A 57,483-nucleotide genomic window follows, 5' to 3' on the forward strand; every position below is an offset into this window, starting at 1 on the left:
GCCAACGACTGGCTGCGCGCCGACCACCCGGACATCACCGGTACCCAGGCCGTCGCCGCGTATCTGACCGGGGACCGCACGCACTTCGAGAACGTCCGGCTGCTCGCCCATCAGGACACCCTGTTCGCCGACACCACCGCGCTCGACTCCTTCGACCGGCAGTTCTTCCACCGCTGCTATGTCGAGGGGGACGTCGACTTCGTCTTCGGGCGGGCGAGGGCGGTGTACGAGCACTGCCACTTCCGCACCCTGCAACGGGACGTGGCCTTCACGCCCAAGGGCATGGTGTTCGCCCCCTCGACCGCCCGTGCGGACCCGTACGGGTTCCTCGCCGTCCGCTGCCGGTTCTCCTCCGGCGCGGAGGACGGGGCGTACAAGCTGGCGCGGCCCTGGGTGCCGTCGTACGAGACCACCGCCTGGCCCTCGCTGGTCGTGCGGAACAGTCTCATCGGCCCCGGGATCGACCCCGTCGCGCCCTACACGAACATGCGGGACGCCTACCCGTGGCAGTCCATGCGGTTCGCGGAGTACCGCAACTCCGGGCCGGGCGCGGTGATCACCGTCCCCGAGAACCGGCCCCAGCTCACCGACGCCGAGGCGCTCTCGCACACCCCCGCGACCTACCTCGGCGACTGGAAACCCCAACCGATCCGCTCCTTCTGATCGACGAAAGGACCCGCACGTCATGCGTCGTATCAGCACCTTCACCGCACTGGCCGTGACCACGGCATCGCTCGGACTCGCCGTCGTCGCCACCCCGGCACACGCGGCGACCGTCGTGGTCAGCAACTCCACCGACCTGACCAGCGCCATCAAGAACGCCACTGCCGGCGAGGTCATCCAGGTCCGCGGCGGCACCTACTACCCGACGGCCACCCTCCAGTCCACGGTCAACGGCACCTCCTCCGCGCCGGTCACGCTCACCGCGTACGGCTCGGAGACCGTCAAGATCGACGGGTCCTCGCTGCCCTCCGGCTCCTGGATCTTCAAGCTGACCGCGGACTACTGGAACGTCTCCAACATCACCTTCCAGAACTCCCCGGACAGCGCGGTCGTCTGCCAGTCCTGCACCGGCACCAACTGGAGCAACATCAAGACCATCAACGGCGGCGACTCCGGCTTCACGCTCACCGGGGACGGGACCGTGAACAACACGGTCAAGAACCTCGACTCGTACGGCAACTACGACGCCGCCACGCACGGCCAGAACGCGGACGGCGTCGCCATCAAGTTCGGCTCCGGCACCGGCAACCTGGTCACCGGCGCCCGCCTGTACAACAACTCGGACGACGGGATCGACCTCTGGTCCTTCTCCTCGCCGGTCACCATCGAGCACACCTGGTCCTTCGGCAACGGCGTCAACCGCTGGGGCGACTCCGCCTTCGAGGGCAACGGCAACGGCTTCAAACTGGGCGGCAACGGCGTCACCGTGGCCCACGTCGTCAACAACTCCGCCGCCTGGGGCAACGCCGGCAACGGCTTCACCGAGAACTCCAACACCGGCGCGATCGTCATCAACCGCACCACCGCCTACGCCAACTCCAAGTGGGGCTACTACTTCGCCACCAGCGCGGCCCGCCTCGGCAAGAACCTCGCGGTGAGCAACGGCAGCGGCTCGGTCACCAAGGGCTCGTCGGTGGTCTCCGCCGGCAACAACTGGGACAGCGGCATCAGCACCCCCGCCTTCAAGTCGACGGACGCCTCGACGACGTACAACTCCCGTCAGTCGGACGGCTCCCTGCCGGCGACCACCTTCCTCACGACGGGGAGCACGACCATCGGGGCGACGATGGACTGACCCGGCGATCCGGAATCCCTCCGTCCAGGGCGCTTGACCCGGTTTTTGCCTGCCGATGAGATATCGATCAGGCAACGGGTCTCGCGCCCACCAGGGTGACGCGCGTAGAACTCCTGTCATGCATAAGTCACTTCGGATCGCGGCGATCGCCGCCGCCTGCGCCGTCGCCGGGGGCGCCCTCTACGGCGCCGGTGCCGCCACCGCCGGTCAGTCGACCGCGAACTCCACGCACGAGCCGTACAACATCGGGCTCCTGGTGAAGGACATCGACACCTACTACGGCACCACCGCCGACGCCAACGGTGTGTACCAGGCGTCCCCGGACAGCCCGTACGCCAAGGACCTCGCGCGGGTCGACGCGGCCGCCAGGCGCCAGATCGACCAGGCCGCGCGCAAGGCCCACCACCGGGGCGAGAAGCCCGCGGTCGTCTTCGACATCGACGACACGCTGCTGCTCAGCCTCGACTACGAGAAGCGCTACAACTACACGTACAACTCGACCACATGGGCCGACTACGTCAACAAGGCCGACCGGCCGGGCGTGTTCGGCAGCGCCGAGCTCGTGCGGTACGCGGCGGCCAAGGGCGTCGAGGTCTTCTACAACTCCGGTCTCAGCGAGGCGCAGCGCACCGCCGCCGTCGAGAACCTGAAGAAGATCGGCGCCGACGTCAACCTCGACACCGCCCACATGTTCCTCAAGGACAAGGCCAACCCGCCGTCCTACCTGAACTCCTGCGCCACCCCGGGCACCTGGAACTGCACCACCGTGCAGTACAAGTCCGGCACCCGCAAGCACATCGAGGACGACCTCGGGTACGACATCGTCGCCAACTTCGGCGACCAGTACTCGGACCTGGACGGCGGTTACGCGGACCGCACGTACAAGCTGCCGAACCCGACGTACTTCGTGTCGTAGTCGGGAAAGACGGCAACCCTTTCCGGTCACGGCGGCGACTGGGAGACAGAAACGGGCCGGGGCGGCCCCTCCGGCCCGTTTCGCTCCCTCGTCAGCACGTCGTCAAGGACGTCAAGGAAAGGAACGGCCAGTGCGCTTCAGCACCGGACGCCACCGCAGGACGCGTACCCTCTCGATCGCCGCGGCGGTGGCCGTCGCCGCGGGCGCGAGCGGCGTCTACCTCGGCCTGTCGAACGGCGGTGCCCAGGCCGCCACCAGCACGGTCACCGTCTCCACCACCGCGGCGCTGGAGTCGGCCGTCGCCCACGCCGCCGCCGGCACCGTCATCCAGGTGCGCGCGGGCACGTACTACCCGACCGCCACCCTCAAGTCGACGGTCAGCGGCACCGGTTCGAACCGCATCACGCTCGAGGCGTACAGCGGCGAGAAGGTGAAGATCGACGGCTCCAAGCTGCCCGCCGGCTCCTGGCTCACCGGGATCTACGGCAGCTACTGGACCGTCCAGAACCTCACCTTCCAGAACTCCCCGGCCCAGGGCTTCGTCGCCACGTCGTCCACCGGCGGGATCTTCAAGAACCTCGTCACCGCGAACAACGGCGACTCCGGGTTCACCCTGCGCGGCGACAACACGGTCGACAACCTCGTCCAGAACCTGGACAGTTACGGCAACTACGACAAGGCCGGGCACGGACAGAACGCGGACGGCATCGCCATCAAGTTCGGCTCCGGCACGGGGAACAAGGTGACCGGCGCCCGCCTCTACAACAACTCGGACGACGGCCTGGACCTCTGGCAGTTCTCGTCCCCCGTCACGATCGAGCACAGCTGGGCCTTCGGCAACGGCAAGAACCGGTGGAACGACTCCGCGTTCGAGGGCAACGGGAACGGGTTCAAGCTGGGCGGCGGGGGTGTCGCCGTCGCGCACGTCGTCAACGACAACGCGTCCTGGGACAACACGCTGAACGGCTTCACCGAGAACTCCAACACCGGGGCGATCGTGCTGAACCGCAACACCGCGTACTCCAACGGCGAGGCCGGGTTCTTCTTCGAGACGAGCAAGTCGCGGCTGGCGCGGAACCTGTCGGTGAGCAACAAGGGCGGGCTGTCCACGCTCGGCTCCGCCACGGTGTCCGCGGCGAACAACTGGGACAGCGGGGTGGCGGCGCCTTCCTTCAAGTCGACCGACGCGCGTACTGCGTACGGCGCGCGGCAGACGAGTGGGGCGTTGCCGGCCACGACGTTCCTCACTACGGGTTCGTCCACGATCGGTTCCACCATGGACTGATGGTGCGTTGCGGGCTGCGCGACCGTTGTGGCTGGTCGCGCAGTTCCCCGCGCCCCTATGGGGCGCTCACGTACGGGGCGTTCAGGACAGCAGGTCTATACAGTCGAACGCCGTGCCCGCGCTGAGGTAGGCCGTGCCGCCCGAGCCGCTCACTATGTTGAGCTTCAGGACGTTGTACTGGGAGGCGTCCGTCTTCCACGCGGTGGCAGGGACGTTGAAGACGAACGTGTGGTTGTTGCCGCGGTAGGAACCCGTGGTCAGGGAGCGTGTGTCGGGCTGGGTGGGGGCCGTCGGGACGGCCGAGACCCAGTCGTTGACGGTGACACGGGGGCGGCCGTTCGCGAACGCGTCCGTCACCCCGACGCGGAGGGTGTGCGCCGCGGCCGCCTGTGCCTTGGTCAGCCTGAAGTAGATCAGGACGCCGTCGTTGACGTCCTTCCACAGGTACGCCGGGAAGGCCGCGGCCTCGCCGCCGCTGCCGATCGTGACATTGCCGGTCCACTTGGCCGCGCGGCCGTCGGACGGATGGGCGTACGTCATCAGCTTGGCGTTCTTGAACTCGCCGGGCGTGCCGTCCCAGTCGCCGAGCCGCCAGAGCGTGGCCGCGGCGGACGGGTCGCCGGTGAGGGAGAGGGTGTGCAGGGACGTCGTACCGCCCGCCGTCACCGTGACCGACTCGGTGTGCACGGCCAGTTCGTTCTTGTACACGGTGAGCGTGTACGTCCCCGGGAGCATCCCCTTGCAGGAGAAGGCGCCGGTGCCGGCCGCGGCCTTCGCCCAGTACTGGGCGTCCTTGTTGGCGAAACCCACCGTGTAGGCGTACGTGGCGTCCATGCCCTTGAGGCCGACGCCCGCCACCTTGCCGCGGCCCGCCATGCCCACCCAGCCGGTGATGCCGAGACCGTCCGCCCAGGAGGTGTCGAGGTTGTCGTGGAAGAGCGAGGAGGAGGGCGCCTGGCCGTCCGTGAAGGCGACGACGTACGGACCCTGCAAGCCGAAACGTTCCGCCTCGGTCTGGGCCTCGCCGTAGTGCAGGATCTCGTACAGGCCCGCGCCGCCCTCGTTGGAGTGCCGGAGCAGGGAGCGGTAGAAGGGGCCGCCGGAGGCCTTCTCGTGGTTGGAGCGGACCAGCCAGAGACCGACGGAGCCGGTCGTGAAGCCGATGTGGTCGTAGTCGATGGTGCGCTTGCCCGAGTAGTGCTTGGAGTGGGTCGTGCCGTCCGGGTGCCGCCAGACGTCACCGGCCTCGATGATCTTGTCCGCCGTCGAGTCCCAGGCGTCCGGGCCCGTGTTGGGGAACATGCCGGGCTTGACGCGGACGATGTAGCGGGTCGCGGTGAAGGACGCGTCCGCCTTGTTCGTCCACAGGTACACGTTGTTCTGGCCGCTGCGGGCCGCGTACCACTGGGTGATCGGGCCGTGCACGACCTTGACCAGGATCGTGGAGCCGGTCTGCCTGATGGTGACGGTGGAGGCGCCGAGACCCGACTCGACGTGCGAGTGCTTGCCGCCGTAGCCCTCGTACTCCTTGCCCTTGTAGGCGAGCGAGGTGATGTCCCCGGTCGACTTGGAGACCTTGAAGACAAGGGCGGCGCCGGTGTCGACGACGTAGTTCGTGCCGTCGTCCCGGTAGCCGAAGGCCGCGGCGGAGGCGGTCGCGAGGAGGCCGGTGCCACCCGCGACGGCGGCGCCGGTGGCGGCCACGCCGATCACGGAGGCGCCGAGCACCCGTCTGCGGGTGACGTGCTTCTTGTGCGTGCTCAAGGGTGCGGATCCCGTCGTACTTGAATGTTCACTCAGCTGCAGGAGAAGAGGGCGCGTTGCTCTTCCTGGTTGCCGCAGCCGGGCGATGGGTTGCCACCCGATTCAAGATTCTTTACGAGTCGCCCTCACCGCTGGTGTGTGTCGCGAAGTCGCCGGTCACCGCGTACTGCCTGCCGCCCGCGCTGCCCGTGATCGTGTAGCTGTCGTCCTTGGCGTTGCGGCCGCCGCGCTCGTGGTTGTACTGGCCCGCGAACACCCACTGGCCGACCGCGACCCGGGCGTCCGGCTTGAGCGTCCAGGTGTAGACCAGGAAGCCGTCCTGCTCGGTCACGGTCTGGGTGAAGTCGGTCTCCGGCAGCGAGCGCCAGGCCCCGGCGTTGGACACCCCGCCGGTCTGGGCCACCTTCAACTGGACGGTGAGCGCGGTCAGTTGCTCCGAGGTCTTCAGGGTCACGTTGGACTGCGCCCAGAAGTCGTTGCTGTGCGGGTCCACCGAGCCGTCCGACCACAGCGGGCCGTCCTGCTCGCCCTTCGCGGCGGGTGCCGTCGGGGTGGCGGAGACCGTCGGGGACGACGAGGGAGTCGAACTCGCCCTGGGCGAGGAGGACTTCGAGGGCACGCTGGGAGCCGGCGGGGCGGCCGAGCGGGACGGCGGGCGCGAGGTCGCGTCCGGGGACCCGGAGGGTGTCGGCGACACCGAGACCGTCTTCTCGGTGGGCGTGTCCTTCACGGCCGAGGCGACCGCGTAGCCGCCGACACCGAGGACCGCGGCGACCGCGGCCGTGGCGCTGACCACCCGGACCCAGCCGAACACCGGCGGAAGGGTGGCGCGATGGTCGGGGCGGGCCTTCGCGGCCATGCCCCGCTCGACCCGGGCCAGGATGCGGGCACGGTCGGGTTCGTGCGCCTCGGCCGTCCCGTGCAGCCGGGCGCGCAGCTCGTCGTGCACGTCCTGCTGCCTCATCGGTTCCTTCCTCCGCTCTGACCGGCGCGCGGCGCCATCGCCACGTGCACCCGCTGCGGCCCACCCGGGTCGCCGAGCAGCTTCTGCAGCTCGGCCATGCCCTTGGACGTCTGGCTCTTAACCGTACCCACCGAGATCCCCAGGGCGAGAGCGGTGTCCTTTTCCGACAGGTCGAACGCATGCCGAAGCACCACACACGCCCGTTTGCGGAAGGGCAGGCGGCGCAACGCCCCCTGGACGTCCACCACTCCGGCGATGTCGGGGTTCTCGGTCTTCTCCTCGCGCTGCGACCAGAACAGGGCGATACGGCGCCGCTCGCGCACGGCGCTGCGGATCCGGGTGCGGGCCAGGTTGGCGACGACGCCCCGGGCATAGGCCACCGGGTGGTCGGCCGCGCGCACCCGGTCCCAGCGGTGCCACAGTGCCAGCAGGGCGTCGGCGGCCAGGTCGTCGGCGGCGTCGGACTCGCCGGTCAGCAGGTAGGCGAGGCGGGAGAACTCGGCGTAGTGGCGTTCGAAGAAGGCATGGAACTCCACGGAGGCGGCGTCGTCGACGACTGTGCCCACGGGTGACCTCTTCTGTCTGGGTGTATGTCATGTAGATGACATGCGAACGGCCGGGGGTGCGCCCCGGCGGGAATCCGGAGCGTAGCAGTGATCGTTTCGTGTGCGCCGTACGGGGGTTCGGTGGTGGTGTGTTCCACATCGGGCCGCTGAGCCCGATTCCGTAACACGGGGAAAACCTGAAACCGGTTCAGCGCGGGAACAATCCAGCCAGCATCCGCACACGAACGATCAGGCAACGAGGAGTACGACCATGTCCGAGACGCAGAGAGTGGACCGGCCGCAGGGCGCCGCGCCACCTGTCGGTAACGGCGTCGACCGGTTCTTCAAGATCTCCGAACGGGGGTCCACCTTCGGCCGGGAGATACGGGGCGGCTTCGCCACGTTCTTCACCATGGCCTACATCCTTGTCCTGAACCCCATCATCCTCGGCAGCGCCAAGGACAAGTTCGGCCACAGCCTCGACACCGGCCAACTCGTCACCGCCACCGCGCTGGTGGCCTGCGTGATGACGGTCATCATGGGCGTCGGCGGCAACCTGCCGCTGGCCATCGCGGCCGGACTCGGCCTCAACGCCGTCGTGGCCTTCCAGCTGGCGCCGCTGATGAGCTGGTCCGACGCGATGGGCCTGGTCGTCCTCGAAGGCCTGCTGATCTGTGTGCTCGTCGTGACGGGCCTGCGCGAGGCGATCATGAACGCGATCCCGCAGCAGCTGAAGCAGGCGATCGGCGTCGGCATCGGCCTGTTCATCGCCTTCATCGGCTTCGTCGACGCCGGCTTCGTCAGCCGGATCCCGGACGCCGCGGACACCACCGTGCCGGTGCAGCTGGGCGCCGTCGGCCGGCTCACCGGCTGGCCCGTGCTCGTCTTCTGTCTTGGCGTGCTCCTGACCATCGCGCTGGTCGCGCGGAAGGTGAAGGGCGCGATCCTGATCAGCATCGTCACGATGACCGCCGTGGCGATCGTCATCGACTCCGTCGCCGACATCAAGAGCTGGGGCCTGACCACGCCGAAGATCCCGGACAAGATCGTGGCCGCGCCCGACTTCGGACTCGTCGGTCACTTCAGCCTGTTCGGCGGCTTCGGCAAGGCCGGTGTCCTCACCGCCGTGCTGCTGGTCTTCACCCTGATCCTGTCCGACTTCTTCGACGCCATGGGCACGATCGTCGGCATCAGCGCGGAGGCCGGACTGCTCGACGACAAGGGGCAGGTGCCGGGCATCGGGCGGGTGCTGTTCATCGACGGCGCGGCGGCGGTGGCCGGCGGCATCGGCTCGGCCTCCTCCAACACGGCGTACATCGAGTCGGCGGCGGGGGTGGGGGAGGGCGCGCGGACCGGCTTCGCCAACCTGATCACCGGCGGGATGTTCGGTCTCGCGCTGTTCCTCACGCCGCTGCTCACGATCGTGCCGCTCCAGGCGGCGGCGCCCGCGCTGATCGCCGTGGGCTTCCTGATGATGACCCACGTCAAGCACATCGACTGGGACAGGTACGAGATCGCGATCCCGGCGTTCCTGACGATCGCCGCGATGCCGTTCACGTACTCGATCACGGACGGGATCGGGGCGGGCTTCCTGGCGTACGTCGTCATCAAGGCGGTGCTGGGGAAGGCGAAGGAGGTCAACTGGCTGCTGTGGGCCGTGTCGGCGCTGTTCCTGGTGTACTTCGCGATTGATCCGGTGGAGCAGGTGTTGGGTGTGAAGTAGGGGGTGGGGCGTGGGGTGCGCTTTTGGCCGCGGGTGATTCGTGGCTGGTCGCGCAGTTCCCCGCGCCCCTGACGGGGCGCTCTACTTCAACGCCGCTTCCATCATCGCCTTGGCTACGGGCGCCGCCAGCCCGTTGCCGCTGACCTCCGACCTCGCCGCGTCCGACTGCTCGACCATCACCGCCACGGCGACCTCCTTGCCCGTGCTGTTCGACTTGCCGTACGACGTGAACCAGGCGTACGGGGTCTTGGAGTTGTTCTCGCCGTGCTGGGCCGTGCCCGTCTTGCCGCCCACCGTCACACCGGCGATCTTCGCGTTCGTACCGGTGCCGTCCTCGACGACCGTCTGCATCGCGGACTGCAACTGCTCGGCGGTCGAGGAGCTGACGATCTCCTTGGTGCTGGTGTCGTCGTCGTAGTTCTTCAGTACGTCGCCGCCGCTGTCGGTGATCTGCGAGACCATATGCGGGGAGACCAGCTTGCCGCCGTTGGCTATGGCGGCCGACACCATGGCCATCTGGAGCGGGGTCGCCGTGACGTCGAACTGGCCGATGCCGGAGAGGCCGGTCTGGGCCTTGTCCATGTTCTTGGGGTACACACTCGCGTAGGCGCGCACCGGGATGTCCAGCTTGTCGTCGTTGAAGCCGAACTTCTCGGCCATCGCCCGCACCTTGTCCTGGCCCAGGTCGACGGCCATCTTGCCGAAGACGTTGTTGCAGGAGTAGCGCAGGGCCGTACGGATCGACGCGTTCTCGCAGGGCGCCGAGGTGCTCTCGTTCCGCAGCGGGGTTGTCGAGCCCGGCAGGGTGTAGGGGTTGGGGCTGTCGGTCTTCGTGTCGACGTTCGCGTAGAGCCCGTCCTCCAGCGCGGCCGCCGCGACCACCAGCTTGAACGTCGACCCCGGCGGCAGCGGCTGGCGCAGCGCCCGGTTGGTGAGCGGCTTGTCCGAGTCGGCGTTCAGCTGCTTCCAGGCCGTACCGGCCGTGTTCGCGTCGGTGAGCGTGGAGGGGTCGTACGACGGTGTGGACACGACCGCCAGGATCTTGCCGGTCGTCGGGTCGATCGCGACGGCCGCGCCCTTGTTGCCGCCGAGCGCTTTGTACGCCGCCTTCTGGACGTCCGGGTCGATCGTCGTGATCACGTTGCCCGGGTCGGCGCGCTGGTCGGTGACCGTGTCCATGACCGTCTTGAGCCGGCTGTCGGTGCCGTTGAGCAGGTCCTGGTAGATGCCCTCCAGCTGGGTCGGGGCGTACGCCTGCGAGGCATAGCCCGTCACCGCCGCGTACAGCTTGCCGTTCGTGTACGTGCGCTTGTACGTGAGGTCGCTGCTGCCCGAGGTCCTGGCCGAGCCGGTGATCGACTCACCGGCCACGACGATGTTCCCGAGCGGCTGTGAGTACGTCTCGATGACGTTGCGCCGGTTGTGCGTGTCGTCCGCGAGGGCCTGGCCGTCGTAGAACTGCACCCATGTCGCCCTGACCAGCAGAGCGAACACGAGCAGCAGCGCGAAGACGGACGCCCGCCTGATCGTCTTGTTCATCCCGCTCAGACAGACGAGCGAAGGCGGGGGGTTCGTTCCCTACGGCCGGATTTCTCATCGTCCGTTCATACGGGCCCCGGGCGCGATGAGGTCAGAGTCGTCGGGTGGCCAGCGTCAAGCGGTCCCGCGCGTCGAACAGGGCGTCCTTGATCATCTGTTCGTGGGCGGGGGTGAGGCGGGCCACCGGGACCGAGCAGCTGATCGCGTCGCGGGCCGGGGTGCGGTAGGGGATCGCCACGCCGAAGCAGCGCAGCCCCAGCGTGTTCTCCTCGCGGTCGATCGCGAAGCCCTGCTCGCGGATCTGGTGGAGCTCCTCGATGAGCTTCTCGCGGTCGGTGATGGTGTGCTCGGTGAGCGCCGGGAGGGTCTCCGGCAGCAGCTTGCGGACCTGCTCGTCGGTGTGGGTGGCGAGCAGCGCCTTGCCGAGGGAGGTGGAGTGCGCGGGGAGGCGGCGGCCGACCCGGGTGAAGGGGCGCAGGTAGTGCTGGGACTGGCGGGTGGCCAGGTAGACCACGTTCGTGCCGTCGAGACGCGCCAGGTGGATGGTCTCCGTGGTGTCGTCGGAGAGCCGGTCCAGGGTCGGGCGGGCCGCCGCGACCACCTCGTCGCCGTCGATGTACGACGTGCCGACCAGCAGCGCCCGCACCCCGATGCCGTACCGGGTGCCGGTGGCGTCCGTCTCCACCCAGCCCAGTTCCACGAGGGTGCGCAGCAACATGTAGAGGCTGGACTTGGGGTATCCGACGGCCTCCTGGACCGCCGCGAGGGAGTGCATACCGGGCCGGCCGGCGAAGTACTCGAGCAATTCCACGGTCCGCACCGCGGACTTGACCTGTGCCCCGCCGCCTGTCTCGCCTGCCGACATCGCCCTTGACCCCTTCGTTGGACGAGAAACCGAGGATATAGTCTCCGACAGCATATTCATCATCAGAGACAGCGTTCAGTATATCGAACATCCCTGGTGAATGACCCGGATACTGCGGCAGTACGCACTACATGGAGGGACCCGCGGTGGCAGCAGCACCAGTCTGGAGTGTCGACCCGCGCACCGGGAAGCAGCGTGAACAGGTTGCGGTGGAGGCCACAGCCGAAGAGGTGGACGCCGTCGTCACGGCCGCGCACGCCGTACGCGGCTCCCTCGCCGACCGCACGGTCCGCGCCGCGTTCCTGCGGTCCGCCGCCGCCGGACTCGACGCGGCCAAGGACCGGCTGGTCGAGGCCGCCGACGCGGAGACCGCGCTCGGCCCGGTCCGGCTGACCGGCGAACTCGCCCGTACCGGCTACCAGCTGCGGGCCTTCGCGGACATCGTCGACGAGGGCGCCTTCCTCGACGTCATCATCAACCACCCCGACGCCACCGCCACCCCGCCCATCCCGGACCTGCGCCGCTACAAGGTGCCGCTGGGCGTCGTCGCCGTCTACTCGGCCTCCAACTTCCCCTTCGCCTTCTCCGTCGCCGGCGGCGACACCGCGAGCGCGCTGGCCGCGGGCAACCCGGTCGTCGTCAAGGCCCACCCCGATCACCCGGCCCTGTCCGAGCTGGTCGCCAAGGTGCTGCGCCGGGCCGCCGCGGAGCACGGCATCCCGGAGGCCGTCGTCGGTCTCGTGCACGGCTTCGACGCCGGCATCGAGCTGATCGGGCACCCGCTGGTCGCCGCGGCCGGCTTCACCGGTTCCGTCCGGGGCGGACGGGCGCTGTTCGACGCGGCCGCCGCGCGTCCGGTGCCGATCCCGTTCCACGGCGAGCTGGGCTCCCTCAATCCCGTCCTGGTCACGGAGGCCGCGGCCACCGAGCGGGGCGAGGAGATCGGCACCGGGCTCGCCGGGTCGATGACCCTGGGCGTCGGCCAGTTCTGCGTCAAGCCGGGCCTGGTCCTGGTGCCGGCCGGTGCGGGCGGCGACGGCCTGGTCAAGTCCCTCACGGACGCGGTCAGCAACACGGACGCGGGTGTCCTGCTCGACCACCGCATGCGGGACAACTTCGTCGCCGGGGTCGCCGAGCGCGGCGAACTCCCCGACGTGGACAGCCCGGTGACGCCGGGGGCGGGCGGCGAGCACACCGTCAGCGCGGGGTTCCTCACGGTGGCGGCGAGCCGGCTGGCCGAGGCCGGTGCCTATGACCTGCTGCTGGAGGAGTGCTTCGGGCCGGTGACCGTGGTGGTCCGGTACGAGGACCGGGGCGAGGCGACGGCGGTGCTGTCGCGGCTGCCGGGCAACCTCACGGCGACGGTCCATGTCTCCGACGGGGAGGCCGCGGGCGAGGGGCTCGGGGCGGAGATCCTCGCGGAGCTCACGCCGCTTGCCGGGCGCGTGCTCGTGAACGGGTGGCCGACGGGGGTGGCCGTGGCGCCGGCCCAGCATCACGGTGGGCCGTACCCGGCCACGACCTCCACGTCGACCTCCGTGGGCGGTACGGCGATCGAGCGGTGGCTGCGGCCGGTGGCCTATCAGGGGGCGCCGTCGGCGCTGCTGCCGGCGGAGCTGCGGGACGAGAACCCGCTGGGGCTTCCGCGGCGGTTCAACGGGGTGCTGGAGCGGTGACGCCGTAGGGGTGCGGGGCGCTTCGCGGGGTGCCGGTACGTCGTGGTCGCTCGCGCAGTTCCCCGCGCCCCTTTGGGGCGCGGCTGCTGACACAATCTGACCATGGACGTGGAACTTCCCGAACTTCCTTTCCCCCTCCGCACCTACGGGCCCGACGGGCACTGGTTCTATGAGGACGGTGTGCTCACCGGATGGGCCGGGGCCCGGCAGGACCGGTTCGTGTCGCCCACCGGGGAGGCGTTGGATCCCGCCTCCGACGCGCCCCGGCTGCTGGGGGCGCCCGAAGGTGACTTTCAGCTGATCGCCCGGGTCACCGTCGGGTTCGGTGCCGCCTTCGACGCCGGAGTGCTGTACGCCCACGTCGGCGACCGGGCCTGGGCCAAGCTCTGCCTGGAGAACTCCCCGGACGTGCCCACCGTCTGCACGGTGGTCACCCGGGGTCACTCCGACGACGCCAACTCCTTCACGGTGGACGGGAGTTCGGTCTGGCTGCGGATCAGCCGGACCGGGCGGGCGCTGGCCTTCCACGCCTCCCGCGACGGCCGGAAGTGGGTCTTCGTACGGCTGTTCACGCTGGGCGGCGAGAAGGAGACCGAGGACGCACTGGTCGGCTTCATGACCCAGTCGCCGATGGGCGAGGGGTGCGTGGTGACCTACGACCACATCGAGTTCAGGCCCGACTGGCCGGCCGATCTGCGCGACGGAAGCTGAGCGGGACGGCGGGGCGGACACCGAGCGCGCAAGGGAACCGGGTCCGGCACGGTCACGTCCTCTGATGCATGATCAGTCAACGTGTCACGGGCGGCCCGGTGATCCGTACCGCCCTGCCCGAAGAAGCCGAGATCATCGCCGAGCTGCACCTCCGGGCCCGCTCGACGTACTACCCGGACGGCGTCCCGGAGTCCGACTTCGACTGGACCGAGGCCTGGCGCGGTTCCATCGAGCGCCCCGACGGCCATGTGCTGTGTGCCGTCGCGCAGGGCCGGATCATCGGCATCGCCTCCTTCCGCACCCCGGAAGGCGGACCGGCGGAAACGGTCAAGCTCTTCCAGTTCCACGTCGACCCCGACCGCTGGCGCTCCGGTGTCGGTACGGCCCTGCACACGGCCTGTGTGGAGGAGTGGCGGGCCGACGGCAGGCGGACGGCGGTCCTCGACGTCCACACGGACAACCGGCGGGCCCAGGCCTTCTACGGCCGCCAGGGCTGGGTCCCGGACCCGGAGAACCCGCCCGCCGAGGACGACCACCATCTTTTCCTGCGCTACTCCGTGCCCCGGGAATGAACCGCGCTGTTTGAACGTTCACGTACCGGCGGAGAGAGCCTCCGCGCCCGTACGACCTGGAGAGAGCCGAAGACATGCGCGTCGAGATCTGGAGCGATATCGCCTGCCCCTGGTGCTACGTGGGCAAGGCCCGCTTCGAGAAGGCCCTTGCCGCCTTCCCGCACCGCGACCAGGTCGAGGTCGTGCACCGCTCCTTCGAGCTGGACCCCGGCCGCGCCAAGGACGACGTGCAGCCGGTGCTCGCCATGCTCAGCAAGAAGTACGGCATGAGCGAGGCGCAGGCCCAGGCCGGCGAGGACAACCTGGGCGCGCAGGCCGCCGCCGAGGGCCTGGACTACCGCACCCGGGACCGCGACCACGGCAACACCTTCGACCTGCACCGGCTGCTGCACTTCGCCAAGGAGCAGGGCCGGCAGGACGAGCTGATCCAGATCCTCTACCGGGCGAACTTCGCCGAGGAGCGGTCCCTCTTCACCGAGGGCGACGGGCGGCTCGTCGAGCTCGCCGTGGAGGCCGGGCTGGACGCGGCGGCCGTGCGCGAGGTGCTCGCCGACCCGTCCCGCTACGCCGACGAGGTCCGCGCCGACGAGCGCGAGGCCGCCGAGCTCGGCGCGAACGGGGTGCCGTTCTTCGTCCTCGACCGGAAGTACGGGGTCTCCGGCGCCCAGCCCGCCGAGGTGTTCACACAGGCGCTCGGCCAGGCGTGGGGTGCGCGTTCCCCGCTGCAGCTCATCGACGAGGGCGGCGCGGAGGCCTGTGGGCCGGACGGGTGCGCGGTCCCGCAGCACTGAGAGGGAAACTCCAGGTCAGGGCGGTCGTATAAGCATCGCTTAGCGGTTCTGCGTAAGAATCCGCAATGGACGGGGGGTTTCCTGGGCCGCAAAGTGTACCCATGGAGACCTTCGAGAGCCTCGTCCGCGCCGAGTTCGCCCCGAAGAACACGTTCCTCAACACCGCGAGCAACGGCCTGCTGCCGGCCCGTGCCGTCGCGGGCCTCCAGGAGGCGGCACTGCTGCGGGCCGAGGGCCGGCCGCTGACCCCGCTGTACGAGGACGTCGAGCAGAGCCGGGCCCTGTTCGCCCGGCTCACCGGCGTCCCGGCCACCCGGGTCGCCGTGGGCGCGTCGGTCGCCGCGCACACCGGTGTGATCGCGGCCTCGCTGCCCGCCGGTGCCGAAGTCCTCACCGCCGAGGACGACTTCACCTCCGTGCTCAACCCGTTCCACGTTCGCGGTGACCTCAAGGTCCGTGCGGTCCCGCTGGAGCGGATCGCCGAATCCGTCCGGCCGGGCACCGCGCTCGTGGCGGTCAGCGCCGCGCAGTCCGCCGACGGCCGCATCGCCGACCTGCCCGCCCTGCGCGAGGCCGCCCGCGTCCACGGCGCCCGCACCTATGTCGACTTCTCCCAGGCGGCCGGCTGGCTGCCGATGGACGCCGACGCCCACGACTTCACCGCGAGCGTCTCCTTCAAATGGCTGCTCGGCCCGCACGGCGCGGCCTTCCTCACCGTGCCCGAGGACTTCGGCGGGCTCTCCCCGCTGTTCGCGGGCTGGGTCGCGGGCGAGCAGCCGTGGGACAGCTGCTACGGCCCGGTGGCCGAACTCGCCCACTCCGCACGGCGGTTCGACCTCACCCACGCACTGTTCACCTTCGCGGGCCTGCGCCGGTCCCTGGAACTCGTCGCGGAACTCGGACTGCCGGCGATCCATGCCCACGACGTCGCCCTCGCCGACCGGTTCCGCACCGGACTCGTGGGCGTCGGCCAGGAGCCGGTGCCCGCCCCCGGCTCGGCGATCGTCTCGGTCCCCGGACTGGGCTCCCGGCAGCCGGAGCTGAGCGAGGCGGGCATCGAGGTGTCCAACCGCGCCGGCAACCTGCGCGCGGCCTTCCACCTCTACAACACGGCCGCGGACGTGGACCGCCTGCTCGACGTGCTGGTCGGCTGAGGGACGGCACGGCCGGGCCGGGACCTCCCGTCCCACACGAGGAGATCCCGGCCCGGCGGCTCGACGAGGGGCTACTTCACCGGCGTGAAGTCCCGCGCCCCGATGAACTCCGGCCGCCGTACCGGCGCCGCGAACGGCTCCACCGCCGTGTTCTCCACGCTGTTGAACACGATGAACACGTTGCTGCGCGGGAACGGCGTGATGTTTTCGGCTGAGCCGTGCATGCAGTTGCAGTCGAACCAGGTCGCCGAACCGGCCCGGCCCGTGAACAGCTTGATGCCGTACTCGCCGGCCATGGCGGTGAGGGCCTCGTCGGACGGCGTGCCCGCGTCCTGCATCTGCAGCGACTTCTTGTAGTTGTCCCTGGGCGTGGCGCCGGCGCAGCCCAGGAACGTCCTGTGCGAGCCCGGCATGATCATGAGCCCGCCGTTGGTGTCGTGGTTCTCGGTCAGGGCGATCGAGACCGACACCGCGCGCATGTTCGGCAGGCCGTCCTCGGCGTGCCAGGTCTCGAAGTCCGAGTGCCAGTAGAAGCCGCTGGCCCCGAACCCCGGCTTGACGTTGATCCGCGACTGGTGGACGTACACGTCCGAGCCGAGGAGCTGCCGGGCCCGGCCGACCACCCGCTCGTCGCGCACCAGGTCCGCGAACACCTCGCTGATCCGGTGCACCTCGAAGACGGAACGGATCTCCTGGGACTTCGGCTCCACGACGGAGCGTTCGTCGGCCCGGACCGCCGGGTCGGCGACCATCCGCTCCAGCTCCCGCCGGCAGACGGCGACCTCGTCGTCCCCGATGAGCTGCTCGACGGCGAGGAAGCCGTCACGCTCGAACGCCTCCAGCCGGTCCGCGGCGATCGGGCCGGGCGCGCCGGGCGCCGACCAGACGACGGGGTCCTTGCGGGGGACGGAGACCTCGACGGGGCCGCGGCTCGGGTACAGGTCCGTGATCGTGGTCATGGGTCAGCCCTCCTCCGTCAGCAGGGGATAGACGCCGTTCTCGTCGTGGTCCTCCCGGCCGGTGACCGGCGGGTTGAACACGCAGATGCAGCGGAAGTCCTCCTTGACACGCAGCGTGTGCCGCTCGTGCCCGTCGAGGAGGTACATGGTCCCGGGCGTGATCGTGTACGACCTCCCGGTCTCGCGGTCGGTCAGTTCGGCCTCGCCCTCCACGCAGACGACGGCCTCGATGTGGTTGGCGTACCACATCGACGTCTCGGTGCCCGCGTAGAGGATCGTCTCGTGGACCGAGAAGCCGACCCGCTCCTTGGCGAGGACGATGCGTTTGCTCTCCCAGGTCCCGGACGCGGCCTTCACATGGCGGTCGGTGCCTTCGATCTCCTTGAACGAACGGACGATCACGGTTCTGCGATGCCTCCTAGCTGGTGTTTCAGACGGTTTCCCGGACGGCCCGGGCGAGGATGCCGATGCCCTCGTCCAGCTCGTCCGGGGTGACGGTCAGGGCGGGGAGCAGCTTGACGACCTCGCTCTCCGGTCCCGACGTCTCGATGAGCAGGCCGAGTTCGAAGGCGCGCTTCGCGATGCGCCCGGCCCGCTCCCTGTCGTGGAACTCCATGCCCCACACCAGGCCCCGGCCCCGGTACTCCTTCACATCGGCGAGGTTCTCCTCGACGATCGCGATGAGCCCCTGCTCGATCTGCTCGCCCTTGGCCCGGGTCTGCTTCTCCATCGCCGGGCCGTCGGCCCAGTAGGCCTCCAGGGCGGCGGTCGCGGTGACGAAGGCGGGGTTGTTGCCGCGGAAGGTGCCGTTGTGCTCGCCCGGCTCCCACACGTCCAGCTCGGGCCGGAACAGGCACAGCGACATGGGCAGCCCGTACCCGCTGATGGACTTGGACACCGTGACGATGTCCGGGAGGATGCCCGCCTCCTCGAAGGAGAAGAAGGCGCCGGTGCGGCCGCAGCCCATCTGGATGTCGTCGACGATCAGCAGCATGTCCTGCCGCTCGCACAGCGCCTTCAGGGCGCGCAGCCACTCGGGCCGGGCGACGTTGATGCCGCCCTCGCCCTGCACGGTCTCCACGATCACCGCGGCGGGTTTGTTGAGCCCCGACCCCTGGTCCTCCAACAGCCGCTCGAACCACAGGAAGTCCGGCACGGTTCCGTCGAAGTAGTTGTCGAACGGCATCGGCGTGCCGTGCACCAGCGGGATCCCGGCCCCGGCCCGCTTGAACGCGTTGCCGGTGACGGCGAGCGAGCCGAGGGACATCCCGTGGAAGGCGTTGGTGAACGAGACGATCGCCTCGCGCCCCTTCACCTTCCGGGCGAGTTTGAGCGCCGACTCGACGGCGTTGGTACCCGTCGGCCCCGGGAACATGACCTTGTACGGCAGTTCACGCGGTCGCAGCACCAGCTCCTGGAACGTCTGCAGGAACGACCGCTTGGCCGTGGTCGACATGTCGAGGCCGTGGGTGACCCCGTCGCGTTCCAGATAGTCGAGCAACGCCCGTTTCAGGACGGGGTTGTTGTGGCCGTAGTTGAGCGACCCGGCGCCGGCGAAGAAGTCCAGGTACTCGTGTCCGTCCTCGTCGTACATCCGGCTGCCCCGGGCCCGGTCGAAGACGGTCGGCCAGCCGCGGCAGTAGCTGCGGACCTCGGACTCCAGGGTCTCGAAGACGCTCAGGTCGGGCTGGGTGATGGTCACGATGAGGCTCCTCAGTGCGATGTGGGGGTCAAGGGGCCGATGCGGTACAGGACTTCGGGGTCGTGCGGACCGTCGGGGAACTCCCCGGCCTCGAACAGCACCGAGCGCTCGACGGTGGCGCCGTGCCGGGTGGCGTACGAGGTGAACAGGCGCTCGGAGGCGGTGTTGCCGGGGGTGATGGTGGTCTCGACGGCGGTGAGCGGCTGTTCGGCGGCCACCCGTGCCGTGAGCCCGTCCAGCAGGTGCGCCGCGACACCGCGCCCGCGCTGCGCGGCGTCCACGGCCACCTGCCAGACCAGCAGAGTGTCCGGCCGGTCCGGACGCGTGTACCCGGTCACGAACCCGACGGGCTCACCGTCCGCGCCGCGCGCCACCGCCGACGTACCGGCGAAATCCCGGCACCACAGCAGATAGCTGTACGAGGAGTTCAGATCGAGGCTTCCGGAATCCTTTGCGATACGCCAGAGAGCGGCGCCGTCGGTCACCAGCGGGCGCTCGACGGTCAGGTCTGCTTGTGGGGCAGTCATGCGGATTGAATTTAGCGAGGCAAATACAAAAAAGCACGGCGGGGGGCCTTGCCGCCGTGATCGAGCATGCCTTTATGTCCCGATATGGTCCACCGCAAAACAGACAAATAACCCTGCCGTGTGGAGTGCGTCACAGGGTTGAAACCCGGACGAATTTTCCCCTGTTTAGCTCCGCAAAAAGCGGGCAGAAGAACTCGGGTAAGCCATCCATCAAAAGGGAATTCGGAATTGCCGTGAATTCAGGCTCCGGTGGTGCCGTCGATACGCTCGCGCAGACTGACCTCGACACCGTCCATCGGACCGCCGGCGATCCGCCCGGTGTCGTCGAGCGACCGGCCCGCGCACAGCTCCCGCCCCCGCGCGATCTCCCGCCGCCAGGCATCGAGCGCCTCGCCGAGCCCGCGCCCGGGATGGAGGGCGTACCCCGTCTCCTCCCCGTACACCGGAGGCACGTCGAGTCCCGCGAACACCCGCTGGAACCAGTTCCGTTCGACCTCGGCGAGATGCTGCACCAGCCCCAGCAGCGTCAGGGCGGACGGCTGCGCCGACGCCGTCCGCGCCTGTGCGTCGTCCAGGCCCGCGCACTTCAGCGCGAGGGTGGCCCGGTGGAAGTCCAGCCAGCTGTCCAGCATGGGGCGTTCGGCGCCGGTCATGAGCGGGACCGGGCGGCCGTCCGGGAGGGTCTGGGGCGCGTCGGTGGTCATGGGGCGAGGGTGGCACGGCGCCCTGTGCCACCCACCGCTTTTCGGCCCCTACCGCCAGGCGGACTCCACCGCCCGCCGTGCCCCCTCCGGGTCCACCGCCAGACCCTTCTTCGCCAGCTCCGCCCCGAGCGCGGCCAGGCTCGACCGGACCGCGTCCAGCGTGGCGTCCGCCCCGTAGTGGTTGACGCGGATCATCTCCCCGGCCAGCGCGCCCCCGCCCGCGGCCAGCGGCAGCGTGCCGTCGTTCGCCAGGGCCCCGGCGACCAGCTCCGACGCCACCACACCCGACGGCGCCCGCAGGGTCGTGGCGACCGGAGCCGCGTCGGACTCCTCGTACACGTACGGCTCCAGACCGCCGCCCAGGGCCACCGCCCCGGCCCGGGTGGCCAGCGCGGCCGTACGGTGGCGCCGCATCACCGTCTCCAGGCCCGCCGCCTCGATCCGCTCGACGCACGCCTCCAGCGCCAGCATCTCCAGCTGCGCCGGCGCGTGCAGCAGCGCCTTGCGGCCGCCGTCGATCCAGCGCTCCTTCCAGTCCAGCAGCGACAGGTAGGAGCGGCGCGGGGCGTGCGGGTTCGCCGCCATCCGGGCCCAGGCCCGCTCGCTCACCGACACCGCCGAGACACCCGCGGGGCCGCCCATCGCCTTCTGCGCCCCGATCACGCACAGGTCGACACCCCACGCGTCCGGCAGCACCGGCTCGGCCCCGACCGAGGCCACCGCGTCCAGGTAGAACAAGGCGCCCCGCTCACGTACCACCGCGCCGATCTCCGCGACCGGGTTGGTGTTCCCGGTCGCCGCCTCCGCGTGCACCAGGGACACGAAGTCGACCTCCGGGTGCTCGGCGAACGCCTCCCGGATCTGCGCGGCCGTCACCGCCGTGTGGAACGGCACGGCGAGGTCGATCACCGTCGCACCGCAGTCCCGCAGCCAGTTCCCGAACGTCTGCCCGTACGGACCGGTGATCACGTTCAGCGCGGTCGTCCCCGGCCCCGCCGTCGCCCTGATCGCGCCCTCCAGCGGCAGCAGCGCTTCACCCTGCATGATCACGACGTCCTGGCGGGTGCCGAGGAGCCGGGCCACCCGGTCCTCGACGGCGGCGAAGCGGGCGGCGCCGAGCGGGGGCAGATCGAGGAACGGATGGGTCACGGCGGTGCTCTCTTCGCTCACGGAGGGGTGGATCAAGACGAGCGTAACCGGCGCACCCTCCACACCTGAGACCGGCGACTTCTTAGGCCGGACAGCCCCACGGCCATCGGATTGGTTTGAGAGGCCCAAACATCTCCTTATAATCGGAACCCACAGAACTGGAATCCATAGCTCCCCCACAGATCTGAGGGGGCTCTCTCACAGACCACGGGAGGTCTCGTGACCACGCTCCTCGGGCGCCGCCGGGCTCGCGCCCTGGCCGCCGCCACCGCCGCGGCCGGGCTGGCCCTCGTGGCCGGCTGCACGTCGAGCGGCAACGGCTCCAGCGCCTCCAGGACCGCCGCCGGCGGGGTCGAGCTCGTCAAGGCCGGGCAGCTCACCACCTGCACCCACCTGCCGTACCCGCCGTTCCAGTCGGAGATCGACGGCAAGGTGCAGGGCTTCGACGTGTCGATGATCGACCTGGTCGCCAAGGACCTCGACGTGAAGCAGCAGATCCTCGACACGCCGTTCGAGAACTTCAAGACCGGCGCCTTCCTCAACTCCGGCGAGTGCGACCTGGCCGCGGCCGGCATGACCATCACCGCCGAGCGCAAGAAGAACGTCGACTTCTCCGCCCCGTACTTCGACGCCACCCAGGCCCTCCTCGTCGACAAGAGCAGCGGCATCACCTCGCTCGCCGACGCCAAGGCCAAGAAGGTCCGGCTGGGCGCCCAGGCGCAGACCACCGGCGAGGACTACGCCAAGGCGCAGGGCTTCGACCCGGTCTCCTTCGAGTCCTCCGACGCCGTCCTCAACGGACTGCGCACCGGCCAGGTCAAGGCCGTCGTCATCGACTACCCGGTGGTCCAGGGCTGGCTGAAGGACAAGGCCAACGCGAGCGACTTCCAGGTCGCCGCCAACATCAACACCGGTGAGCAGTACGGCTTCACGGTGAAGAAGGGCAACACCAAGCTGCTCGCCGCCATCGACAAGGCGATCGCCGACGCCAAGGCCGACGGCACCTACAAGAAGCTCTACGAGAAGTGGATCGGTCCCTACACCGCCTCCACGACGGACGGGGCGTCCACCGCGTCCCCGTCCGCCTCCGCCTCATGACCGCCACGGACACCGAACTCCAGCCCCGTAAGAAGGGCCTGACCAGGCGTCAGAAGCGCAGCCTGTCACGCGGTGCGCAGTACGTCGTCTTCGTCGCCGCCGTGATCGCCTTCGCGGTCGCCGCCGACTGGGGACGGCTGCAGAACCAGTTCGCCCAGTGGGACATCGCCAAGCAGATGTTCCCGGACGTCATCACGCTGGCGCTGAAGAACACCGTGCTCTACACCCTGTCCGGCTTCGTCGTCGGCCTGGCCCTCGGCATGGTGATAGCCCTGATGCGGCTGTCGTCGGTCGGCCCCTACCGCTGGCTGGCCGGCATCTACATCGAGATCTTCCGCGGCCTGCCCGCCCTGCTGATCTTCATCTTCATCGGCGTCGCCGTCCCGTTGGCCTTCCCCGGCACGGAGATCGTCGGCGGCACGTACGGCAAGGTGGCCCTGGCCCTCGGCCTGGTCGCCGCCGCCTACATGGCGGAGACCATCCGCGCGGGCATCCAGGCGGTCCCCAAGGGCCAGCTGGAAGCCGCCCGTTCACTGGGCTTCTCACCCGCCCGCGCGATGGTCTCGATCATCATCCCGCAGGCGTTCCGCATCATCCTCCCGCCCCTGACCAACGAGTTGGTGCTCCTCTTCAAGGACTCCTCCCTCGTCCTGTTCCTCGGCGTCACCCTGGAGGAGCGCGAACTGTCCAAGTACGGCCGCGACCTGGCCAGTACGACCGCCAACTCCACACCGATCCTCGTCGCCGGCCTGTGCTACCTGCTGGTCACGATCCCGCTCGGATTCGTCGTACGCCGCATGGAGGCGAAGGCCCAGGAGGCCGTGAAGTGACCCGACCCGAGATCGAAGTACGCGGCCTGCACAAGTCCTTCGGCGACAACGAGGTGCTGCGCGGTATCGACCTGGAGATCCGGCAGGGCGAGGTCGTGTGCGTGATCGGCCCGTCCGGTTCCGGCAAGTCCACGTTGCTCCGGTGCGTCAACCTCCTCGAGGAGCCCACCAAGGGCCAGGTGTTCGTCGGCGGCACCGAGTTGACGGACCCCGACGTCGACATCGACGCCGTGCGCCGCCGGATCGGCATGGTCTTCCAGCAGTTCAACCTCTTCCCGCACCTCACGGTGACCGAGAACCTCACGCTGCCGCAACGCCGGGTGCTCCGGCGGGACAAGGCGCAGGCCGCGCGCGTGGCCGCCGAGAACCTCGCCCGCGTCGGCCTCTCCGAGAAGGCGGACGCCTACCCCGCCTCCCTCTCCGGCGGCCAGCAGCAGCGCGTGGCGATCGCCCGCGCCCTGTCCATGGGCCCCGAGGTGATGCTCTTCGACGAGCCGACCTCGGCGCTCGACCCGGAACTGGTCGGAGACGTCCTCGCGGTCATGCGGATGCTGGCGCGGGAAGGCATGACCATGATGGTCGTCACGCACGAGATGACCTTCGCCCGCGAGGTCGCCGACCGGGTCGTCTTCATGGACGGCGGGGTCGTGGTCGAGGACGGCACGCCCGACCAGGTCATCGGCAACCCCACCCACGAACGCACCCGCCACTTCCTGTCCCGCCTCCTCGACCCGGCCATGGCCCAGGTGGAGGAGGAGACCCCGGACAGCCCCTAGGCGGCGGGGCCCGGCTGTCAGTGCCGTGTGCGAGGGTTCGGCCATGAACACAGAGCACCTGCAACAGGGTTCGGAACTCGGCTGGGAAGACACCGTCGCCCTGTTCGAGCGGCGCGGGCTGCCCGAGTCGTCGTACGAGAACCTCTACGAGGAGACCTACGACGTCCACCCCGGCCCGCTCGCCGTCGCGGGCGATCTCGACCTGGACCTGGACGCGACGGCACCCTCCGGCGCCGGCATCGTCGTCGACGGTGACCTGACCGTCGAGGGCAGCATCGTCAACGTCGACGACGGCTGCCCGGCGGTGGTCGTCCTCGGTGACCTGCGGGCCGCGAACGTCTATCTCGAAGGCGACGCCAAGCTGCTGGTGCTGGGCAGCGTCACCGTGGACGCCTTCATAGGCAACATGACCGACAAGCTCGTGATGATCCACGGAGACCTGCGCGCCAAGGCGACCGTCCTGTCGAGCGAGTTCAGTCCCGATCTCGTCGGCGGCACGCTGCACGGCGCGGTCGTCGGGCCCGCCTACCTCGACCTCGCCCAGGACGTCGACCCGGCCTCGGTCCTCGTACCCGAGGTGCTGCGCGCCGACGGTGAGGAGGACTGGCGTTCCTTCGACGCCCCACGGGTGCACGGCGGTCGACTGCTGAGCCGCATCGATGAGGGACTCCCGGTCGTCCTAGGCTGAGCGCCATGAGCGATCAGGCGGTGCTGCACGTGAGGGGCCGGGTCCTTGCGGGACCCGAGGACGTCCGCGACGAACTGTGGGTGGTGGGCGGTCGTGTCTCCTACGACCGTCCCGCCGGCGCCCGTGACATCCGGACCGTCGAGGGCTGGGCCCTGCCCGGCCTGGTCGACGCCCACTGCCATGTCGGCCTGGGCCCGCACGGCCCGGTCGACACGGCGACGGCCGAGAAGCAGGCCCTCACCGACCGCGAGGCCGGCACCCTCCTCATCCGGGACGCCGGTTCGCCCTCCGACACCCGCTGGGTCGATGACCGCGACGACCTCCCGAAGATCATCCGGGCCGGCCGGCACATCGCCCGCACCCGCCGCTACATAAGGAACTTCGCCCACGAGATCGAGCCCGAGGACCTGGTCGCGTACGTCGCCCAGGAGGCCCGGCGCGGCGACGGCTGGGTCAAACTGGTCGGCGACTGGATAGACCGCGATCTGGGAGACCTGGCCCCCAGCTGGCCCCGGGACGCCGTCGAGGCGGCCATCGCGGAGGCCCACCGGCTCGGCGCCCGGGTCACCGCCCACTGCTTCGCCGAGAACTCCCTCCAGGACCTCGTCGAGGCCGGCATCGACTGCGTCGAGCACGCCACGGGTCTGACGGAGGAGCTGATCCCCCTCTTCGCCGCACGCGGCGTCGCGATCGTCCCGACCCTCGTCAACATCGCCCTCTTCCCGCGGCTCGCGGCGGGCGGCGACACCAAGTACCCGCGCTGGGCGGACCATATGCGCCGTCTCCACGAGCGCCGCTACGACACCGTCAGGAACGCCTACGACGCCGGCATCCCGGTGTACGTCGGCACGGACGCCGGCGGCACCCTCGCCCACGGCCTGGTCGCGGCCGAGGTGGCCGAGCTGGTGACCGCCGGAATCCCGTCCCTCGACGCCCTCGCGGCGACCAGCTGGGCGGCCCGCGCCTGGCTCGGCAGGCCCGGTCTGGAGGAGGGCGCACCGGCGGACCTGGTGGTGTACGAGAGCGACCCGCGCGCGGACGTACGTGTCCTCGCATCCCCCCGGAGAGTGGTGCTGAACGGGCAGGTCGTGGAGTAAGGGAACTCCTGTGCCGGTCGATTCGAATACATTCACGGAAAGTCCACTATTGAGTGAAGTAACGCAGGATTGCTGCCCGTTCACCCATAGTGCGTAATTCTTGGCGGGTCCCGAGCACGTTTCTCCTGGGGGTCCCACCACCTTGAACAGCGACACCTTCCGTATGCCCGCACGCCGTTTCGCGACCGTCGCGACGGCCACGGCCCTGGCCGCCGGTCCCGCGGCCCTGGCCGGTGCGGGCACCGCGCACGCGACCACCGACCACGGCCGCGCGAGCGCGGTCGTCCTGCGCACCGGCCTGGACGTCTCCCTGCTCGACAAGACCGTGAACATCCCACTCGCGGTCTCCCTGAACCAGGTCGAGGCACCGCGCAGCGCCGACCGGACCGCGCTGACCGCCACCCTCGACGGGGTCGACGGCGGCAAGCCGTTCAACGTCCTCGGCGCGGAGGCCGCCTCCGCGAAGGCGACGGTCACCGACGGCCGCGCCGAGGCCTCCGTCCACCTCGCCCACGCCCGGCTGCACCTGCCGGGCCTGCCCCTGCTGTCCCTCGTCGAACTCGACGCGGTCACGTCCAAGGCCACCTGCGAGACCGGCAAGCGACCGCAGGCCTCCGCCAACGTGCTCGGCGCCGTCACGGTGCTCGGCAAGCGGGTCACGCTGAGCGCGGCCGGCCCCACCGACGTCAAGGTCCCCGGCGTCGGTGAGGTCCGCCTGGACCTGTCCAAGGCGGAGGCGACATCGGGCAGGGCGGCGGCCAGTGCCCTCGTCCTCTCGGTCGCCGTCAACCCGCTGAAGCTGAACGTGGCACAGGTGGAGGGGACGGTGACCTTGGCGAAGGTGACGTGCGAGACGCCGTCGGATCCCACGGCCGATCCGACCGATCCGGCGGCCGCCTCGGCCGACCCGACCGATCAGGCTGCCCCGGTGACCGACGTGAAGGCTGAGGGAGCTCCCACGAAGGAGACGAAGCTGGCGGAGACGGGCGGAAGCTCGGTGACACCGTATGCCGTGGGAGGCGCCCTGGCGCTGGTCCTGGGCGGCGGCGGAGCGGTCGCTTTGACCCGACGGAGGCGCTAGTTGGGCTAGGGGCGCGGGGAACTGCGCGACCAGCCACGACGCACCTGCAGCCGAAAACGGCGCGCAGTTCCCCCCAAACTCACCCCTGCGTCACATTCAGCGCCTGATCCAACGCCTGCAGGAACCCGTTCACCGTCACCCTGTCCCGCACGGCTATCCGCACCCACTCCGCATCCAATCCGGGAAACGTGTCCCCCCGCCGCACCGCATACCCCAACGCCCGTAGCTGCCTACGCACTTCGGCTCCCCGCGGTACGCGGACTAGCACGAACGGCCCCTCCGCAGGCCCCACCACCCGCACCCCCTCCGGCGCGAACTCCTCGAGTCCCGCCACCAGATGGGCCCGGTCGGCCGCCCCGCGGTGCGCCGCGTGCGCCGCCTCCGCCAGCGCCCGCGGCGCGACACACGCCTCGGCCGCGGCCAACGCCGGTGTCGACACCGGCCACAACGGCTGCGCCCGCTCCAACTCGGCGACGATCTCCGGCGCGGCCAGCACATAGCCGATCCGCAACCCGGCCAGCCCCCAGGTCTTCGTCAGGCTCCGCAGCACCACCAGACCCGGCACATCGGTCCGCCCGGCCAGCGCCTCCCGCTCACCCGGCACCGCGTCCATGAACGCCTCGTCGACCACCAACGTCCGCCCGGGACGCGCGAGTCGGGCGATCGCGCCCGCGGGATGCAGCACGGACGTCGGGTTGGTCGGATTCCCGATCACCACCAGGTCGGCGTCCTCGGGGACGGCCGCCGGATCGAGCCGGAACCCGTCCGCCTCCCGCAGCAGCACCCGGTCCACGGTGTGCCCGGCGTCCCGCAGCGCCGCCTCCGGCTCGGTGAACTGCGGATGCACCACCACCGGCCGGCGCACCTTCAGCGCCCGCGCCAGCAGCACGAACGCCTCCGCCGCGCCCGCCGTCAGCAGCACCCGCTCCACCGGCAGCCCGTGCCGCGCCGCCACCGCGGCCCGTGCCGCCCGCCCGTCCGGATAGGCGGCCAGACCCCCCAGCGACCCGGCGATCCGCTCCCGCAGCCAGACCGGGGGAGTGTCGGCCCGCACGTTCACCGCGAGGTCGACGAGCGCGGAACCGTCGTCACGGACCTCGGCGTCACCGTGGTGCCGCAGATCGTGCGCGCCCACGGCTGTGCCGTCTCTGGAACCGTCACCTCTGGAACCGCCGTCAGTGCGCATGGGCATGCCCGCCATGATGGTGGTGGTGCCCATGGCCGTGCGGGTGGCCTTCGTCGTCCGGATGGAAGTGCGGCTGCTGCGGCAGGCCGACCTTGTCCTCGAAACCGGGCAGCGCGATCCGGTACACGCACGAGTCGCAGTTCATCCGCAGATCGCCCCCGACCGCCTCCCGGTACCGCTCCATCACCAGGTCGAGCAGCTCCGGCTCCGGCCCGATGACGTCCGCCGAGCGCACCTCGGCCTCGGGGTGCGCGGCCGCCCAGCCCTCGGCCTGCTGCCGTACCCGGTCCGGCAGGATCCCGGTGAACAGGAAGTGCGGGAGGACGACGATCCGGCGCGCCCCCAGCTTCAGGCACCGGTCGAGCCCGCTCGGCACGTCCGGCGCCGCCAGCGACACGAACGCCGTCTCCACACCGGCGTACCCGCGGCCCTCCCAGAGCAGCCGCGCCGCCTTGTGCACCTCGGCGTTGGCGTCCGGGTCGGTCGACCCGCGCCCGACCAGCAGCACGGTGACATCGGCCCGGTCCAGCGGGGTGCGCCCCTCGCCGGCGCCCAGCGCCTCGTCCAGCCGCCGCTCCAGGACCGCCAGCAACGAGGGATGCGGGCCCAGCGGGCGGCCGTACGTGTACGAGATCCCCCGATGCCGCTCCTTCTCCCGCGCCAGCGCCGCCGGGATGTCCCCCTTGGCGTGCCCGGCGGAGACCAGCATCAGCGGTACGGCGGCGAACCGTCGTACCCCCTGCCCCACCAGTTCGGCGACGGCCTCGCCGAGCGGCGGCGGGGACAGCTCGATGAAACCGCCCGCGACGGGCAGTTCGGGGTGGCGGCGACCCAGCTCCCGCACGAAGTCGCGGAACGCCTCGGCCCCGGCTTCGTCCCGGGTGCCATGGCCGGCGATGAGCAGGGCGGGCGGGGTGGTCACAGGGTCTCCTCGGAAGTGGGGTGGTACAGCAGGGCGTTGAGCGCGGCGGCGGCGACCGCCGAGCCGCCCTTCTCGGACACGTTGCTGACGGCGGGCAGCCCGCTCTCGCGCAACGCGGCCTTGGACTCGGCCGCGCCGACGAAACCGACGGGCAGGCCGATGACGAGCGCGGGGGAGGCGTCCAGCGTCAGCAGCTCCTCCAGGGCGGTCGGCGCACAGCCGATCACCCAGAGGGCGCCGGGACCGACCTGCTCGTAGGCGAGCCGGACGGCATGCGCCGAACGGGTCAGCCCGGCACCGCCCTTGGCGTCCTTCAGCCGGCAGACCGTCTCGCGGCGCGTGATCCCGGCGGCGACCATCTCCACGTCCACGACGACCGGCGCCCCCGCGTGCAGCGCCGTATGCGCCTTCGCCAGGTCGTCCTCGTCGGTCACCAGGTCGGTCGCGTACTCCAGGTCGGCGGCGGAGTGGATGACCCGCTCCACCACCGCCCGGGTCAGCGGCGCGAAGTGCGAGGTGTCCAGCCGGGCGCGCAGCCGCCGGAAGGACTCCTGCTCGATGGGGTGGACGATCCGGTTCACTTGCCCTCCTCCTGAGCGCTCTCCTGCCAGCGGTAGCCGCGCGGGGTGACCATCCGCCCGGCGATGTTCCGGGTCGCGGTGTTGCCCACGGTCACGACCGTCATCATGTCGACCCACGCCGGATCGAGCGCGCCCAGGGTGGTCAGCCGGCTCGACTCGTCGGGGCGCGAGGCGTTGCGTACGACACCGACGGGCGTCGTCGGCTCCCGGTGCCCGGCGAGGATCGCGAGCGCCTTGGGCAACTGCCAGTCGCGGCCCCGGGAACGCGGGTTGTAGAAGGTCACGACGATGTCCGCCTCGGCCGCCGCGCGCACCCGGCGCTCGATGACCTCCCACGGCGTGTGCAGGTCGGACAGGCTGATGGAGACGTGGTCGTGGCCCAGCGGCGCGCCCAGGATCGCCCCGGCCGCGAGCGCCGCGGTGACGCCCGGCACGCCGATCACGTCGATGTCGTCGGAGGCCTCGGCGAGCGCCGGGGAGGCCATGGCGTACACCCCCGCGTCCCCGCTGCCGATCAGTGCCACGGCCTGCCCGGCCCGCGCCTCCGCGACCGCCGTACGCGCCCGCTCCTCCTCGGCCCCGAGCCCCGACTCCAGGATCCGGGTCCCCGGCCGCAGCAGGTCACGGATCTGGTCGACGTACTGGTCGAGCCCGACCAGCACGGAGGCGCGCCGGAGTTCGGCCTTGGCCCGTGGGGTCAGCAGGTCCCGGGCGCCGGGGCCGAGCCCGACGACCGCGAGCCGGCCGCGCGCGGGGCGCCGTACGACGGCACAGGTCGCCATGGCGGGCCGGCCGTCCGCCCGCTCCGACTTCCGCTTGGGGACGAGGAGTTCGCCGCCGCGTACGAGCGCGGCGGCCTCGGCGACGGAGGGGGTGCCGACGGCGGCGAGGGGTGCGTCCGAGGGGTTGGGCACCCGGACCCCGGCCAGTTCCTCGGCGGAGTAGGTCACTACGGGCACCCCGAGCCGCGCGGCCGCCTCGACGATCCCGGGCTCCTCGGCCTTGGCGTCGACGGTGGCGAACTCGGCGATGCTACGAGGGGACAGCCCCGCGTCCCGCAGGGCGCCCTCGACGAGCCCGAGCACCTCGTCGACGGGGGCGCCCTTGGACGCGCCGACACCGACGACGAGCGACGGCGGACGCAACAGCACCTCGTTCGCGGCGGGTTCGACCGCGCGGTCGGTCAGCCGTACCCCGTACGCCCCCTCTTCGGCCAGCGGCAGCGGCGGCAGCGGCCACGCCAACTCGGCGCGCAGCGCGACCGGTTCACCGTCCAGCAGCGCCCGTGACACGGTCGCCACCGAACCCTCGACCGGGAAGCCGAGGGTGTCGAGCCCGGGCAGCCCGACGGAGTCCGTGGCCGTGGTCACCACCGGCTGCGCGGCCAGCAACTCACCCACCTCCCGGGCGAGTTCATTGGCACCGCCGCCATGCCCCCCGACCAGCGACACGGCGAACCGCCCGCCCTCGTCGACGCACACCACACCGGGGTCGGTCGTCTTCTCGCCCAGCAGCGGGGCGATCAGCCGTACCACCGCACCCGTGGCCAGGAAACACACCAGCTGCTCGCACTCCGCGAACGCGGACCGCACGGCGTCCCCGACGGGACCGTCGTACACCCGCGTACGGTCCGGCCACGCCGCGGCCAGCCGGTCGCGTGCCGCCGCCCCCGCCGCGGTGGCGGAAATGAGGCCGATCACTGAGCAACTCCTTCTTCGTGAACGGGGGTTCGATCCCCCCACAGCAGGAACACCGGATTGGTCGCGGCCAGCCGGGTCACGTCCCCCGGCAGTGGCGCCAGCCGAGACGACTGCAGCAGCACCCCGTCGCAGGAGTACCCGGCCCCGGTCAGAGCCTCGCGTGCCGCCGGTACCCGGTCCAGGGCGGCCATCGCGACCACCACCGTCCGCCGGGCGCGCAGCGCGCACGCGGTGACGATGGCGGGCAGTTCGGCCCCGCCACCGCCGATGAACACGGCGTCGGGATCGGGGAGTCCGGGCAGCACCTCCGGCGCCGACCCGCGCACCACGTCGACGTAGACGCCGTGCGCCCGGGCGTTGGCGGCGATCCGCTCGACCCCGTCCACGGCCTTCTCCACGGCGACGGCGGCGGCGCCGAGCCGCGCGCACTCCACCGCCACGGATCCGGAGCCCGCGCCGACGTCCCAGACCAGGTCGCCGAGCCGGGGCCCGAGCCGGGCCAGCGCCAGCGCCCGCACCTCGAACTTGGTGATCATCGAGTCGCGGTGTGCGAACGCGTCCTCGTCCAGCGCCCAGCGGGCAGGCCGGGCGGGCACCGAGGCGATCGTGCGCACCGCGCCGAGCAGCCGCGCCTCGTCCAGGCACAGCACGACGCTGACGTCCGTTCCCCAGTCCCTGGCGGCGGCCTCGGCGGGCGTGACCCGCTCGACGCGCTCCCGCGCGGAGCCGAGCGCCGAGGCGACGACGAGCACACGCCCGTGGGACGGCGCGAACGAGTCGGGCGCGGACGAGTCTGACGCGGACGAGTCGGGTGCTGACGCTGACGAGTCGGGCGCCGACGCGGTGTTCGGCTCGTCGCAGGCGTGCCGCAGCGCCGCGCCCAGCTCCGCCGGGCCCGCCCCCGGCCCGGTCAGCACCGCCACTTTCGGATGCGCCCGGCACACGTTGACCGCCGTCCGCAGCTCCCGCCCGTGCGCGCTGACCACGATCGCGTCGTCCCAGGGCAGCCCGAGCCGCGCGAAGGCGGCGGCGACGGAGGACACCCCGGGGCGTACGTCCAGCGCGTCCGCCCCGAACCGCTCCGCCAGCACCCGCACGATCCCGAAGAACCCGGGATCGCCCGAGGCCAGCACGGTCACCGGCCGGTCCTTGGCGAGGTACTCCTCGACGGTGTCGAGCGCGGGCGCCAGCGGACCGAGGACGACCCGCTCGGCGCACTCCGGCAGCCGCACGGCCTCCAGGTGCCGCCGGCCGCCGACCACCAGCTCGGCCCCGGCCAGCGCCTCCGGATCGAGCGGCGCACCCGTACCCGTACCCGTACCGACGACCGTGATCACGTACTCGCTCCCCGCTCGCGCAGCGCGCGCCGCGCCTCGGGGTCGGCCTTGCGGAAGCCGTGGAAGTGGCCGGGGTGGTACAGGTGCGAGCGCGTGCCCCGGGCGTCCAGGGCCGGGCCGACCAGGAAGAGGGTGTGCTTCCAGAGCTTGTGCTCCTTGACCGTCTCCTCCAGCGTCTCGATCGTGCACCTCACGACCAGCTCCTCCGGCCAGGTCGCCTGGTAGGCGACGACGACCGGGGTGGAGGTCGGATAGCCGCCCTCCAGCAGCTCCCGCACCAGCTGTCCGCTGCGCGCGGCGGAGAGGAAGACCGCCATGGTCGTCCCGTGCCGGGCGAACTCCCGCACCTCTTCCCCCGGCGGCATCGGCGTCTTGCCGCCGCCGAGCCGGGTGAGCACCACGGACTGCGCGACCTCGGGAATGGTCAGCTCGCGCTGCGCGAGCGCGGCGACGGCCGAGAAGGAGGAGACACCCGGCACGATCTCGACCTCGATACCGATCCCGGCACACCGGTCGACCTGCTCCTGCGTACCGCCCCAGAGCGCCGGGTCCCCGGAGTGGATCCGGGCGACCCGCAGCCCGTGGGTACGGGCCCGCTCGTATACGGCGACGACGTCCTCCAGCGACATCGTCGCGGAGTCGAGGATCTCCGCGTCCTCGCGCGCGTGCTGGAGGACCTCCTCCTGGACCAGGCTCGCGGCCCAGATCACGACGTCGGCCTCGGCGATCGCGCGCGCGGCCCGGAACGTCAGCAGATCGGCGGCGCCGGGGCCGGCACCGACGAAGGTCACCTTGCCGGCGGGGGCGTCGCCGGAGGCGGTGGCGGCGGCAGCGGCATCGGCCATGAAATTTCGGTCCTCTCTGGACAAAGGGTGTTACGGGTGCTGCTGGATGTGCGCTGAGGCGGGTCGATCGGATACGAAGGGCAGATGATGGCGGTCCTCGTCGCGCTCGGCGCGTTCCTGATGACGCTGGCCGGCGGCTGGACGGCACAGCGCGTGACCGACCGTCGCCATCTGGTCCTGGGCCTGGCCGGCGGTCTGATGCTCGGGGTGGTCGGCCTCGATCTGCTGCCGGAGGCGCTGCGCGCGGCCGGCCGCGAGATCTTCGGCGTGCCGGCCGCTCTGCTGCTGTTCGTGGCCGGCTTCCTGCTGGCCCATCTGGTCGAGCGCACCCTGGCCGCCCGCCAGGCCGCGCACGGCGGCGACGAGCACGGTCACCGGGCGCCTGAGGTGGGCCTGACGGCGGCCGGCGCGATGGTCGGCCACAGTGCGATGGACGGTGTGGCGATCGGCGCGGCCTTCCAGGTGGGCGGCGGTATGGGCGCGGCGGTGGCGCTCGCCGTCATCGCCCACGACTTCGCGGACGGCTTCAACACGTTCACCATCACGAGCCTGTACGGCAACGCGCGCCGCCGGGCGATAGGCATGCTGGTCGCGGACGCCTGCGCACCGGTTCTCGGCGCCCTGTCCACGATCTTCGTCACCATCCCCGAGACCGTTCTCGGCGGCTATCTCGGCCTCTTCGGCGGCGTCCTGCTCTACCTGGCCGCCGCCGAGATCCTCCCCGAGGCCCACCATGAGCACCCGGCCCGTTCGACGCTGCTCTGCACGGTCGCGGGCGCCGCCTTCATCTGGCTGGTGGTGGGCATCTCGGGCTGAGGTCCCGCCGTTCACAGCTTCCCGCCTCTGCCACCGTCCCGGCGCGGGGGCGCGATGAGCGTGGAGAGGTACGGCAGCGGGGAGTCGTCGAGCTCGGCGGCGGGCCGGATGGACTCCTCGGCCAGCCCCAGCGCCGACCCCCACACCGCGTCCTCGACCCGACCGGTCTCCCGCAGCGCCTCGACCACCTCACCGGCCAGCCGTCCGAACTTGTACGCCACGACCGTCCCCGGCCCGCTCAGCGCGTCCTTGAGCACCCCGGTACCCGCCGTCACCGGCACCAGCGTCAGCGGTTCGGTCCCCTCGGTGAGCACGGCCCCGGACCGGGCGGCGAGATCCTGCATGGCGGTGATCCCGGGCACGGTCTCGACGACGACGTCCGGCACCAGCTCGGCGATGGTCTGCGCGAGATACGTGAACGTCGAATAGACATTCGGATCCCCGATGGTGGCGAAGGCGACCGACCCGTGCCCGCGCAGCAACGCGGCGACCTTCGCGCCCGCCGCGTCCCAGGCAGCCTCCCGCCGCCCCCGGTCACTGCGCTCGTTGAGCGCGAACACGACCCGTACGACCTTGTCCTCGGGGACGTAGTGCAGAACCGTGGCCTCGGCACGCCCCCGCTCCCCGGTGTCCATCACGGGCACCACGACGACATCGGCCGCGCGCAGGGCGTTGACCCCCTTGACGGTCACCAGCTCGGGGTCACCGGGACCCACCCCGACTCCGACCAACCTGCTGCTGCTCATGACGTCCGGCACCTCTCCACGAACCTTCGGGCCACACCGGGCTCGGACGCCCAGTGCGTGTGCAGATAACTCGCGTGCACACCCTGCTGTACAAAACCTTCGACATGCGGCCGGGGCGTACGCACACCCCACGCCGGCGCGGCCCCCGCCCCCGGCTCCACCACGGTCCGGTGGAACTCGTGCCCCCGCATCCGCGTCCCGGCGACGGCCAGCACACTGTCCCCGACGGCGACGGCGTCCCGGTACCCGAGAGTCAGCCGTTCCGACATCCGCGCGCTCGCGTCCAGCACACCGCACATGGGCAGCGCGTCGAGTTCACGGCAGAGGTAGAGCAGCCCGGCACACTCGGCGGCGACGGGAGCACCGCGCTCCGCGAGGGCGGCGATGTCCTTCCGGAGCGCCTCATTGGCCGACAACTCCGCGCCGTACACCTCGGGAAACCCACCCCCGACGACCAACCCGCGTGTCCCTTCGGGGAGTTGCTCGTCACGGAGGGGGTCGAAGACAACGACCTCGGCCCCTGCGGCGGCCAGCAGCTCGGTGTGCTCGGCATAGGAGAAGGTGAACGCCTCGCCTCCGGCCACGGCAACGACCAGCCCGTCCGGCGTTGGAGGACGAGGCCGTTCAGGCCGAAGCGGGGGCGAGGAAACCAAGGCCTCGGCCGCATCCCAAGCCGCACCCGACAACACTCCCGCACCCCGCGCCAGCCCCATCAACGCATCCAGGTCACACCCGTCGGAGACCTGCGCGGCCATCGCCGCCACCGCCTCGACAGCCTCCCCCCGCCGCTCCGCGACCGGCACCAACCCCAGATGCCGAGACGGCGTATCCACCTGAGCCACCCGCCGCAGCACCCCGAACACCGGCACCCCGGCCGCCTCCAGCGCCTCCCGCAGCAACTCCTCGTGCCGGTCCGACGCCACCTTGTTCAGGATCACGCCCCCGACCCGCACCTCCGGATCCCACGACGCGAACCCGTGCACCAGCGCCGCCACCGACCGCGACTGCGACGACGCGTCCACGACCAGCACCACCGGCGCCCGCAGCAGCTTCGCGACATGCGCGGTGGACGCCAGCTCCCCTTCCCCCGCCGCCCCGTCGTACAGCCCCATCACACCCTCGACGACGGCCAGATCGCACCCGCGCGCACCGTGCGCGAACAGCGGACCGATCAACTCCGGCCCGCACAGGTACGCGTCGAGGTTCCGCCCCACCCGCCCGGTGGCGAGCGAGTGATACCCGGGGTCGATGTAGTCCGGCCCCACCTTGTGCGGAGACACGGCAAGCCCCCGCGCGGCGAACGCGGCCATCAACCCCGTGGCGACGGTGGTCTTGCCGCTGCCGGAGGACGGCGCGGCAATGACCAGCCGTGGGACGGAAAGGGAACTCACCACGACCTCACCACTCGATGCCCCTCTGCCCCTTCTGCCCCGCGTCCATCGGGTGCTTGACCTTGGACATGTCGGTGACGAGATCGGCGAAGTCGACGAGCTTCTCGGGCGCGTTCCGCCCGGTGATCACGACATGCTGGGTCCCGGGCCGGTTCCGCAGCACGTCGACCACCTCGTCCGTGTCCACCCACCCCCAGTGCATCGGGTACGCGAACTCGTCGAGTACGTACAGCCGGTACGTCTCGGCGGCGAGGTCCCGCTTGACCTGCTCCCAGCCCTCCCGGGCCTTCTCCTCGTTGTCCATCTGCGCGTCGCGCTGCACCCAGGACCAGCCCTCGCCCATCTTGTGCCAGTCGACGGTCCCGCCCTCGCCGGAGGCGCCCAGCACCCGCAGCGCGTTCTCCTCGCCGACCTTCCACTTCGCCGACTTGACGAACTGGAACACCCCGATGGGCCACCCCTGGTTCCAGGCGCGCAACGCGAGCCCGAACGCGGCGGTGGACTTGCCCTTGCCCACGCCCGTGTGCACGACCACCAGCGGCCGGTTACGGCGCTGACGGGTCGTCAGTCCGTCGTCCGGTACGACACTCGGCTGCCCCTGCGGCATTACGCGGCCCTCCTCTGTACGTCCTTCACCAGTCCGGCGATCGAGTCCGCCCGCAACTCGTCGAGCGTCACCGCCGTTCCGCCCAGCTCGCCCGCCAACTGCCCGGCGAGTCCCAGCCGTACCGGCCCGGACTCGCAGTCCACGACCACCGAGGCGACCCCGTCGGCCGCGAACAGCCGTGCGGCCCGCCCCGCGAGGGCGACCGGCTCGGGTCCGCCGGTGGCACGCCCGTCGGTCACCAGTACCACCAGCGCCCGCCGCGCGGGATCCCGCAACCGCTCCACCCGCAGCACGTCGTGCGCCTTGAGCAGCCCGGCCGCCAGCGGCGTACGCCCGCCCGTCGGCAGCGACTCCAGCCGGGCCGCCGCCGCGTCCACCGACGAGGTCGGCGGCAGCGCCACCTCGGCTGCGGCCCCCCGGAACGTCACCAGCCCCACCTTGTCCCGCCGCTGGTACGCGTCGAGCAGCAACGACAGCACGGCCCCCTTCACCGCGCTCATCCGCTGCCGGGCCGCCATCGACCCGGACGCGTCGACCACGAACAGCACGAGGTTGCCCTCGCGCCCCTCCCGGGCCGCCTGCCGCAGATCGTCCCGCCGGATCACCAGCCCCGGCCCGGACCGCCCGCGGGCCCGCTGGTGCGGGGCGGCGGCCTGCACGGTCGCCGCCAGATGCAGCTTGGTCAGGGTCCCGCGCGGCCGGCGCGCGCCCGTGGTCCGCCCGTGCTCGGTCCGCGCCCGGGACCGCCGTCCGGCGGCGCCCTCGCCGATCCCGGGCACGCTCAGCACCTTGGTGCGAAAGGGCTCGGCGGCCCGCACCGGAGCCTGTTCGCCGCCGCCGGCCTGCCGCGGCACGCCGTCGCCCTCCCCGGCCTCGGGCCGGGCGGCACCGTCCGTGTCACCGTCGCCCTGCGGCCCCTCGTCGGGCTGCGGCTGCCCGCCGCCCCCACCGGGACCGTCGGGATCCGGATCGTCGTCGCTCCCGTCCTCCGCGGCGAACTCCTCCAGCGTCTGGTCCAGCTTGTCCTCGTCGAGCCCCGGCGCGTCGAAGGGGTTGCGGCGCCTGCGGTGCGGCAGCGCGAGCAGCGCGGCCTGCCGGACGTCCTCCGCCAGCACCTCGGTCCGCCCGGCCCACGCGGCCAGCGCCGTCGCGGTCCGCGCCATCACGATGTCGGCGCGCATACCGTCGACCTCGAAGGCCGCGCAGGTCGCCGCGATCTGCCGCAGCGCCCCGTCGCCGAGGCGCACCTTCGGCAACAACTCCCGCGCCGCCACGATCCGTTGCCGGACAGCGGTCTCCTCGTCGGCCCAACGCGCCGCGAAACCAAGCGGATCGTCGTCGTACGCGAGCCGCCGCCGTACGACCTCCACCCGCTGGTCGGGCTCGCGGGAGGCGGCCACCTCCACGGTCAGGCCGAACCGGTCGAGCAACTGCGGCCGCAGTTCGCCCTCTTCGGGGTTCATGGTGCCGACGAGGAGGAACTTCGCGGCGTGCCGTACCGACACACCCTCGCGCTCCACGTACGACGAGCCCATCGCGGCCGCGTCCAGGAGCAGGTCGACCAGGTGGTCGTGGAGGAGGTTGACCTCGTCGACGTAGAGGATGCCCCGGTGCGCGTCGGCCAGCAGGCCCGGCTCGAAGGCCTTCACGCCCTCGGCGAGGGCCCGTTCGATGTCGAGGGCGCCGACCAGCCGGTCCTCCGACGCGCCCACCGGCAGCTCGACCATCCGCGCCGGGCGGGACTCGAAGGCGCCGGGCGGGTGGTGCGGGCCGTCCGGGCAGGCCGGGTCGGGGGACGCGGGGTCGCAGGAGAAGCGGCAGCCGGCGACGACGTCCACGGCCGGCAGCAGCGCGGAGAGGGCACGTACCGCCGTCGACTTGGCGGTGCCCTTCTCACCGCGCACCAGCACCCCGCCGACCGCCGGTGACACGGCGTTCAGCAGCAGCGCGAGCCGCAGGTCGTCCTGTCCGACGACGGCCGTGAAGGGGAAGGGGGTGCTCACTGGTCGTCGCCCTCCAAGTCGCCTTCCAGTTCCAGGTAGGTGGCGCGCAGCCGCTCCAGGGTGTCCGCGTCCGGCTCGGCCCACAGGCCCCGGTCGGCGGCCTCCAGGAGCCGTTCGGTGATCCCGCGCAGCGCCCACGGGTTGGACTTCTTCATGAAGTCCCGGTTCTCCGCGTCGAAGACGTACTCCGCGCTGAGCTTCTCGTACATCCAGTCGTCGACCACGCCCGCCGTGGCGTCGTAGCCGAAGAGGTAGTCGACGGTCGCCGCCATCTCGAAGGCGCCCTTGTAGCCGTGCCGGCGCATGGCCGCCATCCAGCGGGGGTTGACCACCCGGGCCCGGAAGACGCGGTGCGTCTCCTCGCCGAGCGTCCGGGTCTTCACCTGGTCCGGTGTGGCCGAATCGCCCACGTACGCCTCGGGGTTGGTGCCGGTCAGATGGCGCACCATGGCGACCATGCCACCGTGGTACTGGAAGTAGTCGTCGGCGTCCACGAGGTCGTGCTCGCGCGTGTCCACGTTCTTCGCGGCGACGGCGATCCGCCGGAACGCGGTCTCCATGTCCCCGCGCGCCGCCCGCCCGTCCAGCCCGCGGCCGTAGGCGTAACCGCCCCACACCGCGTACACCTCGGCCAGATCGGCGTCGGACCGCCAGTTCCGCGCGTCGATCAGCGGCAGCAGCCCGGCCCCGTACGCCCCCGGCTTGGAGCCGAAGATACGGGCGGTCGCGCGCCGCCGGTCGCCGTGCTCGGCGGTGTCCTCGTCGGCGTGCGCCCGCACGTAGTTGGACTCCGCCGGTTCGTCCAGCTCGGCGACCTTGCGCACCGCGTCGTCGATCAGCCCGACCACGTGCGGGAACGCGTCCCGGAAGAAGCCGGAGATCCGGACGGTGACGTCGATGCGAGGCCGGCCCAGTTCCTCCAGGCCGATCACCTCGAAGCCGGTCACCCGGCGCGAGGCCTCGTCCCAGACCGGACGGCAGCCCAGCAGCGCCAGGATCTCCGCGATGTCGTCGCCCTGGGTGCGCATCGCGGACGTGCCCCACACCGTCAGGCCGACGGACTTCGGGTACTCGCCGGTGTCCTGGAGGTAGCGCTGCACGAGCGAGTCCGCGAGCGACTGGCCGACCTCCCAACTCAGCCGGGACGGAATGGCCTTGGGGTCGACCGAGTAGAAGTTCCGGCCGGTCGGGAGGACGTTGACCAGTCCGCGGGTGGGCGAGCCCGAGGGGCCCGCCGGGACGTAACCGCCGTCCAGGGCCTTCAGGATGTGCCCGATCTCGTCCGTGGTCCGGGCGAGGCGCGGTACGACCTCGTTGCACGCGAACTCCAACACCGCGACGGCATCGGGCAGTTCGGTACCGAGGACCTCCCGTACGATCGCGCGGCTCTCGGCGACGGCCCAGGCCCGCTGCTCCATGCCCTCCGCGACCCGGCGGCACAGCTGCTCCAGCAGGTCGATCGCGTCCGCCGCCGTCCGCGACGGACCCTCGACGAGATCCGACAGCTCGACCGGCACCTTCACCGGCGCCCCCGGCTCGGCCAGCAACTCCTTCTCGACCAGACCGAAATACGCGGCGAAGGCGGCGCGGAGCCCCGGCAGCGCGTTCGCCTGCCCGCCCCACACCTGCGAGGCCCGCAGCACGGCCAGCACCAGGTTCACCCGCGGCTCACCGACCGGGCCACCGCCCAGGATGTGCAGGCCGTCACGGATCTGCACGTCCTTGATCTCGCACAGATAGCCGTCGATGTGCATGACGAACGAGTCGAAGTCGTCGTCCTCCGGCTGCTCGTCCACGTGCAGGTCGTGATGCAGCTCGGCCGCCTTGACCAGCGTCCAGATCTGGGCGCGGACGGCCGGCGCCTTCGTCGGGTCCAGATCCGACACCAGCGCGTACTCGTCGAGCAGCTGCTCCAGCTTGGCCAGGTCGCCGTAGGTGTCGGCGCGGGCCATCGGCGGCACCAGGTGGTCGACGACGGTGGCGTGCCCGCGCCGCTTGGCCTGGGTGCCCTCGCCGGGGTCGTTGACGATGAACGGGTAGATCAGCGGCAGATCGCCGAGCACCGCGTCCGGCGCACAACCGGCGCTCAGGCCGAGGCCCTTGCCCGGCAGCCACTCCATCGTGCCGTGCTTGCCCATGTGCACGATCGCGTCCGCGCCGAAGGAGTTCTCCAGCCAGCGGTAGGCGGCCATGTAGTGGTGCGACGGCGGCATGTCCGGGTCGTGGTAGATCGCGATCGGGTTCTCCCCGAAGCCGCGCGGCGGCTGGATCATGACGACGGCGTTTCCGAACTGGAGCGAGGCGAGCACGATGTCGTCCCCGTCGACGTACAGGGAGCCCGGCGGCTCGCCCCACGCCTGCGTCATCGCGTCGCGCAGCTCGGGGTCGAGCTTCTCGAACCACGCCCGGTAGTCCGCCAGCGGCACCCGCGCGGGCGCGGCGGCCAGCTGATCCTCCGTCAGCCACTCCACGTCGTGCCCGCCGGCCTCGATGAGACGGTGGATCAACTCGTCGCCGCCGGAGGGGTATCCGGTGACGCCGTACCCGGCGTCCCGGAGCGCGTCCAGTACCCGGACCGCCGACGCGGGGGTGTCCAGGCCCACCGCGTTGCCCACCCGCGAATGCTTGGTCGGATACGCGGTGAAGACCAGCGCGACCCGCTTCTCCGCGTTCGGCTTGTGCCGCAACCTGGCGTGCCGTACGGCGATTCCGGCGACGCGTCCGGCCCGCTCGGGGTCGGCAACATACACCGGGACGTCGTCCGGACCCTGCTCCTTGAACGAGAACGGCACGGTGATCAGCCGTCCGTCGAACTCCGGGATCGCGACCTGCATCGCCGCGTCCATGGGGGAGAGGGCGGCGTCCGACTCGTCCCAGGCGGAGTGCGAGGAGGTGAGGCAAAGGCCTTGCAGGACAGGGATGTCGAGGTCGGCGAGGGCGCCGATGTCCCAGGCCTCCTCGTCGCCGCCGGCCGAGGCCTGCGACGCGTGGGTGCCGCCCGCGGCCAGCACGGTGGCCACCAGCGCGTCGGCCCCGGCGAGGATCTCGTACAGCCCGGCATCCGCCCCGCGCAGCGAACCGCAGTACACCGGAAGGGCGTTGGCGCCGTGCGCCTCGATCGCGTCGCACAGGGTGTCCACGAAGGCGGTGTTGCCGCTCAGTTCATGGGCCCGGTAGAAGAGCACGCCGACCGTGGGACGGCCCTCCTGGATCTCGTACGAGCCGTGCACCCCGAACTCGGGCATCTTCTGCGGCTCGACGAACCCCTCGCCGGTCAGCAGCACGGTGTCGGACAGGAACCGGGCCAGTTCGGTGAGGTTGGCGGGCCCGCCCTCGACCAGGTACCTGAGGGCCTCGGCCACCACGCCGGCCGGCACCGACGACTCGGCCATCAACTCGGCGTCCGGCACCGCCTCGCCGCCGAGCAGCACGGTCGGGATCCCGGCGGCCTTGAGCACGGCGAGCCCGTCCTCCCAGGCACGCCTGCCGCCGAGCAGCCGTACGACGGCGATGTCCGCGCCCTCGATGAGCGCGGGCAGTTCCGCCGTGACGTCGATGCGCGTCGGATTGCCGATCCGGTAGTCGGCACCGGAGGCGGCCCTGGCCGCCAGCAGATCGGTGTCGGCGGTCGACAACAACAACACTGTGCTCATGCGGGCGCTCCCGGTGGAATGAAAGGCAGTCCTTGCGGCGCGCCCGACTCGATGAGCCGCCAGAGCGCGTCCGTGTCCGCGTGCTGTTCGATCAGGTCGCCGAGCCGGTCGAGCTGCTCCTCGCGCAGCGCGGCGAAGGAGGTGTCGGGGGCCGGCACGAACCGGCGGCCCGCGGCGGCCGCCACCTCGCGCAGGAACGCCCGCCGGAAGCCGTCCGACTCCAGCGAGCCGTGCCAGTGGGTGCCCCAGGTCTGTCCGACCCGGCACCCGTCCAAGCTGTGTCCTCTGCCATCGGAGATGAACGCGTCGCCTCCGGTGACTTCGGCGACCCCGTGATGGATCTCGTACCCCGAGACCCGTTCACCGAGTGCCTCCCCCTCCGGCCGGGTAAGGATCTTCTCGGGGGCGAACCGGACCCTTAGGGGCAGCACCCCGAGGCCCTCGACCTGCCCCCGCCGGCTCTCGACGTCGTCCTCGATGTGCTCACCGAGGATCTGGAAGCCACCGCAGATACCGAGGACGGGCCGGTGTTCGGCGGCCCGGCGCCGCAGCGCGTCCGCGAGCCCGCGCTCCTGCAGCCACTCCAGGGCCCGGACCGTTCCCCGGGTCCCCGGAATCACGACGAGATCGGCGTCGGCGAGTTCCTCCGGCCGGTCCACGAACCGCACCACGACCCCGGGTTCGGCGGCCAGCGCGTCCACGTCCGTGAAGTTGGACATCAGGGGGATGGCACAGACGGCGACCCGCAGTACGTCCTCGCCGACGGGGGGCGCCGTGTTCGACTCCCGTACCGTCCCGCGCAGGGAGACCCGGAGCCCGTCCTCCTCGTCGATGCCGAGGCCGTGCCGGAAGGGGAGGACGCCGTACGTCCGCCGCCCGGTCAGCCCGTGCAGCATGTCGAGCCCGGGTTCCAGCAGGCTCACATCCCCCCGGAACTTGTTGACGAGGAACCCCGCGACGAACTCCTGGTCCTCCGGCGAGAGCAGCGCGACGGTCCCGAAGAAGGAGGCGAAGACGCCCCCGCGGTCGATGTCCCCCACGACCAGCACGGGGAGCCGCGCATTGCGCGCGATCCCCATGTTCACGATGTCGGTCCGGCGCAGGTTGATCTCCGCCGGACTGCCCGCCCCCTCACAGATCACCGCGTCATACGTGCCCCGCAACTCGGCGAGACAGTCGAGCACGGTCCCGAGCAGCTTCTGCTGCCGCCCGCCGTGATAGCCACGCGCACTCAGTTCGCCGACCGGCTTGCCGAGCAGGACGACCTGACTGCTCTGCTCGCCACCGGGCTTGAGCAGCACGGGGTTCATCAGCGCGGTCGGCTCGACCCGGCAGGCCTGCGCCTGCATGGCCTGCGCCCGCCCGATCTCGGCGCCCTCGCGCGTCACGAAGGAGTTGAGGGACATGTTCTGCGCCTTGAACGGCGCGACCTTCACACCCTGCCGCACCAGCCACCGGCAGATACCCGCGGTGACGACACTCTTGCCGGCGTCGGAGGTGGTACCGGCGACGAGGAGACCACCGTTCATGACGTACGTCCCTTCCCGACGAGGCGCGCGGCGACGGTCACGCCGAGCGCGAGCAGACCGACGCGACGGGACAGCCGTACCGCCCGCCGGATGTCCGCGACCTCCACGGCCCGCCCCTTCCGATTCAGCACGGGCCGGTGCTCGACCCGCCCCGCATACGACAACGTCCCCCCGAGCCGTACCCCCAGCGCGCCCGCGAACGACGCCTCCACGGGCCCGGCGTTGGGACTCGGATGCTTGGCCGCGTCGGCCCGCCAGGCCCGTACGGCGCCCCGGGCGTCACCGCCGGCGACCGTCGCCAGCACGGCCGTCAGCCGCGCCCCCGGCCACCCGGCCACGTCGTCCAGCCGCGCGGAAGCCCACCCGTACCGCCGGTACCGGGCCGACTTGTGCCCCACCATGGCGTCCAGGGTGTTGACGGCCCGGAACCCCACGAGCCCCGGCACGCCTGCCACGGCCCCCCACACCAGCGCCCCGACGACGGCGTCGCTGGTGTTCTCGGCGACGGACTCCACCACGGCCCGGGCGATCCCGTCGGCGTCCAGGGCCTGCGGATCCCGTCCGCACAGATGCGGCAGCCGGGCGCGGGCGGCCTCGACGTCACCCGCCTCCAGGGCACGCCCGATGACCCGGGCCTCGCGGGCGAGCGAAGTGCCCCCGACGACGGCCCAGGTGGCGGCGCCGGTGAGGGCGACGGAAGCGGCGGTGGACGGTCGTACGACCCGCTGGGCCAGGGCCCCCAGGGCCACGGCGCCGCCGGCGCACACGGCGGTGTGCAGCGCGCCCCACCCGCGGTGGTCCCGCCACAGCACCCGCTCCACGGCCCCGGCCGCCCGTCCGAACGCGGCGACCGGATGCCCCCGGCGCGGATCGCCGAGCAGCAGATCACCGAGAAGGCCGGCGGCGGCGCCGTACGCGAAGACGCGATCGGCACCCATCGGCTCAGCCGACCGCGGGGTCGGGTACGGGCCGGGTACTGCACCTCGAACGGCAGCCGCGCATGGCGTTGTGTCCTCACTCAGGGTGTCCGCGCCCTGGTTCGACGAGACCGGCGGTGAGAGTTCCTGGCTCCCGGGGATTGCTACCCCGGTGACAGTGGCGGGACCGCGCCGGATTCACACCGGCTTCCTCTCTTGCCGCCGTACATGGCTCCGGAAGTCCACCACGCCCCCGGAAGACCCGTCAACCTGCCGTTGACCTGTGCGGGGAGAGTGTGCGAAGGCCCACATCCGGTGGGCTGACGGTGGCTCATCGGGGCCCCTGGGACATGCCGAAGGCTCCTGACCCGACCATGTCGGACAGGAGCCTTGCCGGCCTCGGAGTTCCCGGCTGCGTCAGGCCTTCGCCACGATCAGGTGGATGCCGTACGCCACGGCCGCCGCGCAGCCCGCGAAGCAGACGTAGGCGGCGGTGACGGCCGGGGCCGCCGAGTTGCCCTGGGCCGTGGCGCGGGCGCGAGCCGAGAGGCCCTTGATGCCGAGGGTGAAGAGGGCCACGAGGCCCACGGTGGCCACGAGGCTGACGCCGAAGACGGAGCCGATGGCTGCCCAGTCGATGCTCATGTTGGTTCTTCCTCGGGGGTCAGACGGTGGCGGCCGGGTCGGTCGCGGGAGCGGCGGGGGAGGGGATCGTGGCGGTGAGGCCGTCGGTCACCGTGACCGCGGGCGGGGGCGTGACCGCGGCGATCGCCGCGGTGACCACGCCGGCCGGCTCCTCGGCGGCGGTGTCGTTGACGTTGCCGCTGTCCACGACCTCGCGGCGGGAGAGCTTCCAGATCGCGGCGCTGGAGGCCACCAGGAAGACGGCGACGACCGCCGTGCCCCAGTCCCCGAGTTCCGTCACGGACTCGGCGAGCGCGCCGACCAGCGCGGCCGCCGGGAGGGTGAGCAGCCAGGCGACGACCATGCGGGTCGCGGTGGACCAGCGGACCGTGCCGCCCTTGCGGCCCAGGCCCGCGCCCATCACGGAACCGGAGACGACATGCGTCGTGGAGAGGGAGAAGCCGAGGTGGGAGGAGGCCAGGATGGCGGTGGCCGCGCTGGTCTGGGCGGCGAAGCCCTGCTGCGGCTGAAGGTCGGTCAGGCCCTTGCCCATGGTGCGGATGATGCGCCAGCCGCCGATGTAGGTGCCGAGCGCGATGGCGAGACCGGCCGAGAGGATGACCCAGGTGGGAGGGTTCGAGCCGGGGGCGATGGAACCGCCCGCGATCAGCGCGAGCGTGATGATGCCCATCGTCTTCTGCGCGTCGTTGGTGCCGTGCGCGAGCGAGACCAGGCCGGCGGAGGCGATCTGGCCGGCGCGGTAGCCCTTGCGGGTCGCCTCGTCGTCGGCGTTCTTCGAGAGCGCGTAGGAGAAGCGGGTGGAGAGCATCGCCGCGAGGCCCGCGACCAGGGGAGCGGCCACGGCCGGCAGCAGGACCTTGGTGACGAGCACGTCGCCGTGGACGGCGCCGAACCCGGCCGAGGCGACGGTGGCGCCGACCAGACCGCCCATGAGGGCGTGCGACGAGCTGGAGGGCAGGCCCACCAGCCAGGTCACGAGGTTCCAGAGGATGGCGCCGACCAGGGCGGCGAAGATGACCTCGGGGCGTATGCCGTTCTCGTCGACGAGGCCCTTGGAGATCGTGTTGGCGACCTCCACGGAGAGGAAGGCGCCCACCAGATTGAGTGCGGCGGACATGGTCACCGCGATCTTGGGCTTGAGCGCGCCGGTCGAGATGGTCGTGGCCATCGCGTTGGCGGTGTCGTGGAAACCGTTCGTGAAATCAAACGCGAGTGCGGTTACGACCACAATCGCGAGGATCAGCGAGAAGCTTTCCATTTACCCAGGCAATCTTTAGAAGTCATCGGTCGTTGGACAGTAGGCAACCTGAGTGAACGGAAGATGAACTGGGATGGTCTCTGTGGTGTCCTGGATCGGCTTTGAGGTGCCCATGGGCGGGAGCGACCGAGGCCGCCGTCCCGGTTCCGGTCCGGCGGCCCAGTCGCCCCTTGGTCAGTAGCCCTTGGCGAACGACTTCAGTCGGCTCGCCGACCCGTTGAAGAGATTCTGGTCACCCGGCAGGCTGCCGCTGTTGTCGTACTGCCAGAAGGTCCAGGACGACCAGCCGGCCGGCAGCGAGCCGGCGTCCGCCGAGCCGTGGCGGGCGATCCACAGCGCGTGGTCGGCGGCGAAGGCGCTGCTGCCGCCGGTGCACAGGTTCCACCAGTGGGTGGTCGTGTAGATCACCGGCCGCCGGCCGGTCTCCCGCTGCAGCTCGTCGCTGAAGGACCTGATCCAGCCGACCATCTTGGAGGTGCTCAGGCCGTAGCACTTGTGCTTCTTGTCGTACGGGTCGTACTCGACGTCGAGCGCGGGCGGCAGCGTCCAGCCGTCCGCGGTCCAGGTGCCGCCGTGGCTCACGAAGTACGCGGCCTGCTGGGCGCCCGACGACTGGTCCGGCAGGGCGAAGTGGTACGCGCCCCGCATGATCCCGGCCTTGCGTGAGCCGTTGTACTGCTGGCTGAAGTACGGGTTCTGGTAATTGGTGGACTCGGTCGCCTTGATGTAGACGAACCTGGCGCCTTTCGCCTTGGCGCTCGACCAGTCGACGTTCTTCTGGTGCGAGGAGACGTCGTGCCCCTTCGGCAGGCTTGCCACGGATGCCGGTGTCCCGGCGAACGCGGGCGCGGTCCCCGCGAGGGCGAGTGCCACCACGGACGCTGCGAGGACACGGGCGCGGACGCGGTGGCGGTGGCGGTGGCGACGGCGGGACGGAATGCGGTCACAGGCCATGTTTCCCCCCGGAATGGCGACGTGTACGAAAAATCGGTCCAGAGAGTATTGGAAGATCGACGTATGATCGGCGATCTTCGGCCAAGCATGGAAATGAAGCCTTTTACGGTGGTTTGCGCCCTACTGGATTCGGGACGTCCGGCCTAAAGTGCCCTGCCGTGCAGGCCGGTTGAGGCGTCGGCTGACAGGATCGTGCCATGGCTGAGCGGTGGCGGGACGAGCGTGGCGGACGGGCTGAACGGGGCGGCGCACAAGGTGTGTCCGAGCCGCGAAGGAGGGATGTACGCGCGGAGGAGGCCGACGCCTGGCGGGAACTCGTCGCCACGGCCCGCCGCACGGTGACCGACGGACTGGTCGTCGGCACCTCCGGCAACGTCTCGGTCCGCGTCGGCGACACCGTGCTGGTCACGCCGTCGGGCGTGCCGTACGACCGGCTCACCCCGGACGACGTGACAGGCGTGGACCTCACCGGCCGCCAGGTCCTCGGCGCTCTGGTCCCGACCAGCGAACTGCCCATGCATCTGGCCGTCTACGGCAGCACCGACGCCGGCGCCGTCGTCCACACCCACGCCGTCCATGCGACGGCCGTCTCGACCCTGGTCCCCGAACTGCCGGCGATCCACTACATGTCCGGGGCCCTCGGCGGCGCTGTCCGGGTTGCCCCGTATGCGACGTACGGCACCGACGAGTTGGCCGAGAACATGCTCCGCGCCCTGACCGGCCGCTCCGGCTGCCTCCTCCAGAACCACGGCACGATCACCTACGGCACGACCCTGACCCAGGCCTACGACCGCACCGCCCAACTGGAGTGGATGTGCCGCCTGTGGCTGACGGCGTCCTCGGTACCCGGCCTGACCCCGACCCTGCTGTCCACGGACCAGGTGGCGGAGGCGGGGGAGAAGCTACGGGGGTACGGACAGAAAAGAGGCTGACGCGGCTCGGGGCGCAGCCCTCTCCGGGGAGGGGGCAGACTTCGGGCGCGGGCCTCGGGGGTCAGGCCTCGGGGGTCAGGCCTCTGGGGTCAGGCCTCCGGGGGCAGGCCATCGGGGTCAGGCCCCTGGGGCGGGCCTCCAGGGCCTCGGTCGCCCGGATCCGGTTTCCGGTGTCTCGGTCGCCCGGGGCCGGTCTCCGGGCTCCGGTTTCCGGGGGCAGGCCTCCCGGCTCCGGTTTCCGCGGTCTCGGTCGTTCGTGCTCGGTTTCCGGGGCCAGGCATCCCGGGTTCGGTTTCCGGGGTCTCGGTCACTCGGGCTCGGTCTCCGGGCTCAGGCCTCCGGGGTCTCGGTCGCCAGCGCTCGGTCTCCCGGACCCGGTCTCCCGGACCCGGTCTGTCGGAGGCCCGAACTCCCGGGCCGGCCTCCTTCCCTCCACTGGCCGCCGTCCCGGTCCGCCCCGACACTGGACAGGTGCGCCCAGTCAAAGTCACGGCCGCCGCCGTCGGTGCCGTACTCGCCGCCGGCGCGGCCAGTGTGGCCGCCGGGCGGTTCGCCAGTGACGCCGCCCTCAAGGCACCGCCGGGCCGGCCCCTGCCCACCGAACCCCGGCTCACCGTGCACGGCACCGCGGCCGGCCGCATCACCCTCACCCGGGACCTCGCCTCGCTGCGCCCCGGCATCTACGGCCTGGCCGGCGACGGCTCGCACGCGGTCGTCGGCGGCGTCCTGGAGTCCGCCGCGAACACCCCGGACACCGTCGTACGGCGCCTGGAACGCGTGACCCACGGCACCCTCGAGACCGGCGACAAGGTCTGGCTCACCCCCAACGTGCACGTCGGCGACCCGGGGGCGGCGCTCGGCCTGGAGTGCGCCGACATCGACATACCCGGCGAACTCGGCCCGCTGCCCGCCTGGTTCGTACCCGGCTACCGGGACACCTGGGTGATCGCGGTGCACGGACTCGGCACCACCCGAGAGCTCGCCATGAACGTCATGGGCTTCCTGCACGGCCGCCGCCTGCCGGTCCTCGCCCTCGCCTACCGCGGCGACCTCGGCGCCCCGCGCCCTCCGGACGGCCTGAGCCACCTCGGCGAGAGCGAGTGGCGCGACCTGGACGCGGCGATCCGCTACGCCGTCCGCTACGGCGCCCGCCGCGTCGTCCTGTACGGCTGGTCCACCGGCGCCGCCATGGCACTGCGCGCCGCTGCCCACTCGGCGCTCGGCGAGCGCGTCTCCGGGCTGGTCCTCGACTCCCCGGTGCTCAACTGGGAGGCCACCCTGCGCGCCCTCGCCCAGGCCCGGCACACCCCCGAGCCCCTGCTGCCGCTCGCGGTGCGTGCCGCCCAGGGCCGCGCCCGCCTGCACCCCGACCACGTCGGCGACTTCGTCGACCCGGCGCAGCTCACCGTGCCCACCCTGATCGTCCACGGCCCGGACGACACGGTGGCCCCCTGGACCTACTCCCGCCGGCTCGCCACCCGGCGCCCCGACCGGGTCGCCCTGCACACCGTGCCGGACGCCCCGCACGGCGCGATGTGGAACGCCGACCCGAAGCAGTACGAGGAGCGGCTGCGCCGGTTCCTCACCCCGCTGATGTGATGTCACTCCTTGATGTGATTCTTCGATGTGATCCTCGGATGTGATCCGCGGGTGTGATTCTTCCCGCACCCCCGCTCCCGGCCCGGCGCCTGCTCGGCGCAGGCCGGAAGCCCCGGTTCCATCCGGTTCCAGACGTTCCGTTTAAGGCTGTATCACTGGCCTGAACATGTCTCCCCGCCTCCCGTCGGACCCCGTGCGTTGGCCAGCCCCGTCGCCCGGCGTGACATTCCGTTTGGGTTTTCGGACCGTCAACCGGAAGACTGCACCCGTGACGTCCCGTATCCCGCGCGACTCAAGGCTTCGACTCGTCCGAACGCGACCCCTGGCCGCCGCCCCCCGAGCGATGAACCAGCGGCCCGCGCGCCGCCCCGCACCCCGCCCGCCCGAGGGCACCCCGGCCCCCGCCGAACTGGCCAGAATGGCACGCTCGGGCCTGGCCGGAGCGGCCCGCGTCGCCCACTGGGCGGACGCCGCCCTCGGACCCGGCAGCGACGGCGCCACCGCCGACGGCAAGGCCACCCTCTCCGAGGCGACCGCCGAACGCGCGGCAGACGATCTGGGCCTGACCGTGGCTCAGGTGCGCGCCGACTGGGACACCGCCCGGCTCGCCGGCCTGGTCGAGGTGCACGGTGACAGCGCGCGCCCCGGCTGGCGGCTGCGCGCCTGGGACCGCGACGACAGCGCCGTGCTGCGCGGCTGGGTCGCCCTCTTCGACGCCTGGTCGCTCGCCCATCCGGAGCCCACGGATGTCGAGGCCGCGGCCGTCGCCGAGGTCGTCTCGGCCATGCCCCAGGTGCTCTCCTTCCTCCAGCTGTCCGCCGGTCCCGTCCCGGTCGAGCAGCTCCTGGACCTGCTGCGGCAGCGGGTCACCGAACTGCGCACCGAGCGCTGCGAGGTGCCCTACGAGACGGTGACCGGGTCCGGTCCCGTGGCCGCCGTGCGCTCCGCCGACGCCGACCCGGCGGACCGCGCACCGGCCGAGGACCCCGCCCCCGCCGAGGACGCCGAACTCGCCCCCCTGCTCGACTGGTCCCTGCACGCCCTCGCCTCCGTCGGCGCGCTGACCTGCGGCGACGGCCAGGCCACCCTCACCCCGCTGGGCAGCTGGGCGGTCTGGGTCAAGCTGGAGCAGATCTGCGTGGCCGCGCAGAGCCCCGCCGGGAACATCGAGGTCGCCGCCGAGGAGATGCTGCGCGGCTGCGCCCAGCTCCGCCCCAACGCGGCCCGCGCCGAGTACCGCGCCTGGCTCGCCGCCCGCCCCGTCGGCAGCGCCGTCGGCGAACTCGTCGACGCCGCCCGCGGCGAGGACGCCCTGCTGCGCGGCCTCGCCTTCGAGGCGCTGCGGGTCGTCGGCGCCCCCGCCGAACCGGACGTCCGCGCGGTCGTCGAGGAACCCACCCTCAGGCCGTACGCCCTGCTGTGGCTGGCCGAGCACGACGGGGTCGACCCGGAGGACGCCCACGAGGTGCTCACCCGGGAGGAGGCCACCTGGCTCTGGGTGGACACCGCGGCCGCCGTCGCCGACCACGGCGAGGCTCCGATGCTCGTCCGCCACCTGGAGTCGGCGCTGCAGCCCACCGTCCCCGCGCTGCTCGACGAGGTGCGCGCCGTCGGTCACCCGCGCACCGTGCAGGTCCTGGTCGCCCTCGCCGCCGCCCACCCGGACCCGGCGCTGGCCAAGGCCGTCCGCCGGGCCGCCTTCCAGGTGCACACCGGCGGATAGCCGCCGGGGTGCCGGGCCGGGCCGAGCCGGGGGCGCCGGATCAGGTGGCTATCTCCGGGGCGTAGGTGCCGAAGCTCCAGACGTTGCCCTCGACGTCCCGGGCCATGTAGTCCCGCGAGCCGTAGTCCTGGTCCGTCGGGGGCATCAGGATCTCGGCGCCGTGGTCCACGGCTCGCTGGTGGTGTGCGTCGACGTCGTCCACGACGATGTACACCCCGGTCGGGCCCGCGCCCTCCATCGCCGCGTCGAAGCGGCCGCCGCGTCCCGTGGAGCCCAGCATGATCGCGCCGTTGCCCTGCGCCAGCTCGGCGTGGAGCACCATGCCGTCCTCGTCCTCGTACACCGACAGCTCGGTGAAGCCGAAGGCCTCCGTCAGCTGTTTGATCGCCGCCTTCGCGTCCGCGTACAGCAGTGACGGATAGATGCTCGGACGTCCGCCGGTCATGCCTGCCATCCCGATCACTCCCTCGTGTGCCGGTCCCCCGAAAGCCGTCTTTCCGGCCTGCTGCACAGTTTTGCACCCGCCACTGACAACGCCCCGGGAACCGACGGGAGCCGCTCACCGGAAGGTGTCGCACCGCCCCATGTCCCCGGTCCGGTACCCCTGGTAGAACCACTGCTGCCGCTGCTGCGCCGACCCGTGCGTCCAGGTCTCCGGCGTCACCCGCCCCTGGAACCGCTCCTGGATCCGGTCGTCGCCCACGGCCGCCGCGGCGTTCAGGCCGTCCCTGATGTCCGCGTTCGTCAGACTGGTGATCAGCGGCCGGCCGGTCGACTCGTCCTTCGTGGTCGTGGCGTGCCGCGCCCACACCCCGGCGAAGCAGTCGGCCTGGAGCTCCACCTTCACCGCGTTGCTGTCGACGCCGGTCAGGTTGTCCCGCGACCTGCTCAACGTACCCGTCAGGTCCTGCACATGGTGCCCGTACTCGTGGGCCACGACATAGGCCTGGGCGAACGGCCCGCCGCTCGCCCCGAACTCGGACCGCAGCTCGTCGAAGAAGCCGAGGTCCAGATAGACCTTCCGGTCGCCCGGGCAGTAGAACGGCCCCACCGCCGAGGTCGCCGTTCCGCACGCGGTGCCGACCCGCCCGGTGAAGAAGACGGTGGGGGCGTTCGTGTAGGTGCCCCGGCGCCGCCGGAACTCCTGCGTCCAGAAGTCCTGCACGCTGTTGACCACCGCCACGGTCCGGCAGTCCTGCCTGGTGTTCGCGTCCTGTCCGGTACGACAGCTCTGCTGCACCTGTGCCAGGGAGGAGGACGCGGGCGCGGGCGAGCTGTCACCGGAGGAGAGGCCCAGCTGCTCGGGGCCGACCCCGAAGAACAGGGCGAGGAGCAGTGCGATCAGGCCGGCCAGACCGCCGCCGACGGTCGTCCTGCCGCCGGGGACACGGCTGCCCCGGACATCCTGGACCTCGGAGGTGTCCAGGTTCGCGTCGTCGTCGAACTGCATGGGGCACCGCCCTCTGCTCGCACCGTCCCCCCCGCATCCACCTTGCGGCATCCGCGCCGCCGGTTCGCGCCGGTGGCCCGACCGCCGCCCGATCGGGCGACGTCCCGCCCCGCCCCCGCGTCACGCCCGCCCGTGCGCCGCGGGCGTGACTACGCTCTGCGCCTGGCCGATGGGACACGGGCGCCCGGCCGGGCGCCGGAGGGGGGAGCGGTGGCCGTTCTGCCGCAGGGGAGGACACGGCTGCCGAACCCGGAGACCGCCCCGGGGCCACCGCCCCCAGCCGACCGCTCCGGCGCCCCGGAGCCGCCTCCCACAGCCGACGCCTCTTGCACCCCGAGGCCGTTTCCCACGGCCGACCGCTCCGGCGTCCCTCGCACAGGGCCTCCTCTTGCCGCCGACCGCTCCGGCACCTCTCGCACAGGGCCCCCTCCCGCCGCCGAGCGCTCCGGGGTCTCCCGTGCGGGGCTGCCTGCTGCGGTCGACCGGTCCGGGGTCTCCCGTGCGGGGCCGCCTTCCGTAGCCGACCGGTCCGGGGTCTCCCGTACAGGGTCGCCTTCCGGAGTCGACCGCTCCGGTGCCTCTCGCACAGGGCCCCCTCCCGCCGCCGAGCGCTCCGGGGTCTCCCGTACGGGGCCGCCTTCCGCAGCCGACCGGTCCGGGGTCTCCCGTGCGGGGCCGCCTTCCGCAGCCGACCGCTCCGGTGCCTCTCGCACCGGGCTGCCTTCCGCAGCCGACCGGTCCGGAGCCTCCCGCCCAGAGCGGCCTCCCGCGGCCCACCGCCGTCGAGTCGGGGCGTTCCCGGCACGGTCTCCCGTCGCCGGCCGTCCCGGTGCCACCGCCGATCCGGCTCCGCCTTCGCCGCCGCCCCGCAGTGGCTTCCGGCCGGTCTCCCGCGGGCAGCGGCGCCCCACCCGAGGCAGCCTTCCCGTCACCCTGGTCCTCCTCCTGGTCGCCGCCCTTCTCGGTGTCGCGCATCACATCCGCCCCGCCCCCTACGGCGACCACCTCACCCCCGGCCCGCCCGCGCACACGGCACGCGCGCGTGGGGACGTCGTCGAGGCGTACGACGGGCGGACCCTGCGGTGGCGGTACGCGCGCGTGGGCCGTCGCCCGCTTGACGTGCTGGCCGCGCGCGGGCACGCGATCACCGTCTGGGACGACGGGCTCGTCACCGACACCGACGGCCGCTCCGTGCGCTGGCACCGTGCCCTGCCCGCGGCCACCGGCTGGCTCCGAAGGCAGGGCGCCACCGGCGTCCTGCGTCCCCTCGGCCGCGGCATCCTCGCCGTCGTCACCCCCGCCCGCATCACCGCCTACCGCACCGCCGACGGCGACCTGCGCTGGGTGCTGCCCGCCCGCGCGGGCTGCGCGTTCCGCCCCGAGCGTGCCGTACGTCACGGCGTGGCCCTGCTGGTCGCCCAGCCCTGCGCGCACGGCGCCTGGACCGCGCAGCTCGTCGCCGTGGACGACCTGGGCGGGATCGCCCCGCACCGCACACCCCTGGGCAACGACCGCCCCGGCACGGGGCGCCTCGAACACCCGCACACAGAAAAAGCGCTTGCATCGCCCCGTTAGACTTGGCCCATGGCCATTCTCCTCGCGCATTAGACGGCGGGAACGTCCTCAGCCGCCCACCCGTCAAACCCCGTACGCCCTGGAGTCTGTCCGTGATCTCCGCCTCCGGTATCGAGCTGCGCGCCGGTGCCCGCATCCTCATCGAGAGCGCCACGTTCCGCGTCGCCAAGGGCGACCGCATCGGCCTGGTGGGCCGCAACGGCGCCGGCAAGACCACGCTCACCAAGGTCCTGGCCGGCGAGGGCGTCCCCGCCGCGGGCGCCGTCACCCGCTCCGGCGAGGTCGGCTACCTCCCGCAGGACCCCCGCACCGGCGACCTGGACGTCATCGCCCGTGACCGCATCCTCTCGGCGCGCGGCCTCGACGTACTGATCCGCAAGATGCGGGAGAACGAGCAGCGCATCGCCAACGGCCAGGGCGCCACCCGCGAGAAGGCGCTCAGGCAGTACGAGCGCCAGGAGACCGAGTTCCTCACCAAGGGCGGGTACTCCGCCGAGGCCGAGGCCGCCACCATCGCCGCCGCGCTCAGCCTGCCCGACCGGGTGCTCGGCCAGCCCCTGCACACGCTCTCCGGCGGTCAGCGCCGCCGTATCGAGCTGGCGCGGATCCTGTTCTCCGACGCGGACACGCTCCTCCTCGACGAGCCGACCAACCACCTCGACGCGGACTCGATCGTCTGGCTGCGCGACTACCTGAAGACCTACCGCGGCGGCTTCATCGTGATCTCCCACGATGCCGATCTGGTCGAGACGGTCGTCAACAAGGTGTTCTACCTGGACGCCAACCGTTCCCAGATCGACGTCTACAACATGGGCTGGAAGCTCTACCAGCAGCAGCGCGAGGCCGACGAGAAGCGCCGCAAGCGCGAGCGCGCCAACGCCGAGAAGAAGGCCGCCGCGCTGCACTCCCAGGCCGACAAGATGCGCGCCAAGGCCACCAAGACGGTCGCCGCGCAGAACATGGCCCGCCGCGCCGACAAGCTGCTGGCCGGCCTGGACGCCGTCCGTGTCTCCGACAAGGTCGCCAAGCTCCGCTTCCCGGAACCCTCGCCCTGCGGCAAGACCCCGCTGACCGCCGAGGGCCTGTCGAAGTCGTACGGCTCGCTGGAGATCTTCACCGACGTCGACCTGGCCATCGACAAGGGGTCGAGGGTGGTCATCCTCGGGCTCAACGGTGCCGGCAAGACCACCCTGCTGCGGTTGCTCGGCGGCGTCGAGCAGCCCGACACCGGCGAGGTGATCGAGGGCCACGGCCTCAAGCTCGGCTACTACGCGCAGGAGCACGAGACCCTGGACCCGGACCGCACGGTCCTGGAGAACATGCGCTCGGCCGCCCCCGACATGGACCTCGTCGAGGTCCGCAAGGTGCTGGGCTCGTTCCTGTTCTCCGGCGACGACGTCGACAAGCCCGCCGGGGTCCTCTCCGGCGGCGAGAAGACCCGCCTGGCCCTCGCCACCCTGGTCGTCTCCTCGGCGAACGTCCTGCTCCTCGACGAGCCGACCAACAACCTCGACCCCGCCAGCCGCGAGGAGATCCTCGGCGCCCTGCGCACCTACAAGGGCGCGGTCGTCCTCGTCACCCACGACGAGGGCGCCGTCGAGGCGCTCCAGCCCGAGCGGATCATCCTGCTGCCCGACGGCGTCGAGGACCTGTGGGGCGCCGACTACGCGGACCTCGTCGCCCTCGCCTGAGCACCGATCCCGTCGCCGTCGTTTGATCGAATGCCTGATCCACTGGCTATGGATCATTCGGCCTATCGGTGATCCATCATCTGTGTGAGATCTCCTCGTATCGAGGTGTGTCCTACATCGATTTCGCGGCCGATCCCTTTGTCGACAAGGGGTCGGCCGCTTTCCATGTCTGACCTGGCACTTCACGGAAGAGCTCGTTCGACCTGATGGACAGGCCTCACCGGAATCACAGATTCCACATGTGGGGATGCGCTCCTGTCGTCACAACGATGTCTCACGGACCTTGCCGAATGGGTGGCCATCGGGCCCCGGAGGGGTGATCATGAGGGGACCAGAGCGCACTTCCCATGAGGAGGCACGGGTGGCCGAGACTCTGAAGAAGGGCAGCCGGGTGACCGGCGCCGCGCGCGACAAGCTCGCGGCAGACCTGAAGAAGAAGTACGACTCCGGTGCGAGCATTCGGGCACTGGCCGAGGAAACCGGCCGCTCGTATGGCTTCGTCCACCGGA

Annotated in this window: 52 protein-coding genes and 1 riboswitch (2 of these 53 cut by a window edge); of the genes, 23 read left to right on the forward strand and 29 right to left on the reverse strand. The window is 71.4% G+C overall.

The genetic code is table 11. The features are described 5' to 3' along the window. The 4 genes from AB0D85_RS07265 to AB0D85_RS07280 all read left to right on the forward strand — a co-directional run. A protein-coding gene (locus AB0D85_RS07265; RefSeq protein ID WP_362315240.1) for a pectinesterase family protein crosses the window boundary here: on the forward strand, positions 1–663 show its 3' portion. It extends 327 nt beyond the left edge of the window; only the last 663 of its 990 coding nucleotides appear in the window; its start codon lies beyond the left edge, outside the window; it ends in the stop codon at positions 661–663. A 22-nt stretch (positions 664–685) separates the two neighbouring features. Next, positions 686–1,798, forward strand: a complete 1,113-nt coding sequence (locus AB0D85_RS07270; protein WP_362314873.1) for a chondroitinase-B domain-containing protein — start codon at positions 686–688, stop codon at positions 1,796–1,798. Between the two features lie 118 nt (positions 1,799–1,916). Continuing rightward, a complete protein-coding gene (locus tag AB0D85_RS07275; protein ID WP_362314876.1) occupies positions 1,917–2,714 on the forward strand; it encodes an HAD family acid phosphatase in 798 nt (265 codons plus the stop codon). 130 nt (positions 2,715–2,844) lie between these two features. Continuing rightward, the gene (locus AB0D85_RS07280) at positions 2,845–3,999 is read left to right on the forward strand and encodes a right-handed parallel beta-helix repeat-containing protein (protein WP_362314878.1); all 1,155 of its coding nucleotides are present in this window, start codon (positions 2,845–2,847) and stop codon (positions 3,997–3,999) included. A gap of 81 nt (positions 4,000–4,080) precedes the next feature. Here the strand turns inward: AB0D85_RS07280 and AB0D85_RS07285 are convergent, their stop codons facing one another. From AB0D85_RS07285 to AB0D85_RS07295, 3 genes are all read right to left on the reverse strand, one after another. Further along, positions 4,081–5,763 carry a rhamnogalacturonan lyase B N-terminal domain-containing protein gene (locus AB0D85_RS07285; protein ID WP_362314881.1) on the reverse strand — a complete coding sequence of 561 codons (1,683 nt, stop codon included), beginning with the start codon at positions 5,761–5,763 and terminating at the stop codon, positions 4,081–4,083. Positions 5,764–5,875: 112 nt separating this feature from the next. Then, positions 5,876–6,727 carry a hypothetical protein gene (locus tag AB0D85_RS07290; RefSeq protein ID WP_362314884.1) on the reverse strand — a complete coding sequence of 284 codons (852 nt, stop codon included), beginning with the start codon at positions 6,725–6,727 and terminating at the stop codon, positions 5,876–5,878. Beyond that, positions 6,724–7,293 carry a SigE family RNA polymerase sigma factor gene (locus AB0D85_RS07295; RefSeq protein WP_362314886.1) on the reverse strand — a complete coding sequence of 190 codons (570 nt, stop codon included), beginning with the start codon at positions 7,291–7,293 and terminating at the stop codon, positions 6,724–6,726. Before AB0D85_RS07295 ends, AB0D85_RS07290 begins: the two co-directional genes overlap by 4 nt. A gap of 250 nt (positions 7,294–7,543) precedes the next feature. Here AB0D85_RS07295 and AB0D85_RS07300 point away from each other — a divergent pair, with 250 nt between their 5' ends. After that, entirely contained in the window at positions 7,544–8,995 is a 1,452-nt protein-coding gene (locus tag AB0D85_RS07300) for an NCS2 family permease (RefSeq protein ID WP_362314889.1), read from the forward strand. 81 nt (positions 8,996–9,076) lie between these two features. On the opposite strand, the gene AB0D85_RS07305 is transcribed toward AB0D85_RS07300, so the two are convergent. Both AB0D85_RS07305 and AB0D85_RS07310 read right to left on the reverse strand, forming a co-directional pair. Next, the gene (locus tag AB0D85_RS07305; RefSeq protein ID WP_362314891.1) at positions 9,077–10,534 is read right to left on the reverse strand and encodes a penicillin-binding transpeptidase domain-containing protein; all 1,458 of its coding nucleotides are present in this window, start codon (positions 10,532–10,534) and stop codon (positions 9,077–9,079) included. Between the two features lie 91 nt (positions 10,535–10,625). After that, positions 10,626–11,399: an IclR family transcriptional regulator gene (locus AB0D85_RS07310; protein WP_123978118.1), complete on the reverse strand. Its 774-nt coding sequence runs from the start codon at positions 11,397–11,399 to the stop codon at positions 10,626–10,628. A gap of 209 nt (positions 11,400–11,608) precedes the next feature. Here AB0D85_RS07310 and AB0D85_RS07315 point away from each other — a divergent pair, with 209 nt between their 5' ends. From AB0D85_RS07315 to AB0D85_RS07335, 5 genes are all read left to right on the forward strand, one after another. Beyond that, positions 11,609–13,075, forward strand: a complete 1,467-nt coding sequence (locus AB0D85_RS07315; protein ID WP_362315243.1) for an aldehyde dehydrogenase (NADP(+)) — start codon at positions 11,609–11,611, stop codon at positions 13,073–13,075. 102 nt (positions 13,076–13,177) lie between these two features. Then, positions 13,178–13,786: a DUF1349 domain-containing protein gene (locus tag AB0D85_RS07320; RefSeq protein WP_362314894.1), complete on the forward strand. Its 609-nt coding sequence runs from the start codon at positions 13,178–13,180 to the stop codon at positions 13,784–13,786. Between the two features lie 68 nt (positions 13,787–13,854). Next, positions 13,855–14,358 (forward strand): GNAT family N-acetyltransferase, encoded by a 504-nt coding sequence (locus AB0D85_RS07325; protein ID WP_362314897.1) that lies wholly within the window; start codon positions 13,855–13,857, stop codon positions 14,356–14,358. Between the two features lie 74 nt (positions 14,359–14,432). After that, positions 14,433–15,149 (forward strand): DsbA family oxidoreductase, encoded by a 717-nt coding sequence (locus AB0D85_RS07330; protein WP_362314900.1) that lies wholly within the window; start codon positions 14,433–14,435, stop codon positions 15,147–15,149. A 101-nt stretch (positions 15,150–15,250) separates the two neighbouring features. After that, complete coding sequence (locus AB0D85_RS07335) at positions 15,251–16,303, forward strand: aminotransferase class V-fold PLP-dependent enzyme (protein ID WP_362314903.1); 1,053 nt, start codon at positions 15,251–15,253, stop codon at positions 16,301–16,303. A 71-nt stretch (positions 16,304–16,374) separates the two neighbouring features. Here AB0D85_RS07335 and thpD read toward each other — a convergent pair whose 3' ends face one another. From thpD to AB0D85_RS07365, 6 genes are all read right to left on the reverse strand, one after another. Then, positions 16,375–17,262, reverse strand: coding sequence for an ectoine hydroxylase (gene thpD, locus AB0D85_RS07340; RefSeq protein WP_362314906.1), 888 nt, complete (start codon positions 17,260–17,262; stop codon positions 16,375–16,377). Positions 17,263–17,265: 3 nt separating this feature from the next. Beyond that, complete coding sequence (locus AB0D85_RS07345; RefSeq protein WP_362314908.1) at positions 17,266–17,664, reverse strand: ectoine synthase; 399 nt, start codon at positions 17,662–17,664, stop codon at positions 17,266–17,268. A 28-nt stretch (positions 17,665–17,692) separates the two neighbouring features. Then, complete coding sequence (gene ectB / locus AB0D85_RS07350) at positions 17,693–18,964, reverse strand: diaminobutyrate--2-oxoglutarate transaminase (RefSeq protein WP_362314910.1); 1,272 nt, start codon at positions 18,962–18,964, stop codon at positions 17,693–17,695. Positions 18,965–18,975: 11 nt separating this feature from the next. Next, on the reverse strand, positions 18,976–19,491 hold the full coding sequence (gene ectA / locus AB0D85_RS07355; RefSeq protein ID WP_362314913.1) for a diaminobutyrate acetyltransferase: 516 nt from the start codon (positions 19,489–19,491) through the stop codon (positions 18,976–18,978). A gap of 239 nt (positions 19,492–19,730) precedes the next feature. Then, positions 19,731–20,195, reverse strand: coding sequence for a DinB family protein (locus AB0D85_RS07360; protein ID WP_362314915.1), 465 nt, complete (start codon positions 20,193–20,195; stop codon positions 19,731–19,733). A 48-nt stretch (positions 20,196–20,243) separates the two neighbouring features. Further along, the gene (locus AB0D85_RS07365) at positions 20,244–21,344 is read right to left on the reverse strand and encodes an aminotransferase class V-fold PLP-dependent enzyme (RefSeq protein WP_362315245.1); all 1,101 of its coding nucleotides are present in this window, start codon (positions 21,342–21,344) and stop codon (positions 20,244–20,246) included. Between the two features lie 219 nt (positions 21,345–21,563). On the opposite strand from AB0D85_RS07365, the gene AB0D85_RS07370 reads away from it, so the two are divergent. The 6 genes from AB0D85_RS07370 (at position 21,564) to AB0D85_RS07395 (ending at position 26,914) form a co-directional block, all read left to right on the forward strand. After that, positions 21,564–22,442, forward strand: a complete 879-nt coding sequence (locus AB0D85_RS07370) for an ABC transporter substrate-binding protein (RefSeq protein WP_362314918.1) — start codon at positions 21,564–21,566, stop codon at positions 22,440–22,442. After that, complete coding sequence (locus AB0D85_RS07375; protein ID WP_362314921.1) at positions 22,439–23,272, forward strand: amino acid ABC transporter permease; 834 nt, start codon at positions 22,439–22,441, stop codon at positions 23,270–23,272. The genes AB0D85_RS07370 and AB0D85_RS07375 overlap by 4 nt, the downstream gene beginning before the upstream one ends. Then, the gene (locus AB0D85_RS07380) at positions 23,269–24,048 is read left to right on the forward strand and encodes an amino acid ABC transporter ATP-binding protein (protein ID WP_362314924.1); all 780 of its coding nucleotides are present in this window, start codon (positions 23,269–23,271) and stop codon (positions 24,046–24,048) included. Before AB0D85_RS07375 ends, AB0D85_RS07380 begins: the two co-directional genes overlap by 4 nt. Positions 24,049–24,091: 43 nt before the next feature. Then, positions 24,092–24,736, forward strand: coding sequence for a hypothetical protein (locus AB0D85_RS07385; protein ID WP_362314927.1), 645 nt, complete (start codon positions 24,092–24,094; stop codon positions 24,734–24,736). Between the two features lie 5 nt (positions 24,737–24,741). Beyond that, the gene (locus AB0D85_RS07390; RefSeq protein ID WP_362314929.1) at positions 24,742–25,833 is read left to right on the forward strand and encodes an amidohydrolase family protein; all 1,092 of its coding nucleotides are present in this window, start codon (positions 24,742–24,744) and stop codon (positions 25,831–25,833) included. Between the two features lie 142 nt (positions 25,834–25,975). Further along, entirely contained in the window at positions 25,976–26,914 is a 939-nt protein-coding gene (locus AB0D85_RS07395; RefSeq protein ID WP_362314933.1) for an SCO1860 family LAETG-anchored protein, read from the forward strand. A 79-nt stretch (positions 26,915–26,993) separates the two neighbouring features. Here AB0D85_RS07395 and cobC read toward each other — a convergent pair whose 3' ends face one another. The 6 genes from cobC to cobM are packed head-to-tail and all read right to left on the reverse strand — an operon-like array spanning position 26,994 to position 33,485. Then, positions 26,994–28,100, reverse strand: a complete 1,107-nt coding sequence (gene cobC / locus AB0D85_RS07400) for an Rv2231c family pyridoxal phosphate-dependent protein CobC (protein WP_362315248.1) — start codon at positions 28,098–28,100, stop codon at positions 26,994–26,996. After that, positions 28,090–29,022, reverse strand: a complete 933-nt coding sequence (locus AB0D85_RS07405) for a sirohydrochlorin chelatase (RefSeq protein ID WP_362314935.1) — start codon at positions 29,020–29,022, stop codon at positions 28,090–28,092. Before AB0D85_RS07405 ends, cobC begins: the two co-directional genes overlap by 11 nt. Then, positions 29,019–29,603: a precorrin-8X methylmutase gene (locus tag AB0D85_RS07410; protein WP_362314938.1), complete on the reverse strand. Its 585-nt coding sequence runs from the start codon at positions 29,601–29,603 to the stop codon at positions 29,019–29,021. Before AB0D85_RS07410 ends, AB0D85_RS07405 begins: the two co-directional genes overlap by 4 nt. Continuing rightward, positions 29,600–31,303, reverse strand: a complete 1,704-nt coding sequence (gene cobJ, locus AB0D85_RS07415; protein WP_362314940.1) for a precorrin-3B C(17)-methyltransferase — start codon at positions 31,301–31,303, stop codon at positions 29,600–29,602. The genes AB0D85_RS07410 and cobJ overlap by 4 nt, the downstream gene beginning before the upstream one ends. Next, on the reverse strand, positions 31,300–32,640 hold the full coding sequence (gene cbiE, locus AB0D85_RS07420; RefSeq protein WP_362314943.1) for a precorrin-6y C5,15-methyltransferase (decarboxylating) subunit CbiE: 1,341 nt from the start codon (positions 32,638–32,640) through the stop codon (positions 31,300–31,302). The genes cobJ and cbiE overlap by 4 nt, the downstream gene beginning before the upstream one ends. Beyond that, complete coding sequence (cobM, locus tag AB0D85_RS07425; protein ID WP_362314946.1) at positions 32,637–33,485, reverse strand: precorrin-4 C(11)-methyltransferase; 849 nt, start codon at positions 33,483–33,485, stop codon at positions 32,637–32,639. The genes cbiE and cobM overlap by 4 nt, the downstream gene beginning before the upstream one ends. 87 nt (positions 33,486–33,572) lie before the next feature. On the opposite strand from cobM, the gene AB0D85_RS07430 reads away from it, so the two are divergent. Continuing rightward, entirely contained in the window at positions 33,573–34,301 is a 729-nt protein-coding gene (locus tag AB0D85_RS07430) for a ZIP family metal transporter (RefSeq protein WP_362315250.1), read from the forward strand. Between the two features lie 11 nt (positions 34,302–34,312). Here the strand turns inward: AB0D85_RS07430 and cobI are convergent, their stop codons facing one another. From cobI to AB0D85_RS07480, 10 genes are all read right to left on the reverse strand, one after another. Further along, positions 34,313–35,059 carry a precorrin-2 C(20)-methyltransferase gene (gene cobI / locus AB0D85_RS07435; protein ID WP_362314949.1) on the reverse strand — a complete coding sequence of 249 codons (747 nt, stop codon included), beginning with the start codon at positions 35,057–35,059 and terminating at the stop codon, positions 34,313–34,315. Beyond that, on the reverse strand, positions 35,044–36,441 hold the full coding sequence (locus AB0D85_RS07440) for a cobyrinate a,c-diamide synthase (protein WP_362314951.1): 1,398 nt from the start codon (positions 36,439–36,441) through the stop codon (positions 35,044–35,046). The genes cobI and AB0D85_RS07440 overlap by 16 nt, the downstream gene beginning before the upstream one ends. A 4-nt stretch (positions 36,442–36,445) precedes the next feature. After that, positions 36,446–37,045: a cob(I)yrinic acid a,c-diamide adenosyltransferase gene (cobO, locus tag AB0D85_RS07445; protein WP_362314954.1), complete on the reverse strand. Its 600-nt coding sequence runs from the start codon at positions 37,043–37,045 to the stop codon at positions 36,446–36,448. Next, positions 37,045–39,048 carry a putative cobaltochelatase gene (locus AB0D85_RS07450; RefSeq protein WP_362314956.1) on the reverse strand — a complete coding sequence of 668 codons (2,004 nt, stop codon included), beginning with the start codon at positions 39,046–39,048 and terminating at the stop codon, positions 37,045–37,047. The genes cobO and AB0D85_RS07450 overlap by 1 nt, the downstream gene beginning before the upstream one ends. Next, entirely contained in the window at positions 39,045–42,701 is a 3,657-nt protein-coding gene (gene cobN / locus AB0D85_RS07455) for a cobaltochelatase subunit CobN (RefSeq protein ID WP_362314959.1), read from the reverse strand. Before cobN ends, AB0D85_RS07450 begins: the two co-directional genes overlap by 4 nt. Then, positions 42,698–44,230, reverse strand: a complete 1,533-nt coding sequence (locus AB0D85_RS07460; protein ID WP_362314962.1) for a cobyric acid synthase — start codon at positions 44,228–44,230, stop codon at positions 42,698–42,700. The genes cobN and AB0D85_RS07460 overlap by 4 nt, the downstream gene beginning before the upstream one ends. Further along, positions 44,227–45,168: a cobalamin biosynthesis protein gene (locus tag AB0D85_RS07465; protein WP_362314965.1), complete on the reverse strand. Its 942-nt coding sequence runs from the start codon at positions 45,166–45,168 to the stop codon at positions 44,227–44,229. Before AB0D85_RS07465 ends, AB0D85_RS07460 begins: the two co-directional genes overlap by 4 nt. 99 nt (positions 45,169–45,267) lie before the next feature. Next, a riboswitch (cobalamin riboswitch) is annotated at positions 45,268–45,410 on the reverse strand. Between the two features lie 154 nt (positions 45,411–45,564). Next, a complete protein-coding gene (locus AB0D85_RS07470) occupies positions 45,565–45,792 on the reverse strand; it encodes a hypothetical protein (RefSeq protein WP_362314967.1) in 228 nt (75 codons plus the stop codon). A 19-nt stretch (positions 45,793–45,811) separates the two neighbouring features. Further along, positions 45,812–47,050 carry an inorganic phosphate transporter gene (locus AB0D85_RS07475; protein ID WP_362314970.1) on the reverse strand — a complete coding sequence of 413 codons (1,239 nt, stop codon included), beginning with the start codon at positions 47,048–47,050 and terminating at the stop codon, positions 45,812–45,814. 174 nt (positions 47,051–47,224) lie between these two features. After that, entirely contained in the window at positions 47,225–48,004 is a 780-nt protein-coding gene (locus AB0D85_RS07480) for a lysozyme (protein WP_362314972.1), read from the reverse strand. Between the two features lie 197 nt (positions 48,005–48,201). Between AB0D85_RS07480 and AB0D85_RS07485 the strand changes: the two genes are divergently transcribed. The 3 genes from AB0D85_RS07485 (at position 48,202) to AB0D85_RS07495 (ending at position 52,258) form a co-directional block, all read left to right on the forward strand. Beyond that, on the forward strand, positions 48,202–48,936 hold the full coding sequence (locus AB0D85_RS07485) for a class II aldolase/adducin family protein (protein WP_362314976.1): 735 nt from the start codon (positions 48,202–48,204) through the stop codon (positions 48,934–48,936). Between the two features lie 471 nt (positions 48,937–49,407). Beyond that, positions 49,408–50,535, forward strand: coding sequence for an alpha/beta fold hydrolase (locus AB0D85_RS07490; RefSeq protein WP_362314979.1), 1,128 nt, complete (start codon positions 49,408–49,410; stop codon positions 50,533–50,535). A gap of 343 nt (positions 50,536–50,878) precedes the next feature. Then, positions 50,879–52,258, forward strand: a complete 1,380-nt coding sequence (locus AB0D85_RS07495) for a hypothetical protein (protein WP_362314982.1) — start codon at positions 50,879–50,881, stop codon at positions 52,256–52,258. Positions 52,259–52,298: 40 nt separating this feature from the next. On the opposite strand, the gene AB0D85_RS07500 is transcribed toward AB0D85_RS07495, so the two are convergent. Further along, a complete protein-coding gene (locus AB0D85_RS07500; RefSeq protein WP_362314984.1) occupies positions 52,299–52,712 on the reverse strand; it encodes a VOC family protein in 414 nt (137 codons plus the stop codon). 105 nt (positions 52,713–52,817) lie between these two features. Next, on the reverse strand, positions 52,818–53,708 hold the full coding sequence (locus tag AB0D85_RS07505; protein ID WP_362314987.1) for a neutral zinc metallopeptidase: 891 nt from the start codon (positions 53,706–53,708) through the stop codon (positions 52,818–52,820). A gap of 1,098 nt (positions 53,709–54,806) precedes the next feature. Here AB0D85_RS07505 and AB0D85_RS07510 point away from each other — a divergent pair. The 3 genes from AB0D85_RS07510 to AB0D85_RS07520 form a co-directional block, all read left to right on the forward strand. Next, on the forward strand, positions 54,807–55,283 hold the full coding sequence (locus AB0D85_RS07510) for a hypothetical protein (RefSeq protein ID WP_362314989.1): 477 nt from the start codon (positions 54,807–54,809) through the stop codon (positions 55,281–55,283). Between the two features lie 92 nt (positions 55,284–55,375). Beyond that, positions 55,376–56,974: an ABC-F family ATP-binding cassette domain-containing protein gene (locus AB0D85_RS07515; RefSeq protein ID WP_362314991.1), complete on the forward strand. Its 1,599-nt coding sequence runs from the start codon at positions 55,376–55,378 to the stop codon at positions 56,972–56,974. A gap of 361 nt (positions 56,975–57,335) precedes the next feature. After that, positions 57,336–57,483, forward strand: partial view of a helix-turn-helix domain-containing protein gene (locus AB0D85_RS07520; protein WP_046727957.1) — the 5' portion only. The gene runs 71 nt beyond the window's last position; only the first 148 of its 219 coding nucleotides appear in the window; the start codon lies at positions 57,336–57,338; the stop codon falls past the right edge of the window.

The sequence above is a fragment of the Streptomyces sp. NPDC048277 genome (assembly GCF_040652235.1).
Classification (GTDB): Bacteria; Actinomycetota; Actinomycetes; order Streptomycetales; family Streptomycetaceae; genus Streptomyces.

Coding starts and splice junctions, on each gene's coding strand:
- AB0D85_RS07270 (WP_362314873.1), top strand. CDS start 686: ATGCGTCGTATCAGCACCTTCACCGCACTGGCCGTGACCACGGCATCG.
- AB0D85_RS07275 (WP_362314876.1), top strand. CDS start 1,917: ATGCATAAGTCACTTCGGATCGCGGCGATCGCCGCCGCCTGCGCCGTC.
- AB0D85_RS07290 (WP_362314884.1), bottom strand. CDS start 6,727: ATGAGGCAGCAGGACGTGCACGACGAGCTGCGCGCCCGGCTGCACGGG.
- AB0D85_RS07300 (WP_362314889.1), top strand. CDS start 7,544: ATGTCCGAGACGCAGAGAGTGGACCGGCCGCAGGGCGCCGCGCCACCT.
- AB0D85_RS07305 (WP_362314891.1), bottom strand. CDS start 10,534: ATGAACAAGACGATCAGGCGGGCGTCCGTCTTCGCGCTGCTGCTCGTG.
- AB0D85_RS07310 (WP_123978118.1), bottom strand. CDS start 11,399: ATGTCGGCAGGCGAGACAGGCGGCGGGGCACAGGTCAAGTCCGCGGTG.
- AB0D85_RS07320 (WP_362314894.1), top strand. CDS start 13,178: ATGGACGTGGAACTTCCCGAACTTCCTTTCCCCCTCCGCACCTACGGG.
- AB0D85_RS07325 (WP_362314897.1), top strand. CDS start 13,855: ATGATCAGTCAACGTGTCACGGGCGGCCCGGTGATCCGTACCGCCCTG.
- AB0D85_RS07330 (WP_362314900.1), top strand. CDS start 14,433: ATGCGCGTCGAGATCTGGAGCGATATCGCCTGCCCCTGGTGCTACGTG.
- AB0D85_RS07335 (WP_362314903.1), top strand. CDS start 15,251: ATGGAGACCTTCGAGAGCCTCGTCCGCGCCGAGTTCGCCCCGAAGAAC.
- thpD (WP_362314906.1), bottom strand. CDS start 17,262: ATGACCACGATCACGGACCTGTACCCGAGCCGCGGCCCCGTCGAGGTC.
- ectA (WP_362314913.1), bottom strand. CDS start 19,491: ATGACTGCCCCACAAGCAGACCTGACCGTCGAGCGCCCGCTGGTGACC.
- AB0D85_RS07360 (WP_362314915.1), bottom strand. CDS start 20,195: ATGACCACCGACGCGCCCCAGACCCTCCCGGACGGCCGCCCGGTCCCG.
- AB0D85_RS07375 (WP_362314921.1), top strand. CDS start 22,439: ATGACCGCCACGGACACCGAACTCCAGCCCCGTAAGAAGGGCCTGACC.
- AB0D85_RS07385 (WP_362314927.1), top strand. CDS start 24,092: ATGAACACAGAGCACCTGCAACAGGGTTCGGAACTCGGCTGGGAAGAC.
- AB0D85_RS07390 (WP_362314929.1), top strand. CDS start 24,742: ATGAGCGATCAGGCGGTGCTGCACGTGAGGGGCCGGGTCCTTGCGGGA.
- cobC (WP_362315248.1), bottom strand. CDS start 28,100: ATGCGCACTGACGGCGGTTCCAGAGGTGACGGTTCCAGAGACGGCACA.
- cobM (WP_362314946.1), bottom strand. CDS start 33,485: ATGGCCGATGCCGCTGCCGCCGCCACCGCCTCCGGCGACGCCCCCGCC.
- AB0D85_RS07430 (WP_362315250.1), top strand. CDS start 33,573: ATGGCGGTCCTCGTCGCGCTCGGCGCGTTCCTGATGACGCTGGCCGGC.
- cobO (WP_362314954.1), bottom strand. CDS start 37,045: ATGCCGCAGGGGCAGCCGAGTGTCGTACCGGACGACGGACTGACGACC.
- cobN (WP_362314959.1), bottom strand. CDS start 42,701: ATGAGCACAGTGTTGTTGTTGTCGACCGCCGACACCGATCTGCTGGCG.
- AB0D85_RS07460 (WP_362314962.1), bottom strand. CDS start 44,230: ATGAACGGTGGTCTCCTCGTCGCCGGTACCACCTCCGACGCCGGCAAG.
- AB0D85_RS07465 (WP_362314965.1), bottom strand. CDS start 45,168: ATGGGTGCCGATCGCGTCTTCGCGTACGGCGCCGCCGCCGGCCTTCTC.
- AB0D85_RS07470 (WP_362314967.1), bottom strand. CDS start 45,792: ATGAGCATCGACTGGGCAGCCATCGGCTCCGTCTTCGGCGTCAGCCTC.
- AB0D85_RS07475 (WP_362314970.1), bottom strand. CDS start 47,050: ATGGAAAGCTTCTCGCTGATCCTCGCGATTGTGGTCGTAACCGCACTC.
- AB0D85_RS07480 (WP_362314972.1), bottom strand. CDS start 48,004: ATGGCCTGTGACCGCATTCCGTCCCGCCGTCGCCACCGCCACCGCCAC.
- AB0D85_RS07485 (WP_362314976.1), top strand. CDS start 48,202: ATGGCTGAGCGGTGGCGGGACGAGCGTGGCGGACGGGCTGAACGGGGC.
- AB0D85_RS07495 (WP_362314982.1), top strand. CDS start 50,879: ATGAACCAGCGGCCCGCGCGCCGCCCCGCACCCCGCCCGCCCGAGGGC.
- AB0D85_RS07500 (WP_362314984.1), bottom strand. CDS start 52,712: ATGGCAGGCATGACCGGCGGACGTCCGAGCATCTATCCGTCACTGCTG.
- AB0D85_RS07505 (WP_362314987.1), bottom strand. CDS start 53,708: ATGCAGTTCGACGACGACGCGAACCTGGACACCTCCGAGGTCCAGGAT.